Annotated in this window: 47 protein-coding genes, 3 tRNA genes and 1 pseudogene (1 of these 51 cut by a window edge); 28 read left to right on the top strand and 23 right to left on the bottom strand. The window is 66.8% G+C overall.

The features are described 5' to 3' along the window. Positions 1-602, bottom strand: the 5' portion of a protein-coding gene (locus E8D38_RS13820; RefSeq protein WP_140631398.1) for a nucleotidyl transferase AbiEii/AbiGii toxin family protein. Its footprint begins 280 nt before the window's first position; the window shows 602 of its 882 coding nt (coding positions 1-602); the start codon lies at positions 600-602; its stop codon lies beyond the left edge, outside the window. Between the two features lie 90 nt (positions 603-692). Here E8D38_RS13820 and E8D38_RS13815 point away from each other — a divergent pair, with 90 nt between their 5' ends. Beyond that, complete coding sequence (locus E8D38_RS13815) at positions 693-1448, top strand: metallophosphoesterase family protein (RefSeq protein WP_140631395.1); 756 nt, start codon at positions 693-695, stop codon at positions 1446-1448. A 3-nt stretch (positions 1449-1451) separates the two neighbouring features. On the opposite strand, the gene E8D38_RS13810 is transcribed toward E8D38_RS13815, so the two are convergent. Continuing rightward, the gene (locus E8D38_RS13810; RefSeq protein ID WP_140631393.1) at positions 1452-2990 is read right to left on the bottom strand and encodes an MFS transporter; all 1539 of its coding nucleotides are present in this window, start codon (positions 2988-2990) and stop codon (positions 1452-1454) included. A gap of 247 nt (positions 2991-3237) precedes the next feature. Between E8D38_RS13810 and E8D38_RS28610 the strand changes: the two are divergent. The 3 genes and pseudogenes from E8D38_RS28610 to E8D38_RS13800 all read left to right on the top strand — a co-directional run. Continuing rightward, positions 3238-3654, top strand: a pseudogene (locus E8D38_RS28610) (YciI family protein); the annotation flags it as partial. A gap of 33 nt (positions 3655-3687) precedes the next feature. Then, positions 3688-4152, top strand: a complete 465-nt coding sequence (locus tag E8D38_RS28605; protein ID WP_219851749.1) for a VOC family protein — start codon at positions 3688-3690, stop codon at positions 4150-4152. After that, entirely contained in the window at positions 4149-5105 is a 957-nt protein-coding gene (locus E8D38_RS13800; RefSeq protein WP_219851741.1) for an alpha/beta fold hydrolase, read from the top strand. The genes E8D38_RS28605 and E8D38_RS13800 overlap by 4 nt, the downstream gene beginning before the upstream one ends. Here the strand turns inward: E8D38_RS13800 and E8D38_RS13795 are convergent. Beyond that, complete coding sequence (locus tag E8D38_RS13795; protein ID WP_140631390.1) at positions 5065-7131, bottom strand: glutamine--tRNA ligase; 2067 nt, start codon at positions 7129-7131, stop codon at positions 5065-5067. The two genes, E8D38_RS13800 and E8D38_RS13795, sit on opposite strands and share 41 nt — an antisense overlap. 186 nt (positions 7132-7317) lie before the next feature. Here E8D38_RS13795 and E8D38_RS13790 point away from each other — a divergent pair, with 186 nt between their 5' ends. Continuing rightward, positions 7318-7710 (top strand): hypothetical protein, encoded by a 393-nt coding sequence (locus E8D38_RS13790; protein ID WP_140631385.1) that lies wholly within the window; start codon positions 7318-7320, stop codon positions 7708-7710. Positions 7711-7975: 265 nt separating this feature from the next. On the opposite strand, the gene E8D38_RS13785 is transcribed toward E8D38_RS13790, so the two are convergent. The 5 genes from E8D38_RS13785 to E8D38_RS13765 form a co-directional block, all read right to left on the bottom strand. Further along, positions 7976-9199, bottom strand: coding sequence for a maltoporin (locus tag E8D38_RS13785; protein WP_140631381.1), 1224 nt, complete (start codon positions 9197-9199; stop codon positions 7976-7978). A 322-nt stretch (positions 9200-9521) separates the two neighbouring features. Continuing rightward, positions 9522-10343 carry a LytR/AlgR family response regulator transcription factor gene (locus tag E8D38_RS13780; protein WP_140631378.1) on the bottom strand — a complete coding sequence of 274 codons (822 nt, stop codon included), beginning with the start codon at positions 10341-10343 and terminating at the stop codon, positions 9522-9524. After that, positions 10340-11470, bottom strand: a complete 1131-nt coding sequence (locus tag E8D38_RS13775; RefSeq protein ID WP_140631375.1) for a sensor histidine kinase — start codon at positions 11468-11470, stop codon at positions 10340-10342. Before E8D38_RS13775 ends, E8D38_RS13780 begins: the two co-directional genes overlap by 4 nt. Continuing rightward, on the bottom strand, positions 11464-12402 hold the full coding sequence (locus E8D38_RS29420; protein ID WP_342779542.1) for a DUF6622 family protein: 939 nt from the start codon (positions 12400-12402) through the stop codon (positions 11464-11466). The genes E8D38_RS13775 and E8D38_RS29420 overlap by 7 nt, the downstream gene beginning before the upstream one ends. A 114-nt stretch (positions 12403-12516) precedes the next feature. Further along, positions 12517-13017 (bottom strand): Lrp/AsnC family transcriptional regulator, encoded by a 501-nt coding sequence (locus tag E8D38_RS13765; RefSeq protein ID WP_140631370.1) that lies wholly within the window; start codon positions 13015-13017, stop codon positions 12517-12519. Between the two features lie 131 nt (positions 13018-13148). Here E8D38_RS13765 and rocD point away from each other — a divergent pair, with 131 nt between their 5' ends. Both rocD and E8D38_RS13755 read left to right on the top strand, forming a co-directional pair. Then, positions 13149-14378 carry an ornithine--oxo-acid transaminase gene (gene rocD, locus E8D38_RS13760; protein ID WP_140631366.1) on the top strand — a complete coding sequence of 410 codons (1230 nt, stop codon included), beginning with the start codon at positions 13149-13151 and terminating at the stop codon, positions 14376-14378. A gap of 99 nt (positions 14379-14477) precedes the next feature. Then, entirely contained in the window at positions 14478-15779 is a 1302-nt protein-coding gene (locus tag E8D38_RS13755) for a DUF4397 domain-containing protein (RefSeq protein WP_140631363.1), read from the top strand. Between the two features lie 23 nt (positions 15780-15802). Here the strand turns inward: E8D38_RS13755 and E8D38_RS13750 are convergent, their stop codons facing one another. Next, positions 15803-17014 carry a GNAT family N-acetyltransferase gene (locus E8D38_RS13750; protein ID WP_140631358.1) on the bottom strand — a complete coding sequence of 404 codons (1212 nt, stop codon included), beginning with the start codon at positions 17012-17014 and terminating at the stop codon, positions 15803-15805. Between E8D38_RS13750 and E8D38_RS13745 the strand changes: the two genes are divergently transcribed. Beyond that, the gene (locus E8D38_RS13745) at positions 17013-18710 is read left to right on the top strand and encodes an NAD+ synthase (RefSeq protein ID WP_140631355.1); all 1698 of its coding nucleotides are present in this window, start codon (positions 17013-17015) and stop codon (positions 18708-18710) included. The genes E8D38_RS13750 and E8D38_RS13745 overlap by 2 nt on opposite strands. Positions 18711-18845: 135 nt before the next feature. After that, the gene (locus E8D38_RS13740; protein WP_140631349.1) at positions 18846-19184 is read left to right on the top strand and encodes a P-II family nitrogen regulator; all 339 of its coding nucleotides are present in this window, start codon (positions 18846-18848) and stop codon (positions 19182-19184) included. Positions 19185-19264: 80 nt separating this feature from the next. Here E8D38_RS13740 and E8D38_RS13735 read toward each other — a convergent pair whose 3' ends face one another. From E8D38_RS13735 to E8D38_RS13710, 6 genes are read right to left on the bottom strand one after another with little or no spacing between them, the layout of a single operon-like run. Continuing rightward, positions 19265-19849 carry an LOG family protein gene (locus tag E8D38_RS13735; protein ID WP_140631346.1) on the bottom strand — a complete coding sequence of 195 codons (585 nt, stop codon included), beginning with the start codon at positions 19847-19849 and terminating at the stop codon, positions 19265-19267. Positions 19850-19862: 13 nt separating this feature from the next. Continuing rightward, the gene (locus E8D38_RS13730; RefSeq protein ID WP_140631343.1) at positions 19863-20240 is read right to left on the bottom strand and encodes a diacylglycerol kinase; all 378 of its coding nucleotides are present in this window, start codon (positions 20238-20240) and stop codon (positions 19863-19865) included. Positions 20241-20274: 34 nt separating this feature from the next. Further along, positions 20275-20823 (bottom strand): RDD family protein, encoded by a 549-nt coding sequence (locus E8D38_RS13725; RefSeq protein ID WP_140631340.1) that lies wholly within the window; start codon positions 20821-20823, stop codon positions 20275-20277. Further along, complete coding sequence (locus E8D38_RS13720) at positions 20823-21611, bottom strand: DUF3106 domain-containing protein (RefSeq protein ID WP_140631336.1); 789 nt, start codon at positions 21609-21611, stop codon at positions 20823-20825. Before E8D38_RS13720 ends, E8D38_RS13725 begins: the two co-directional genes overlap by 1 nt. Before the next feature lie 6 nt (positions 21612-21617). Next, positions 21618-22091 (bottom strand): DUF3619 family protein, encoded by a 474-nt coding sequence (locus E8D38_RS13715; RefSeq protein ID WP_246099479.1) that lies wholly within the window; start codon positions 22089-22091, stop codon positions 21618-21620. After that, the gene (locus E8D38_RS13710) at positions 22088-22654 is read right to left on the bottom strand and encodes an RNA polymerase sigma factor (protein ID WP_140631333.1); all 567 of its coding nucleotides are present in this window, start codon (positions 22652-22654) and stop codon (positions 22088-22090) included. The genes E8D38_RS13715 and E8D38_RS13710 overlap by 4 nt, the downstream gene beginning before the upstream one ends. A gap of 275 nt (positions 22655-22929) precedes the next feature. Between E8D38_RS13710 and E8D38_RS13705 the strand changes: the two genes are divergently transcribed. The 6 genes from E8D38_RS13705 (at position 22930) to pbpG (ending at position 30159) form a co-directional block, all read left to right on the top strand. Continuing rightward, entirely contained in the window at positions 22930-24705 is a 1776-nt protein-coding gene (locus E8D38_RS13705; RefSeq protein ID WP_140631330.1) for an acetolactate synthase 3 catalytic subunit, read from the top strand. A gap of 168 nt (positions 24706-24873) precedes the next feature. Then, a complete protein-coding gene (ilvN, locus tag E8D38_RS13700; protein WP_140631327.1) occupies positions 24874-25365 on the top strand; it encodes an acetolactate synthase small subunit in 492 nt (163 codons plus the stop codon). A gap of 109 nt (positions 25366-25474) precedes the next feature. Beyond that, positions 25475-26491: a ketol-acid reductoisomerase gene (ilvC, locus tag E8D38_RS13695; protein WP_140631325.1), complete on the top strand. Its 1017-nt coding sequence runs from the start codon at positions 25475-25477 to the stop codon at positions 26489-26491. Positions 26492-26604: 113 nt separating this feature from the next. Next, positions 26605-27438, top strand: coding sequence for a CDP-diacylglycerol--serine O-phosphatidyltransferase (pssA, locus tag E8D38_RS13690; protein WP_425462772.1), 834 nt, complete (start codon positions 26605-26607; stop codon positions 27436-27438). 16 nt (positions 27439-27454) lie between these two features. Further along, positions 27455-28996, top strand: coding sequence for a 2-isopropylmalate synthase (locus tag E8D38_RS13685; protein WP_140631322.1), 1542 nt, complete (start codon positions 27455-27457; stop codon positions 28994-28996). Positions 28997-29178: 182 nt separating this feature from the next. Then, entirely contained in the window at positions 29179-30159 is a 981-nt protein-coding gene (gene pbpG, locus E8D38_RS13680; RefSeq protein WP_140631319.1) for a D-alanyl-D-alanine endopeptidase, read from the top strand. Between the two features lie 67 nt (positions 30160-30226). On the opposite strand, the gene E8D38_RS13675 is transcribed toward pbpG, so the two are convergent. From E8D38_RS13675 to hpnC, 4 genes are all read right to left on the bottom strand, one after another. Beyond that, positions 30227-31003 (bottom strand): IclR family transcriptional regulator, encoded by a 777-nt coding sequence (locus tag E8D38_RS13675; RefSeq protein WP_140631316.1) that lies wholly within the window; start codon positions 31001-31003, stop codon positions 30227-30229. A gap of 69 nt (positions 31004-31072) precedes the next feature. Then, the gene (gene hpnE, locus E8D38_RS28990) at positions 31073-32380 is read right to left on the bottom strand and encodes a hydroxysqualene dehydroxylase HpnE (RefSeq protein WP_246099478.1); all 1308 of its coding nucleotides are present in this window, start codon (positions 32378-32380) and stop codon (positions 31073-31075) included. Beyond that, positions 32380-33228, bottom strand: coding sequence for a presqualene diphosphate synthase HpnD (gene hpnD, locus E8D38_RS28985; protein ID WP_246099477.1), 849 nt, complete (start codon positions 33226-33228; stop codon positions 32380-32382). The genes hpnE and hpnD overlap by 1 nt, the downstream gene beginning before the upstream one ends. 49 nt (positions 33229-33277) lie before the next feature. Then, positions 33278-34138 carry a squalene synthase HpnC gene (hpnC, locus tag E8D38_RS13665; protein ID WP_246099476.1) on the bottom strand — a complete coding sequence of 287 codons (861 nt, stop codon included), beginning with the start codon at positions 34136-34138 and terminating at the stop codon, positions 33278-33280. 121 nt (positions 34139-34259) lie between these two features. Here hpnC and E8D38_RS13660 point away from each other — a divergent pair, with 121 nt between their 5' ends. The 13 genes from E8D38_RS13660 (at position 34260) to E8D38_RS13600 (ending at position 51076) form a co-directional block, all read left to right on the top strand. Further along, the gene (locus E8D38_RS13660; RefSeq protein ID WP_140631311.1) at positions 34260-35396 is read left to right on the top strand and encodes an efflux RND transporter periplasmic adaptor subunit; all 1137 of its coding nucleotides are present in this window, start codon (positions 34260-34262) and stop codon (positions 35394-35396) included. 22 nt (positions 35397-35418) lie between these two features. Next, on the top strand, positions 35419-38580 hold the full coding sequence (locus tag E8D38_RS13655) for an efflux RND transporter permease subunit (protein WP_281286114.1): 3162 nt from the start codon (positions 35419-35421) through the stop codon (positions 38578-38580). 57 nt (positions 38581-38637) lie between these two features. Further along, positions 38638-38724 (top strand) — tRNA-Leu (locus E8D38_RS13650). A gap of 46 nt (positions 38725-38770) precedes the next feature. After that, positions 38771-40078 carry a trigger factor gene (gene tig, locus E8D38_RS13645; protein ID WP_140631304.1) on the top strand — a complete coding sequence of 436 codons (1308 nt, stop codon included), beginning with the start codon at positions 38771-38773 and terminating at the stop codon, positions 40076-40078. Positions 40079-40211: 133 nt separating this feature from the next. Continuing rightward, entirely contained in the window at positions 40212-40820 is a 609-nt protein-coding gene (gene clpP / locus E8D38_RS13640; protein ID WP_140631300.1) for an ATP-dependent Clp endopeptidase proteolytic subunit ClpP, read from the top strand. A 130-nt stretch (positions 40821-40950) separates the two neighbouring features. Next, positions 40951-42222: an ATP-dependent Clp protease ATP-binding subunit ClpX gene (gene clpX / locus E8D38_RS13635; RefSeq protein ID WP_140631297.1), complete on the top strand. Its 1272-nt coding sequence runs from the start codon at positions 40951-40953 to the stop codon at positions 42220-42222. Between the two features lie 138 nt (positions 42223-42360). Beyond that, on the top strand, positions 42361-44790 hold the full coding sequence (gene lon / locus E8D38_RS13630) for an endopeptidase La (RefSeq protein ID WP_140631294.1): 2430 nt from the start codon (positions 42361-42363) through the stop codon (positions 44788-44790). Positions 44791-44867: 77 nt separating this feature from the next. After that, positions 44868-44943 (top strand) — tRNA-Gly (locus E8D38_RS13625). A 78-nt stretch (positions 44944-45021) separates the two neighbouring features. Further along, positions 45022-45095, top strand: a tRNA-Cys gene (locus E8D38_RS13620). Positions 45096-45338: 243 nt separating this feature from the next. Beyond that, complete coding sequence (locus E8D38_RS28980; protein WP_246099486.1) at positions 45339-46679, top strand: TonB-dependent receptor; 1341 nt, start codon at positions 45339-45341, stop codon at positions 46677-46679. After that, a complete protein-coding gene (locus E8D38_RS13610) occupies positions 46573-47583 on the top strand; it encodes a response regulator (protein WP_246099485.1) in 1011 nt (336 codons plus the stop codon). Before E8D38_RS28980 ends, E8D38_RS13610 begins: the two co-directional genes overlap by 107 nt. A 277-nt stretch (positions 47584-47860) precedes the next feature. Then, a complete protein-coding gene (locus E8D38_RS13605) occupies positions 47861-48802 on the top strand; it encodes a YopJ family acetyltransferase (RefSeq protein ID WP_181179132.1) in 942 nt (313 codons plus the stop codon). Positions 48803-49243: 441 nt separating this feature from the next. Beyond that, entirely contained in the window at positions 49244-51076 is a 1833-nt protein-coding gene (locus E8D38_RS13600; protein WP_181179131.1) for a ShET2/EspL2 family type III secretion system effector toxin, read from the top strand. 279 nt (positions 51077-51355) lie between these two features. Here the strand turns inward: E8D38_RS13600 and E8D38_RS13595 are convergent, their stop codons facing one another. The 4 genes from E8D38_RS13595 to E8D38_RS13580 all read right to left on the bottom strand — a co-directional run. After that, complete coding sequence (locus tag E8D38_RS13595; RefSeq protein ID WP_140631274.1) at positions 51356-53194, bottom strand: hypothetical protein; 1839 nt, start codon at positions 53192-53194, stop codon at positions 51356-51358. A 409-nt stretch (positions 53195-53603) separates the two neighbouring features. Next, on the bottom strand, positions 53604-54272 hold the full coding sequence (locus E8D38_RS13590) for a hypothetical protein (protein ID WP_140631271.1): 669 nt from the start codon (positions 54270-54272) through the stop codon (positions 53604-53606). Continuing rightward, the gene (locus tag E8D38_RS13585) at positions 54241-56583 is read right to left on the bottom strand and encodes a M23 family metallopeptidase (protein ID WP_140631267.1); all 2343 of its coding nucleotides are present in this window, start codon (positions 56581-56583) and stop codon (positions 54241-54243) included. Before E8D38_RS13585 ends, E8D38_RS13590 begins: the two co-directional genes overlap by 32 nt. 15 nt (positions 56584-56598) lie before the next feature. Continuing rightward, a partial coding sequence (locus tag E8D38_RS13580) for a type VI secretion system Vgr family protein (RefSeq protein WP_140631264.1) occupies positions 56599-57529 on the bottom strand: 931 nt, incomplete at its 5' end.

The raw sequence follows: 57529 nt of genomic DNA, 5'->3' as shown, positions 1-57529 counted from the left end.
CGTTCGCTCGGATAGATGAAGCCGTACAGCACCAGGTGGCTCAGGAGCACCCGCCAGTGCGGCCCGAAGCGCCGCAGCAGGCGCTGCCAGTCGAGTTCGGCCGCGCAGTCGCGCAGCAGGTGGGCCACTTCCGCGCCGTCGTAGCGCTCGCGTTCCATCACGAAGGCCTTGGACCAGATGGTCTCTTCGGCCGGCGCCACCTTCACCGGCACGCCCAGCACTTCGGCCGTGATCGCATGGGTGAACCAGCGTTCGTCCACCGAGGCCACCGCATTGCCCGAACTGAAGATCAGGTCCACGAAGTGGCTGTCGTCGCCATCGGCGGCCCACACCTTGCCGAGCCAGTGCGCATAGGCGACCTCGGTGCGATACCCGGCGCGTCGCATCGCGTCCTCGATGCGGGGGTAATCGCTGCGGCAGATGAACAGGTCGAGGTCCTTGGTGGGGCGTTCGATGCCGGTGAAGCAGGCCACCGAGAACGCTCCGCCCAGCAGGTAGGGCAGGTTCTCGGCATTGAGCGTCTCGAGCACCTGCCGGTAGAACGCTGCGGCGGCCGGGTCGATGTTTTCCCACGTGGGTGTCGAGGCGGAGGGCTGCTGCATGCCGGGATTCGGCAAGGTGCGTGCCGTGCCGGTCCGGGCACCTGGTTTGCCGCATGAACGGAATCCCCGATCCACAACAGCGACAAGACGATGGCCGAGGCGACCTCCAGACCGATCCGTTTCGCCGCCGTGGGCGACCTGCATTGCACCAAGGCCTCCGCTGGAAGCCTGCGCGAGCTGTTCGGCCAGGCGGCCGAAGCGGCCGATGCGCTGCTGCTGTGCGGCGACCTCACCGACTACGGGCTGCCCGATGAGGCCAAGGTGCTGGCCGACGAACTGAGCGCAGCCTCCAAGCGGCCCATCGTGGCAGTGCTGGGCAACCACGACTACGAATCGGGGCAGCCCGATGCGGTCCGCCAGGTGCTCATCGACGCCGGCGTGCAGGTCCTCGACGGCGAAGCTTGCGAAGTCCTGGGCGTGGGCATTGCCGGCGCGAAAGGCTTCTGCGGCGGCTTCGGCCGCGGCTCGCTCGGTGCCTGGGGCGAGGCGGCCATCAAGCAGTTCGTCAACGAGGCGATCCAGGAAGCGCTGAAGTTCGAGTCGGCCCTGGCCAAGCTGCGCACGCCGCAGCGCCTGGCCCTGCTGCACTACTCGCCGATTGCCGAAACCGTGCAGGGTGAGCCGCCGGAGATCTTTCCGTTCCTGGGGTCGAGCCGGCTCGAAGACCCGCTGCTGCGCTATCCGGTCAACGCCGTCTTCCACGGCCATGCGCACCGCGGCACGCCGGAGGGGCGCACCGTGAACGGCACGCCGGTCTACAACGTCGCGCGGCCGCTGCTCGCCCGCAGCTTCCTCGAGGGGGTGCCGGCCTTCAAGCTGCTGGAGCTGCCGCCTGCCGCGGCCTGAGCCTCAGCCTGCGGCCTTGCGCAGGATGCGGCCGGAGACCACGCAGGCCGCGATCATGGTCAGCGCGCCCATCACGGCGGTGAGCTGCAGCGCATCGACGAAGGCCATGCGCGAAGCGCCGAGCAGTGCATCGCCCACCGGCCCGGTCATCGACTCCGAGGCCGACACCGCACCGCCGAGCGTGGCCAGGGCGGCCTCGCTCGCACCGGGCGGCACGCCTGCCGGCATGGTGGTGGCCAGCGTGCCCCGGTACAGCGCCGTGCCGGCACTGCCGAACAGGGCAATGCCCAGCGCACCGCTGAACTCGGAGCTGGTCTCGGATACGGCGGAGGCGGCGCCTGCCCGCTCGGGCGGCGCGGCGGTGATGATCATCTCGTTGCCGATGGTGAACACCGGCGCCATGCCCAGGCTCATGATCACCGTGCCGGCCACCAGCAGCGCAAGGCCGGAGCCGCCGTTCCCCACCAGCGCCAGCAGGCCCATGCCGGCGGCTGCCGCCACCAGGCCCCACACCACGATGGCCAGCCGCGACCAGCGCCGTGCCAGTTGCGGCGCGACCAGCGAGCCCACCACGAAGGAAATCGCCCAGGGCAGGGTGGCGAAGCCGGCGTGCAGAGGCGACAGGCCGAGCACCAGTTGCAGGTACTGCGTGATGAAGATGTAGATGCCGAACATCGCCAGGCACGACAGCGCATAGGCCGCGATGGCTGCGCAGAAGGCCGGCTGGCCGAACAGCTTCAGATCCAGCAGCGGGTATTCGAGCCGGCCCTGCCGCCGCACGAAGGCAGCGCCCACCGCCAGGCCGGCCAGCGCCATGGCGGCGCGGCCCCAGTTGAAGCCGTGTTCGGCAACCTGCTTGAGGCCGTAGATCGCCAGCAGCACGGCCACGAGCGATTGCGCCACGCTCACCAGGTCGATCCGCCCGGCGTTCGGGTCGCGGTACTCGGGCAGCAGCGCAGGCCCCACCAGCAGGAGCAGCACCATCACCGGCACCGCGACGAGGAACACCGATCCCCATGGGAAGAACTGCAGCAGCACGCCGCCCACCAGCGGACCGATGGCGCCGCCGAGCGAGAAGCTGGCGATCCAGATGCCGATGGCGAATTGCCGCTCGTGTTCGTCATGGAACATGTTGCGGATGAGGGACATGGTGGACGGGGCCAGCGTGGCGCCCGCGATGCCCAGCAGCGCGCGCATGGCGATCAGCATCTCGGCGCTGCGCGACAGGGCGGCGATGGCCGAGGCCGCCGCGAAGGCAGCCGCGCCGATCAGCAGCAGCTTGCGCCGGCCGATGCGGTCGCCCAGCGTGCCCATCGTGATGAGGAAGCCGGCCACCAGGAAGCCGTAGATGTCGACGATCCACAGCAACTGCGAACTGCTCGGCTTGAGCTCCGCGCTGATGGCCGGCAGCGCGAGGTTGAGCACGGTGAGGTCCATCGCATAGACGAGGCAGGGCAATGCGATGACCGCCATGCCGATCCATTCGCGGCGGCCCGCCTTGGGGCGCGATGGGGCGCTTTGCTGGAGTGTTGAGCTGTTCATGGCGATCGTGTACACGGTTGGGATGATGTGGTGATGACGAACGGCGCGACGCCGCTTCGACAGCGTGGTGCCGCCTTCGTGGAAAACCCGCAGACAGTCCCTGCCATCGCACGCTGTTACACAAAAGGCGCGCAGTGTTGTCGATCCGCGCCGGCCTGAGCCGTCGTGTGATCAGAGCGGCCGGTTTGCGGAGCTCTGAAGACACAACACCACCGCACTCATCAATTCACCCGACAGGAGAGACGTCATGCGATTCATGGTCATCGTCAAGGCAGACAAGAACACCGAAGCGGGCGTGATGCCCACCGAGCAGCTGCTCAAGGAGATGGGCGACTACAACGAACAGCTGGTCAAGGCGGGCGTCATGCTGGCCGGTGAAGGCCTGCAGCCGAGCCGCAAGGGCGCACGGGTCGTGTTCTCCGGCAAGGACCGCAAGGTGGTGGACGGCCCGTTCGCCGAAACGAAGGAGCTGGTCGCCGGCTACTGGATCTGGCAATGCAAGGACCTGAACGAGGCGGTGGAATGGGCCAGGAAGTGCCCGAACCCGACCGGTGAGGAGTCCGTGCTCGAGATCCGCCAGATCTTCGAGGCCGACGACTTCGGCGCCGAGTTCACGCCCGAGCTGCGTGCGCAGGAAGAGCGCCTGCTGGCCGAAGCGAAGAAACTCGACGACGCCCGCAAGAGCGGCAGCGCCCCGGTGAACCCGGTGCCGCCCTCCACCGGCGCCACGCCCTACATCGTGGTGAAGGGCGCCAATGACGCGATCGCCTACTACCAGCGCATCTTCGGCGCCGAGCTGGTGACGCGCATGGACGCGCCCGACGGCCTCGTGATGCACTCCGAGCTCAAGGTCGGGCCGGCGCTGTTCATGCTGACCGAGGAACGGCCCGAGCACGGCTCGCTGAGCCCGCTGACCATCGGCGGCTCCGCCACCACGGCCATCCTCTACGTGCCCGATGCCGACAAGGTGTTCAACGCCGCAGTGGCCTCAGGCGCCAAGGTGCTCATGCCGGTGGGCGACCAGTTCTGGGGCGATCGTTCCGGCTGCATCACCGACCCGTTCGGCCACAACTGGTTCATCTCGACGCACAAGGAAGACCTCACGCCCGCGCAGATCCAGGAGCGTGTGAAAAAGATGTTCGAGGGCGGAGCGCAGCAGTGAAGACCGGCTTGGCGGTGCAGCCGGAGCGGATCTTCCGCGTCAACGGCATCCAGCTGTGCGCGCAGGTCTTCGGCAGCCCCGCCGACCCGGCGCTGCTGCTGATCGGCGGTGCCGCCTCGTCGATGGACTGGTGGGAAGACGGATTCTGCGATCGGCTTGCCGCCGGGGGTCGCCGGGTGATCCGCTACGACCATCGCGACACCGGGCGCTCGACGCACGATGCGCCCGGTGCGCCCACCTACACGCTGGCCGATCTCGTGGCCGATGCGGTGGCCCTTCTCGATGCCCTGGAGGTGCCGCGTGCGCATGTGGCAGGGATCTCGATGGGGGGCGGCATTGCCATGCGCATCGCGCTGGACCACCCGGAGCGTGTGGCTTCGTTGACGCTGCTCTCCACCAGCCCTGGCGGGCCTGGAGAGTCCGACCTGCCGCCGATGTCGCCCGCGCTGGAGGCTTCGTTCGGCGAGGCGGCGCCCAAGCCCGACTGGCGCGATCGCGAAGCCGCCGTGGCCCATATCGTGGCGAGCCTTGGGCCGTTTGCCGGCGGACGAGGCGTGGACGAAGCGCGCATGCGGGAGCTGGTGGGCCGGGTGGTCGACCGCACGCGCAACATCGAAGCCAGCATGACCAACCACTGGATCCTCGGCGGCGAAGGCGAGCCGGTGCGGCCTCGGCTGCAGGAGTTGCGCATGCCGACACTGGTGCTGCATGGCACGGAGGACCCGTTGTTCCCCTATGGGCATGCCCAAGCGCTGGCTCGCGAGATCCATGGAGCGCGGCTCTTGCCGCTGCCCGGCGTGGGGCACGAAATGCCGCCGCCGGCAGTATGGGAGGTGGTCGTGCCGGCGATGCTGGAGCACACCGCGGCAAGTTGCTTCGACGCGGCCGGTGCGCCCTCGCACCGGCCTTGCGCTACTTGCCCCAGCTGTCCTTCAGCCCGACGATCTTGTTGATCACCGCCTTGCCGGCCGAGTGGTCCTTGCGGTCGGCCACGAAGTAGCCGTGCCGCTCGAACTGGAACTTGTCGTCCGGCTTCGCGTTCGCGAGCGACGGCTCCAGGTAGCCGGTGACCACCTTCTTGCTGTCCGGGTTGAGCACCGCCATGAAGTCCTGGCCGCCGGCATCGGGGTTGGCATCGGTGAACAGGCGGTCGTACAGCCGCATCTCGGCCTCGATGGCGTCGTGCACCCCCACCCAGGTGATCACGCCCTTCACCTTCACCGCGTCGGCGCCCGGCGTGCCGCTCTTGGTGTCGGGCACGACGGTGGCGAGCACGGCGGTCACTTCGCCGGTGTCGCTCTTCTCGAAGCCGGTGCACTCGATCACGTAGCCGTATTTGAGCCGCACCTTGTTGCCGGGGAAGAGGCGGAAGAAGCCCTTCGGCGGCACTTCGGCGAAGTCGTCGCGCTCGATCCACACCTCCGGCCCCAGGCTGAAGTGGCGCGTGCCGAGCTCGGGCCGCTGCGGGTGGGCCGGCGCATGGCAGGGCTCTTTGTGGTCCTGGGCGCCGAACACGTCGAACCAGTTGGTGAGCTTGAGCTTGAGCGGGTCGATCACCGCCATGGCGCGCGCCGCCTTGCCTTCGAGGTCTTCGCGCAGCGCGCCTTCGAGGTTGCTGTAGTCGATCCAGCCGCCGGCCTTGCTGACGCCGGTGCGTTCGGCGAAGAGCCGGATGCCCTCGGGTGTGTAGCCGCGCCGGCGCATGCCGACGACGGTGGGCATGCGCGGGTCGTCCCAGCCGTCGACGATGCCCTGGTCCACCAGCGCCCGCAGCTTGCGCTTGCTGGTCACCACATAGGTGAGGTTGAGGCGCGCGAACTCGTACTGGTGCGGCAGGCGGAAGACATTGGGCTCCTGCGATTCGAGCGCATGGGCGAGCAGCGGCGTGAACTGCGCCGTCTCTCGCTTGAGCAGCGCGAAGAAGGCCGGCAGGTCGCGCAGCACCGCGTCGCGGTCATGCTCCCAGCGCACGAAGAGGGCCCGCATCTCGCCTTCGGCGCGGCTGGCGAAGAGCTTGGCGCCTTGGTTGTGGCAGGCGAGGGCGAACTCCTTGCCGGCTTCGAGGCCCGACGCTTCGATCCTGTCGATCAGTTGCCGGACATGGTCGAACTGCGGCGTGCGCAGGATCGGCACGATGCGCTCGAGCAGCCAGTCGTAGAACGGTCGCTGGTCTTCGAATTCGAGCGTGCAGATGCTGTGGGTGATGTTCTCCAGCGCGTCCTCGATGGGGTGGGCGAAGGTGTACATCGGGTAGATGCACCAGGTGTTGCCGGTGTTGTGGTGCTCGGCATGCCGGATGCGGTAGATGGCCGGGTCGCGCAGGTTGATGTTGGGCGAGGCCATGTCGATCCTGGCGCGCAGCACCATCGCACCGTCGCCGAACTTGCCCGCGCGCATCTCGCGAAAGCGCGCGAGGTTGTCCTCGACGCTGCGGTTGCGGTAGGGGCTGTCGACGCCGGGCGTGCCGAAGTCGCCGCGGTTGACCCGCATCTCCTCGGCGCTCTGCTCGTCCACGTAGGCATGGCCGGTCTCGATGAGGTACTCGGCCGCGCGGTACATGAAGTCGAAGTAGCGGCTGGCGTAGTAGAGGTGCGATGTGTTGTTCGCCTCCCAGCCGTAGCCCAGCCACTTCACCGCATCGAGGATGGAATCGACGTACTCCTGCTCTTCCTTCTCGGGGTTGGTGTCGTCGAAGCGCATGTGGCACACCCCGCCGTAGTCCTGCGCCAGGCTGAAGTTGAGCCAGATGCTCTTGGCATGGCCGACATGCAGGTAGCCGTTGGGCTCGGGCGGGAAGCGCGTTCGGATGCGGGCCGGGTCCAGCGGCCCCGCCGCATGGTGGCTGCCGTCGCCCGGCGAGCCGGCGAAGTGCATGCCGCGGTAGGCACCCGTTTCGAGGTCGCGCTCGATCACCGCGCGCAGGAAGTTGCTCGGCTTGTGTTCTTCTTTGGGAGCGTCTTTGGAGGGGCTGGCCGTCATCGAGATGCGCCTGGGAATGAGGGTGGAAACGATCGGACGATTCTATCGACGGCCCCTCTCGTTTACGTCTTTTCACCATTCGCTTGTGAACCGATGGCTGGGACGCCCGTTCAAGAGGGACAACCGCAGGTGCGCTCGACCCTCTCTACCCTCTCGACCGTCTCGCGCGCCTCGAAAGGAGCCAACATGATCCGATTCCTCAAGACCTTCGTGCTCGGCTCGCTGGCGGCGCTGGGCGCGCTGGCGGCCGGTGCTGCCCATGCCGGCCGCGACGTGTACTGGTCGGTGGACGTCCAGGCGCCCGGCTACCCCGTGGGCGTCGGCGCGTCGTTCTCGAACGCGCCGCGCGTGGTGGCCTATCCGCAACCGGTGTACGTGGCGCCGCCTCCGGTGGTCTACGCACCACCCCCGGTGGTGTATGTCCCACGCCCCGTGTATGTGCAGCCGCGCCCCGTGTACTACTACGGGCCGCCTGCCTACTACTACGACGACCATCCGCGTCATCGCCGCCACTGGCGCCACGACCGTTGGCACAGGCATGACAGGCGGCACCATCGCGGTGGCGACTGGGACGATTGATCGGTCGTCGGTCTTCCGAGGTCTCGAAAGAAAGACGCCTGCAGGTCATCGCCTGCAGGCGTTTTGCGTTGCGCGTCGCGGTTCAGCGGTACTGGCGCAGGCGCTCCATCTCCCGCTCGGCCATGCGCTGTCAGGCAGCCCCAAGAAAAAACGGGCCTGGGGCGATGGCCCCGGCCCGAACCCCTGTCGATAAGGGTTGCTCTCTTGGAGTGAGTTGCTCCTTGGGCGGGGAGCCCTGGGCGGGCTCCCCGGCATCAGGCCGAGATCAGAACCAGATCTCGACCTGGGCACCGTAGCTGGTGCCCTTGGTCTTGCCGTTGAAGGCAGGGGCCGGCAGGCCCATGAACGGTGCGGCGGCGTCATTCCACTTGGCGGTGGTGACGTACAGGCGCAGCTCGGGGCGGTTCCAGAAGCCCGGGCCGGTGGACAGCGTGGGCGCCAGGGTGAACTTGGTCAGCTTCTGGGTGGCCCCGCCATCGGGCTTGCGCTGCGAGTAGCCGGCCTCGGCCACCAGCTTGAAGTGCTTGGTGAAGGCATACGAGGCGCGACCGCCCACCGAGATGGAGTCGGTGTCGCCGCCACCATCGACCTTGTCCTGCTGGAGCATCACCATGGCCTGGCCGCCGAAGGCGCCCAGCTGCCAGGTGAGCCCGTCGACCACGCGCCAGCTCTTGTTGCCCGACGGGGCGCTCAGGTTGGCGAAGTTGCCGTTGAGGCCGGCCGAGCCCTGTGCCAGCTGCACCCACAGCGTGTTGCTGCCGCCCAGCGCTGAAATCTCCTGGTTGTGCTGCACGGTGAAGCCGAAGCCGTCCTTGCCCTCGTCCACCACTGCGGTGCGGGGGTCGTCGCTGAAGTTGCCGTCGGTGTAGGTGCCGATCAGGCGCAGCTTGCCGCCGGGGTTGACCGCGATGTCGTACAGCTCGGCGTTGATGCGGTTGCCGGAGACCTGTCGTTCGTTGGCGGCGTCGGTATGGAAGTAGGCCAGGGCGAACTTGCCCACGCCGACGTCCACTTCGTTCATGCCGGCACCGGTGCCGCTCATGTTGGTGAAGAAGGTGTCCACGATGTGCACGTCCGCACGGCCGTAGAAACGCTTGCCGATCCAGAAGTTGGCGCCCGGGGCAATGTCGAAGCCCTTGCCTTCGACGTACATCTGGTTGATGCCCACCTTGGAGGTGTCACCGTCGGTGTTGCCCTCGTACAGGTTGGTCATCAGGTGCGCCTTGTAGTTGACGCCGTCCTTCTCGAAGCCCTGGCTGAGCAGGAACTCGCCGTAGAAGTCGCACTCGTTGCCCAGGCGGTACTTCATGCCTTCGCCGGGCAGGCCGTAGCAGGCGCGCTGCGCGTCCTTCTTGCTGCCGCCCGGGCCGGTGCGGAAGTAGCCGCCCCAATCGACGGCAAAGGCGGGGGCGCAGACGGCGGATGCGGCGAGGGCGAGGCCAGCCAGCTTCAGCGCTTTCGGCAGGGTGCGAGCATTTCTCTGTGTCATGGTTGTCTCCTAGACGTTTGATCGCGATACGCAGGAGGCATGGTGCCGGGGCAGCACCATCCCCCGGCGCGAATTCTTTAAGCGTTGTTTAACGAAATAAAGCGAGTGTTAATACTGGTATTCAGGGCCGGCGCGCTGGAGTATTGAACCCGTGCAGCGCTGTCCGACCCTTCCAGGTGATGCCGCTTTTCAGAGGAGGAATGGAGGAGGGCAGGCGCGGGCTCGGCGTGGCCTCAGCCCGGAGCACCGATCACCGCGGTCTACGTCAGGTGTACAAAAGCTTGATGAAAGATTAACTCTGTGGCGCCGTCACTACAGCGCACTACATGGCGCGGAACAGGTGGGCGTACATGCGGCTCACGACCAGCCTCTCCGGCCGGCTGCGCAGGGTGAGATGCAGCTTGCCCGCTTCGTCGCGCGTCACCGTGTCGATCGCGTCGCTGCGCACGACGGTGCCTCGGTGGATCTGCCAGAAGCGCCCCGGCGGCAACTGCGGCAGCAGTTCGCGCAAAGGGACGCGGATGAGGTGCTCGTGCGTGGCCGTGATGACCCGCACGTACTTGTCGGCGGCCTCGAAGTACAGCACCTCGTCCACCGGCACCATGTGCAGCGTGTTGCCGACGCCCGCCTGGATGACCGAAAGCGGCGCGGTGGCAGAACGGGGACCGGCAAGACCGCCGGCACCCAGCAGGGCCCGCAGCTGGTCGACCGCAGCGCCGAGGGCCGGAGCGTCGCCGCCGGCCGCGCGCTGGCGCAAGAGAGTCTGCAGCCTGGAGCAGGTCAACGCGAGCCGCTCGCCCTGCACCGGCTTGAGCACGTAGTCGACCGCCGCACGCTCGAAGGCCTGCAAGGCGTACTGGTCATAGGCGGTCACGAACACGATCAGCGGCAGCGGCACGCCGTCGGGCCAGTCCTCGACCACCGCCTGTGCCGCCTCGAGCCCGCTCATGCCCGGCATGCGGATGTCGAGGAACAGGACGTCGGGCTGCTGCTTCAACGCATGGTCGACGGCGGCTTCGCCGTCTTCGGCCATCGCCACGATCTGCAGCTGCGGCCACCGGGCCGCGAGTTCGGTGCGCAAGGCCTGCGCCAGCAGGGTTTCGTCTTCGGCGATCAGTGCGGTGGGCGAAGCGATCTGGCTCATGCGGTGGCGGCTTTCGGTGCGGTTCGTTCGGGCAGCAGCAGGACGGCCAGCGTCCCTCCCTCGGGTGCCGGCGCCAGCGTGAAGCTCGCGGCGTCGCCGTACAGCGTGGCCAGGCGCTCGTGAACTTGCGTGGTGCCGAAGCCCGCGCCGTCCTGGCCGATGGGCAACGGTGCTTCCGGGAGTGCGGCGCCGGTGTTGTGCACGGCCAGCCTCAGCCTGCCGTCGGCTTGCATCGAAGCCCGCACGCTGACGCGGCCGCCGCCGCGATGAGGCTCGAGCCCATGCTTGATGGCGTTCTCGACCAGCGGTTGCAGCACCAGCGCAGGCACCGGGCGACTGGCCAGGGCCTCGGGCAGCTCGAGTTCGACCTGCAGGCGCTCGCCCATGCGCACCTGCATGAGTGCGAGGTAGTCGGACAGCCGCTCGAACTCGGCAGCGAGAGGGTGCATGCCGACGCGGCTGGCGTTCAGCGTGGCCCGCAGGAATGCAATGAGCCGGTCGAGCATGGCCTGCGCCCGGGGCGGGTCCACCGCAATCAGTGCTCGCAGGTTGGCCAGGGTGTTGAACAGCATGTGCGGCTCGAGCTGTGACTCGAGCAGCTTGAGCTGGTGCTCCGCCGCCACCCGGCGCGCCGCTTCGGCCTCGGCGCGTGCCCCGGCCAGCGTCTCGCGGGTCTTGAAGAAATAGGTGCTGACCGTCGTGGTGACCACCGTGATGGTGAGGCCGAAGAGGTAGCCCCTCCAGCGCGACAGGCGCAATGTGGGCGTGGGGTTGCCGAGCAGCCAGTCGGCCAGACCCATGCCGAGCACGAATCCCAGCGAAACGCCGACGACGATGATGAGCGACATGCGAACCCAGCCCGGCCATCCATAGGTGGCCAGCAGAGTCTGCGGGTAGCGCTTGCGCGCCAGCTGGGCGATCACGGCGCGGCACACGTCGATCAGCAGCCAGCAGCTCATGCCGATGCTGCCGGAATAGACGACGTTCTCGAGCACCCTGCCGTGGTCCATGGCAGTGAGCACCGCAGCGACCACCATGCAGATCAGCAAGGTCTGCAGGCCGCGCCGGGCGTAGCCACGCAGCGTCAAGTCGGCGGCGGCTACCTGGGCCGTGGGTGAGCTCAGCATGGTGCGGCCGATTGTGGCTGCTGCCTCGGTGCCGTGGCGCGGGCCAGCTTCCACAGGCGCGCGGCGCGTCCGATGAAGAGGCCGCTGAACAGGCCGTACAGCGCGCTCACCGCAGCGGCAAAGCCGGGCTGGTGCGCGAGCCCGGGTTGCAGCGCAAGGGTCACGCCCACCGCGTACTTGACGGAAAAGACGCCGGCGATGAGCAGCAGGGGTACCAGGCTGCCAGGCAGGGTGAAGCGGCGTTCTGCGGCGTCGTACCGGGTGCCCTCGGGCAACGGCGTCGCCGACACTGCGCCGGCCGCCAGCACCGCGGCCATGACCCACAGGGAGAGGCTGGCCGGGGCGGAGCCGAAGGCCGACACCAATCCGGAGACCGCCAGCGCGGTCATGCCGAGCGGCAGGGTCAGCACTCGCTGCAGCGACGCTTCGCGGGCAAAACACTGCGACACGCCCAAGGCCAGCAGCGCCGCCAGCAGGCCATACACCCACCCTGGCGTGTGCGCGAGGATCGATGCCGGCGAGGCGAGCCCGGCAGCCCCGCCGAGCCACTCGTTCCACAGCAGGTTGCCGAGGTATCGCCTGGGTGCCAGCGCGAACAGGCCGGCGACGATGCAGCCGCCGATGTAGGTGCCTTGCATGAAGCGCCGGTGCATCGCCGCATCGCCCCGCGCGACGATGAACCAGAGCCCGCCGCCCACGCCACCGAAGGTGATGAGCGTGACGAGGTGGATGGGCGTGTAGCCGGCGATGTTGGGCATGTCGTGGCTGCGCAGGAAGAGGCTCGACACGGCGGCGCCCAGCATCAGGGTCACCCAGGCATAACCGGCGGCGCGATGCCCGCGCGAACCCTTGCGTGCCCACAAGGCGAACGGGCCCAGCAACAGGGCGCAAAGCGCAAAGGTGAGGTGGATGCTGACAAGCGGACTTGGCATGGCGCTCTCCGGTGGTGAACGGGTGCCATGCTCGGGTCGCCCGGCCCGCGCAGCGAGGCCCTTGCGACGAGCCGCAGGCCGCGGGCGCCAAACGACAGCGGCGCGCCGCGAAGCTCAGCCGGCTTCGGTGGGCAGCGGCGCGGGCGGCTTGATCTCCTCGAGGCAGATCATCGAGCGCACGTTGGCCACGCCGCTGATCTGCATGAGCCGGTCGGTGAGGAACTGCGACAGGGCCTTCAGGTCGCGGGCCACCACCTTGAGCAGGTAGTCGGAGTCGCCCGACACCGTGTGGCACTCGAGGATTTCCGGAAACTGCCGGATCGTGTGCTCGAACTCGCGAACCCGGGCGAACTGCTCGGCGGTGATGTCCACGCTCACGAAGGCCATCACCGAATAGCCCAGCGCCTCCCGGTCCACCTGGGCCGCGTAGCCGCGGATCACCCCGCGTTCCTCGAGCGCCTTGACCCGGCGAAAGCACTGCGGGGCGGACAGGTGCACTGCCGCCGACAGTTCCACGTTCGAGGCGCGGCCGGCGCGCTGCAGGTGGGCGAGCAGGCGCCGGTCGAGCGTGTCGACCGTGCCTTGAGCAGGGGTAGCAGGCGGAGATTGATCCATGCCAATACCTCTCTATGCAAGATCATTGCGCCATTCTGGACTCAACCACAACAAGTGGAAAGCACCTTGCGCCGCACCATGGCTACAGTGATCGCTTCAATTCGCCAGACACAACACCGATCGGAGACCCCATGACCGCGCATCCCGGCTTTCCCCTCGAGGCCAGCCCCATCGCGCTGGAAGAGCGCTATGGCGCGCACAACTACCACCCGCTGCCGGTCGTGCTGACGCGCGGGCAGGGTGTGCACCTGTGGGATGACCAGGGGCGCCGCTACCTCGACATGATGTCGGCCTACTCGGCCGTCAGCTTCGGCCACAGCCACCCTCAGCTGGTCGAGGCGCTGGTCGCGCAGGCACGGCAACTGGCCGTGACCTCGCGCGCCTTCCACACCGACAAGCTCGGTGCCTTCGTGCAGCGCCTGTGCAGCGCCACCGGCATGGACCGCGCGCTGCCGATGAACTCCGGCGCCGAGGCGGTGGAGACGGCGTTGAAGGCCGCACGCAAGTGGGGCTACACGGTGAAGGGCGTGCCCGAGGGGCGCGCACGGATCATCGTGGCGGCCAACAACTTCGCCGGCCGCACCACCACCATCGTGGGCTTCTCCACCGAGCCGCAGTACCGCGCCGGCTTCGGCCCGTTCGCGCCCGGCTTCGTGACCGTGCCCTTCGGCGATGCGGACGCCCTCGAGGCCGCCATCACGCCGGACACGGTGGCCTTCCTGGTCGAGCCGATCCAGGGCGAAGCCGGCATCGTCGTGCCGCCCGCGGGCTTCCTGAGGAAGGCGCGCGAGCTGTGCACCCGGCACAACGTGCTGCTCATCTGCGACGAGATCCAGACCGGCCTGGGCCGCACCGGTGCCCTGCTGGCCTGCGACCACGAAGGCATCCGGCCTGACGGACTCACGCTCGGCAAGGCCCTCGGCGGCGGCCTGCTGCCGGTGAGCGCCTTCCTGGCGCGCGAAGACGTGATGGCGGTGTTCACGCCGGGCGACCACGGTTCCACCTTCGGCGGCAACCCGCTGTCGGCTGCGGTGGGCGCGGCGGCGCTGCAGCTGCTCGAAGAAGAGAAGCTTTCACAGCGCGCGGCGGCCGGCGGCGAAACCTTGATGGCCGAACTGCGTGCGCTCGGCCATCCGGCCATCCGCGACGTGCGCGGCAAGGGCCTGCTCGTCGGCGTGGAGATCGACCCGGCGTTTGCCAGCGCTCGCGTCGTATGCGAAGGCCTGATGCGCGAAGGCGTGCTCACCAAGGACACCCACGGGACGGTGGTGCGCCTCGCGCCGCCGTTGGTCATCGAGCCGGCGCAGATCACAGAGGCCGTGCAGGCCCTGCGCCGCGTGTTGCTGTCGCTGGCCCGGTAAGGCCGGCCTGCGGCACGGCAACCCCCGTCGGAGGGGTTGCAGCCTCCCTGGGGTATCGTCGATCCTTCCGGGCCTTTCCGCGCCCGAGGGACTCATACGATGGCCGACCTGCCTCAGCACTTCGAACAAGACACGCGTACCTCCACCACCCGACGCAAGCTGCTGGGCGCCATGGGCGCCGTGGCGCTGACACCTCTGGGCATGGCCGGCTGCGGCGGCAGCCGCGACGAGCCGGCCAGCATCCGCTTCGTCAACGCGACCCTCGACGCCGGCGACCTCACGGCCCAGCTCGATGGCGCCACACTGGCGACGCTGCAGCCTGGCGACGCGACGGGTTTCATCGGCATCGAGGACAAGTCGCAGACGCTGAGAATCAAGGCCGAGGGTGTGACGCTGCTGGAGCGGGGTATCGATCCCGGCCGCAAGAGCCACGTCACTGCCGTGCTGCACGGCAGCGCCAGCAGCCTGCAACTGGCCGTGTTCGAAGACGAAACCGAGGGCAAGCCGGGTGGCGGCGAATGCAAGGTGCGGCTGTTCAACGGCAGTGACAACGGCAGCCTCGACCTCTTCCTGACCAGCCCGAATGCCGACATCTCGGTCGTTCCGCCGGCCGTTTCAGCCACGGCAGAGCTGCAGTTCAGCAGCTATGTGCAGGTCTCCAGCGGATCGCGCCGGCTGCGCGTTGCCCGCAACGGTGACCGCAACGACGTGCGCCTGGACGTGGCGTCGGTCGAGCTGCCGAGCGCGGGCGTGGTGACCGTGGTGGTCCTGCCCACGCGCAGCGCGCGGCTGCTGCAGGCGGTGATGCTGGTGCACGAGGGCAGCTCCACCAAGCTGGCGAATCCCTTCGGCCGTACCGTCTTCGTCAATGCGATGGCCAGCACCGCCATGGCAGCCCCACGGATCGACACCACCGTGCGGCCCGCGCTGGCCGGCGGCGGAACCAGCGAGGTGGTGAACGTGGCCACCGGCGATCGTGCGCTCGGCTTCGTCGTCAATGGCGGGGCGCTCACCGAGCAGCGCACCGTGGCTGCGGCGACCGACACCACTTGCGTGGTCTATGGCGATGCGGGTTCGCCGCAGTTGACCTTCGTGGCCGATGACAACCGCAGCTCCGCCGTCGCGACACAGGTGAAGCTGCGGCTGGGCAATTTCGGGGTGGGTGTGACCACCGCCACGCTGCTGGTCGACCTGGCCTCGACCGGCGCGACGGCCGCCTACGGTGCGGTGTCGGCCTATGTGCAGGTCAATGTGGGTGAGCGCGACCTGGCCGTGACCGGCGGTACCGGGGCCACGTTGGCGAGTCTGGCCGATCAGGCGCTGGTGGCTGAGGGCGTTTACACGCTCTTCCTCCTGGGCACCGCCGGGACGCCGCAACTGGTGCTGCGACGCGACCGCTGAGCCGGAGGCGGCATCCGCGTGCCTCAGACCTTGAACGGGTTGCGCTCGGCCAGCTCGTTCACGTAGGTCGCGATGCCGGCCTCTTCGCGCTCCAGGTAGCGCCGCACGGCGCCGGCGAAACGCGTGTCGGCGAGCCAGTGCGCCGACCAGGTGCGCACCGGCATCAGACCGCGCGCCATCTTGTGCTCGCCCTGGGCGCCGCCTTCGAAACGCAGGTAGCCGTTGGCGATACACCACTCCAGCGGCTGGTAGTAGCAGGCCTCGAAGTGGAGGCAGTTCACCGGCTCGATGGCGCCCCAGTACCGCCCGAAGGCGTTGCCGCGTGCGGGGTCGAGCGCCACCAGGGAGCAGCCTATGGCCCGGCCCTCGCGTCGCGCGATGAAGAGCAGCCAGTGCTCGGGCATGGTGGCAGCCATCTGCGCGAAGAACTCCCGCGTGAGGTAGGGCGTGGAGTGGTGTGCACGGTAGGTATGGCAGTAGCACCGGTGGACGAAGTCCCAGTCGGCCTCGCCGATCTGCTTGCCGTGTCGCGTTTCGAAGGTCACGCCCGCTTCGCGCACGTAGCGCCGCTCCTGCAGCATCTTGCGCCGCTTGTCGCGCTGCAGGCCGGCGGCGAACTCTGCGAAATCGGCATAGGGCAGCGGTTCGCGATTGACCCAGTGGAACTGCACGGTGCTGCGCTCCATCCAGCCTTGCCTGCGCAAGGCGGCGCGGTCGGCTTCATCGATGAACAGCACATGGGCCGATGACAGGCCGCCCTGGGCGGCGTATTGCTCCATGGCCTGCAGCATCAGCACGCGTGCGGCGTCATCGCGGGCCAGCAGCCTCGGCCCTGGCACGGGCGTGAACGGCACGGCGCAGAGCAGCTTCGGGTAGTAGCGCCCGCCGGCACGTTCCCACGCGTCAGCCCAGGCCCAGTCGAATACGTACTCGCCGTACGAATGGCTCTTCAGGTAGAGCGGGCAGGCGGCCAGCAGCGTGGCGCCTTGCTGCACACACAGGAATTGCGGTGCCCAGCCGGTGTCGGGTATGGCGCTTGCGGACCGGTGCATGGCCAGCAGGTACTCATGGCGCATGAAGGGCGAGGCTTGCGGGCTTGCATCGACCAGCGCGTTCCAGGCCTCGCGGTCGACGTTTGCCGGATCGTCGATCACGAGCACGCGTACCGCGGACTCGGCGGTACCATCGTCGCGTCCCTCGATGTCCCTGCCGCTGTTGCTGCCCGTTGTGCTCATGTCTTCCCAAACGCCCTCGCTCAAGATTGCTCTGGTCCAGTTCAACGCCACCGTGGGCGACCTCGCCGGCAACGTGGCGCGTGTCGTCGATGCGGCACGCCGGGCCCACGGCCGCGGCGCGCGGGTGGTGCTGGCGCCCGAACTGGCGCTGTGCGGCTACCCGCCCGAGGACCTGCTGCTGCGCCCGTCCTTCCTGCGTGCCTGCGATGAGGCCCTGGCCGATTGCGCCCGCCAGCTGGCCGACCTGCCGGGCCTGCACCTGGTGGTGGGGCATCCGCGCGCCCTCGACGGATCGAGCGGCGATGTTCGCACGCGCTCCTGGGCCGTGCAGCAGCGGGTGAATGCGGCCTCGGTGCTTTCCGGCGGCAAGGTGATCGGCACCTACGCGAAGCGCGAGCTGCCCAACTACCAGGTGTTCGACGAGCGCCGCTATTTCGTCTCCGGCCGCGACGCCGGCGAAGCGCCGCTGGTGTTCGAGGTGGACGGCCTGCGCCTGGGCCTGCTGATCTGCGAAGACGCCTGGTTCGACGAACCGCCTGCAGCTGCCAAGGCCGCAGGCGCGCAGGCGCTGCTGGTGCTGAATGCGTCGCCCTTCCACCTGGGCAAGGGCAACGAGCGAGAGGAGCGCATGTCGGCCCGCGCCCGCTCGCTTGGGCTGCCGCTGCTGTACGCCCACCTGGTGGGCGGGCAGGACGAAGTGGTCTTCGACGGCGCATCGTTCGCGGTCGATGCGCACGGCGCGCTGTGCGGACGGGCGCCAAGCTTCGAAGCGGCCGAGCTGCTGGTGGACGTGAGCGCGGACGGGCAGGTGCGCGGCCCGGTGGTGGAGCTGCCTGGCCTCGAGGCGCAGGCCTGGGGCGCCCTGGTGACCGGCGTGCGCGACTACCTCGGCAAGAACGGCTTCCCCGGCGCGATCATCGGCCTGTCCGGCGGCATCGATTCGGCACTCGTGCTGTCGATCGCCGTCGATGCGCTGGGCGCCGACAAGGTGCGCGCGGTGATGATGCCGTCGCCCTATACCGCCGACATTTCCTGGATCGACTCGCGAGACATGGCCCGGCGCGTGAAGGTGCAGTACGACGAGATTTCCATCGTGCCGATGTTCGACGCCTTCAAGGCGAGCCTGGCAAACGAGTTCGCCGGCCTCCCCGAAGACGCCACGGAAGAGAACATCCAGGCCCGCATCCGCGGCACGCTGCTGATGGCGCTGAGCAACAAGAGCGGCCGCATCGTGCTCACCACCGGCAACAAGAGCGAAATGGCCACCGGCTACTGCACCCTCTACGGCGACATGGCCGGCGGCTTCGCGGTCATCAAGGACGTGGCCAAGACGCTGGTGTATCGCCTGGCGCGCTGGCGCAACGAGGAGGCGACGCGCCAGGGGCAGGAGCCGCCGATTCCCGAGCGGATCATCACCCGCGCACCGTCGGCCGAACTGCGACCCAACCAGACCGACCAGGACAGCCTGCCGCCGTATGACGTGCTGGATGCCATCCTGGCGCGCTACATGGAAGACGACCAGTCGATCGACGAGATCGTCGCCGCCGGCTACGGCGCGGCCGACGTGGAGCGGGTCACCCGGCTCATCAAGATCAACGAATACAAGCGCCGCCAGGCGCCGGTGGGCATTCGCATCACGCACCGTGCGTTCGGCCGCGACTGGCGCTATCCGATCACGTCCAAGTTCCGTGCGTGAATGCTGGTGCCGAGGCCTGCAACGGTGCGCCCGGCACCACGATGGGATGCATGAGGCGTGCATCAAAGTTGCATAGCCCCTGCCCATGTTCCATGCTTAAATTCGCCCAGCCCCCATCACCTCCCGGAGTTCGCCATGAAGCAGATCACCGCCATCGTCAAACCGTTCAAGCTCGAAGAGGTCCGTGAGGCGCTGGCCGATGTCGGCGTGACCGGGCTCACCGTGACCGAAGTCAAGGGTTTCGGCCGCCAGAAGGGGCACACCGAGCTGTACCGCGGCGCCGAATACGTGGTGGACTTCCTGCCCAAGGTGAAGGTCGAGGTGGTGGTGAAGGACGGTGATGTCGACCGCTGCATCGAAGCGATCGTGAAGGCAGCCAAGACTGGCAAGATCGGCGACGGCAAGATCTTCGTCACGCCGGTCGAGCAGGTGGTGCGCATCCGCACCGGCGAAACCGACGAAGCTGCGGTCTGATCCGTTCACCCCAGGCTGCTCCAAAGACAAGGCCCGCCATCGGCGGGCCTTGTCTTTGGCGGCATTGTTCGCTGCGCGCGTCAGATGCGCGTGTAGTCGTCGGGGCCGGAGGTGCGAGGCGCCAGCAGGGACAGGCGCTGCAGGAGGCGCACCGCGTCGGTGTCCACCTGCAGGGTCTTCAGCTGCGTTTCGGAGAGGAAGCCGGCTTCGGTGGTCTGCGACATGAAGTCCAGGAAGGTGTCGTAGTAGCCGGCCACGTTGAGCAGGCCGATGGGTTTGTCGTGGTAGCCGAGCTGGTGCCACGTCCAGACCTCGAACAGCTCTTCGAAGGTGCCGATGCCCCCGGGCAGCGCGACGAACACGTCGGCCCGCTCGGCCATCATCTGCTTGCGCTCGTGCATGGTCTGCACCACGTGCAGCTCGGCCAGGCCGCGGTGCCCCACTTCGCGCTTCATCAGGCTCTCGGGAATGATGCCGACGACGCGTGCGCCGCTTTCGATCGCTGCATCGGCCACCACGCCCATCAAGCCGACGTTGCCGCCGCCATAGACCAGCTGCCAGCCGTTGCGGCCGATCAGCCCGCCCAGCTCGAGGGCAGCCGCTTCATACTCGGGACGGTTGCCGAATCGCGAACCGCAATAGACACAGACCGTTAGCGTCTTCATGACGGATCCTGTTTCAGCCCAGCCGATGCATCAATGCCGCGATCCAGATGCCTGCACACAGCACGAGTGACAGGAACACGGCGGCGCTGGCCAGGTCCTTGGCTCGCTTGGAGAGGTCGTGCAGCTCGTAGCTCACCCGGTCGATTGCGGCTTCGATGCCGGAGTTGAGCAGCTCGACGATCAGCACCAGCAGGACGGAGCCGACCAGCACGGCCACTTCCAGCCAGCTGCGCCCCACCCAGAAGGCGGCCGGAATCATCAGGGCCGCGAGCCAGAACTCCTGGCGGAACGCACTTTCGCCGTGGTAGGCGGTCTTCAGGCCGTCGAGGGAGTAGCCGGTCGCGCGAACGATGCGCTCCAGGCCCGTGCGGCCTTTGTACGGATTGCTCATGGCCGGCGATTGTGCCGTGCCTGCGTGACGGGAGTCAGGCGGCCGGGCGTGCGGGTGGTGCCGGGCGCCAGTGAATGAGTCGGGTGCCGCACAGCGCGTCATGGAGGAACTGCCGCTGCGGATGCAGGAACGACAGCAGCGCATACAGCAGCACGCCGGCCAGCACGCAGCCGAACACCGCCCATGCGCTGTGATGCCAGCCGGCCGTGTAGGCGATCGCGAGCGACGGCAGGAACCACACCCAGCTGGCGAGGTAGCGGGCGAGGGCCCGCAGCCGCGACACTGGCTGGCCGTCCCGCCCGACGAGACGCACATGCCAGGTCTGCATGGCAAGAGTCTGGCCGGTGCGTGACCAGTACCAGACGAAGTACACGCCAAGTACCAGGAACATCGCGAGGATCATGCCCTGGCGGCCCTGCAGCGCATGGCGCTGCTGGCTCACCACGGAGTAGGCGATGCCGGCCACGAACACCACCCCGAACAGCAGCACGCCTTCGTAGAGGAAGCTCGCCAGGCGACGGCGCAGGCTGGGAGCGCGCAGGTCGGCGACCGCCGCCCCGGAAACTGCCGATGCGGCGGTCATCAGTTTTTCTTGTTGCTGTTGCCGTTGTTGCCGCCATCGCTGTTGCGACGAGGCCGAACGGGCTCGACGGCAGCGCCTTGCGGGCCGCGCTGGGGCAGGAGGGTGTTGCGGTCGACGAACTCGGGCGTCGCCGCGATCTTCGGCAGGCCGGTCTGCTGGTGCGCCGGCGGGCTGGGTCGCTTGGACATGAGCGTCGTGGTCGCGCCCGGCCGGGCTTGCACCACCGTGGGCGCCACCGGCTTGGGCGGCGGGGCCGTGTGCAGCGGGTTGGGCACGATGTTGGACTTGGCCTGCTCGGTGGTGCGTGCCGCACGGTTGTTCAAGCGAGAGTCCTGCGGGGCACGGCGTTCGGCCGCCCGCGAAGCCAGGGCCTTGCGCTCTTCTTCCGGGAGTGCCTGGTAGGCCTCCCAGCGGGCACGCCTTTCTTCGCGGCCGGCCTGCTGCTTGGCCTCCTGGAAGCTCTGGCGCACCTCGCCGCGCTGGGCAGGCGTGAGCCGGGCCCAGTCGGCCATGCGTTCCTGCATGCGCTGCTGTTCGGGGGGCGACAGCTTCGGGTAGCGGGCTGTGAGCTCCAGCCACTTCTGCTTGCGGGGGGCGTCGATGCCGTCCCAGTCGCGCTGCAGCGGTTTCAGGACTTCACGTTGTGCGGGCGTGAGCTGGTTCCACCCGGGCCCGGCAGCGGCCGGGCCGGCCGCGATGACCGTGCTGCTGGCCATCGCGGCGGCCAGCATGAAAGCCAACGCCGGCAACAGCCGGCGCAGCTCGTGCAGGCGCGGACGTGTTTTCATCGTGGCCTATTCCCGGCCTGCGGAGGGCCCGGGCATGGTGAGGAACTCCCTGAACCCAGGGTCGCTGTAGGCGTCGGGCGGGAGGTCGTCGGACAGCAGGTCGGCGTCGATCTCTGCGGCCGTATCGATTTCTTCCTGCTGCTGGATCTGCTGGATGAGCAGCAACCCGGCAATCAGCGCCGCAAACGGGATGAGTGACGCCAGGCGCATCCACCAGCTGGCCGGACCGCCGCCAAGCGATGCGGTGCCGGACCCGGAGGCCACCACCGCAGCTTCGGCAGACGTGGCAGTCAGGCGCCGGGCTGCGCGGGCACGTTCGAGCGCCTGGTCGCGCGCCACCCGCAGGCGCTCGCTCACGTCGTGCGACACGGCTTCGCTGCCCTCGCTCAGGCGAGCGGTGAGGCGCAAGGCAAAGCGGGCTTCCAGCGCCTCAGGGTCGAGGCGGGGGGGCAGCGAGTAAGTGGCGTTCGAGTTCTTCACAGCGTGATTCCCTTCGCTCTCAGGGCCTTGGCCAAGCTGTGCACCGCGCGGGAGCAGTGGGTCTTGACGCTGCCTTCCGAGCAACCCATGGCAGCGGCCGTCTCGGCGACGTCGAGCTCTTCCCAGTAACGCATCAGGAAGGCCTCGCGTTGACGCGCCGGCAGCTTGCCGACCTCTCCTTCGATCACTTGCAGAATCTGGGCCCGCGACACCGAGTCCGCCGAGCTTTCGGTGGCGGTAGAGCCGTCCAGGGCCTCCAAAGTTTCCAGCAGATCGAAATCGCCGTCATGGTCGGGACCCTCGAAATCCGAGAAGGACTGCATGACGGCACCGCGCACCTTCTGGCGGCGGAACCAGTCCATGGTGGCGTTCGACAGGATGCGCTGGAACAGCAGCGGCAACTCGGCGGCCGGGCGATCCGCGTACTTCTCGGCCAGGCGGATCATGGAGTCCTGCACGATGTCGAGCGCGCCTTCTTCGTCGCGCATGGCGTAGACCGTGCGCTTGAAGGCTCGCTTTTCGACGCTCTTGAGGAAGTCCGTGAGTTCTTTGTCGGTAGCCAAGGGGGGCGTGTGCGGTTCGTCGGCGCCGGACGTAGGGCGCCGAGGCGGCCGGGATTATGTCATTGCACCGAAACCAGGCAGTACCGAAGCGTGTCGGGGCGCCCGTTGCTTCGAAGTGATGCCATAATGCTGCTTCGCACAACGCTCTTTGGGTCTCAAGCGGCTGCCCGACCTGGGTGCCGTTTTTTTGACCGCGCAGGTCCCACATCCACCTCACGAGGGTGCGAAGAGGGGCACCAAAGGTTTTTCGTTAGAGAAATTCCAAGAGGTTCTAAATGGATATGTCTGCCGCGGAAGTCAAGCGTGCCGCTTCGGCACAACCGCAACCTTCCCCCAATCAGGAGCTCAACGGCTCCGAAATCCTCGTTCGCTGCCTGCAGGCCGAAGGTGTCAAGCACATCTGGGGCTATCCGGGCGGTGCCGTCCTCTACATCTACGACGCCCTGTACAAGCAGGAGACGATCGAGCACGTCCTGGTGCGCCATGAGCAGGCCGCGATCCACGCAGCGGACGGCTATGCCCGCGCAACAGGCGACGTGGGCGTGGCGCTGGTGACCTCCGGGCCCGGCGTGACCAACGCCGTGACCGGCATTGCCACCGCCTACATGGACTCGATCCCGATGGTGATCATCACCGGCCAGGTGCCGACGCCCGCCATCGGCCTGGACGCCTTCCAGGAGTGCGACACCGTGGGCATCACGCGCCCGATCGTGAAGCACAACTTCCTGGTCAAGGACGTGCGCGACCTCGCCGTCACGGTCAAGAAGGCCTTCCATATCGCGCGTACCGGCCGGCCGGGCCCGGTGGTGGTCGACGTTCCCAAGGACGTGTCGCTGAAGACCGCGCCGTTCCAGTATCCGTCGCACATCGAGATGCGCTCGTACACCCCGGCACGCAAGGGGCACAGCGGGCAGATCCGCAAGGCCGTGCAGTTGCTGCTGCAGGCCAGGCGGCCTTACATCTACACCGGCGGCGGCGTGATCCTGGGCAATGCATCGGCCGAACTGCGTGAGCTGGTCAACCTGCTGGGTTACCCGTGCACCAACACCCTGATGGGCCTGGGCGCGTTCCCCGCCACCGACCCGCGCTTCCTCGGCATGCTGGGTATGCATGGCACGTATGAAGCCAACATGACCATGCAGAACTGCGACGTGCTGCTGGCCGTGGGCGCCCGTTTCGACGACCGCGTCATCGGCAACCCGAAGCATTTCTCGTCGGTCGAACGCAAGATCATCCATGTGGACATCGACCCGTCGTCGATCTCCAAGCGGGTGAAGGTCGACATCCCGATCGTCGGCGACGTGAAGGACGTGCTGCAGGAGCTGATCGCCCAGCTGAAGGAAGCGCAGGCCAAGCCCGATGGGGCCGCGCTCTCGGCGTGGTGGGCCCAGATCAACGAGTGGCGCAAGCGCGACTGCCTGAAGTACAAGCGCTCCAACGAGGTCATCAAGCCGCAGTACGTGGTCGAGACCCTGTGGGAGATGACCAAGGACCGCGAGACCTACATCACATCCGACGTCGGCCAGCACCAGATGTGGGCCGCGCAGTTCTACCGCTTCGACGAGCCGCGCCGCTGGATCAACTCCGGCGGACTGGGCACCATGGGCGTGGGCCTGCCGTACGCCATGGGCATCAAGCTGGCGAAGCCCGATGCCGACGTGTTCTGCATCACCGGCGAGGGTTCGATCCAGATGTGCATCCAGGAGCTCTCGACCTGCCTGCAGTACAAGACGCCGGTCAAGATCGTCTCCCTGAACAACCGCTACCTGGGCATGGTGCGCCAATGGCAGCAGCTGGACTACGGCGGCCGCTACTCGCACAGCTACATGGATGCGCTGCCCGACTTCGTGAAGCTCGCGGAGGCCTACGGCCACGTCGGCCTGCTGGTCGAGAAGCCGGGCGACGTGGAGCCTGCGTTGCGCGAGGCCATGAAGCTCAAGGACCGCACCGTCTTCCTCGACGTGCGCACCGATCCCACCGAGAACGTCTGGCCCATGGTCCAGGCGGGCAAGGGCATTACGGAGATGCTGCTGGGTTCCGAAGACCTCTGAAGCCCCGGTCCGAACCTGTGCGAGGGTGGCGTGCTTGCCGGCACGCCGTCAGGAGCGCAGGGGAGGGCCAGGACCGGTTGCAGGGACCATCTCCCTTCTTCAATCGAAAGGCGTGGCCAAGGGCCTGGGGTTACCGCCCCCGGCCTGAAGAGCGCGACAAACGATCACATGAAACACATCATTGCCTGTCTGCTGGAGAACGAGCCGGGTGCTCTCTCCCGCGTCGTGGGCCTCTTCTCGGCCCGCGGCTACAACATCGAAAGCCTCACGGTGGCGCCGACGGAAGATCCGTCGCTGTCGCGCATGACCATCGTGACCACCGGCTCGGATGACGTGATCGAGCAGATCACCAAGCATCTGAACCGCCTCATCGAGGTGGTGAAGGTGGTCGACCTCACCGAGGGCAGCTTCACCGAGCGCGAACTCATGCTCATCAAGGTGCGCGCCGTCGGCAAGGAGCGCGAGGAGATGAAGCGCATGTCGGACATCTTCCGCGGCCGCATCATCGACGTCACCGAGAAGACCTACACGATCGAGCTGACCGGCGACGCCGGCAAGCTCGACGCATTCATCGAGGCGGTGGACCGCACCGCCATTCTGGAAACCGTGCGCACCGGCACCAGCGGGATCGGTCGCGGCGAGCGCATCCTGAGAGTCTGACAATCACCCCCGTAGCGCCTTTGGCGCACCCCCTCCAGGGGCGCCGCTGGCGGACCGGCAATGCTGGGTCCGCGGCGGCTACTTGAAACGAATCCAACCGGAGAGAACCATGAAGGTCTATTACGACAAGGACGCCGACCTGAGCCTGATCAAGGGCAAGAACGTCACCATCATCGGCTACGGCTCGCAGGGCCATGCACACGCCCAGAACCTCAACGACAGCGGCGTGAAGGTGACCGTGGGCCTGCGCCGTGGCGGTGCCTCGTGGAACAAGGCTGAAAAGGCCGGCCTGCGCGTGGCCGAGATCGCCGAGGCGGTGAAGGCCGCCGACGTCGTGATGATCCTGCTGCCCGACGAGCAGATCGCCGACGTCTACAAGAAGGAAGTCGAGCCCAACATCAAGCAGGGCGCGTCACTGGCGTTCGCGCACGGCTTCAACGTGCACTACGGCCAGGTGCAGCCGCGTGCCGACCTCGACGTCTGGATGGTGGCCCCGAAGGCCCCCGGCCACACCGTGCGTTCGACCTACACGCAAGGCGGCGGCGTGCCTCACCTGATCGCCGTCTATGCCGACAAGACCGGCAAGGCGCGCGACCTGGCACTGAGCTACGCCGCGGCCAACGGCGGCGGCAAGGCCGGTGTCATCGAAACCAGCTTCCGTGAAGAGACCGAAACCGACCTGTTCGGCGAGCAGGCCGTGCTGTGCGGCGGCACCGTCGAGCTGATCAAGGCCGGCTTCGAGACGCTGGTGGAAGCCGGCTATGCGCCCGAGATGGCGTACTTCGAGTGCCTGCACGAGCTCAAGCTCATCGTGGACCTGATCTACGAAGGCGGCATCGCGAACATGAACTACTCGATCTCCAACAACGCGGAGTACGGCGAGTACGTGACGGGCCCGAAGGTCGTGACCGAGGACACCAAGAACGCCATGCGCCAGGCGCTCAAGGACATCCAGACCGGTGAGTACGCCAAGAGCTTCATCCTGGAGAACCGCGCCGGCGCCCCGACGCTGCTGTCGCGCCGCCGTCTGACCTCGGAGCACCAGATCGAGGTGGTGGGCGAGCAGCTGCGCGCGATGATGCCCTGGATCAAGAAGAATCGCCTGGTCGACCAGAGCAAGAACTGATCGGTTTCCGGCACCGCAAAGGCCGCCGCGCCGCAGGGCGCGGCGGCCTTTTTTCATTGCGGGCGTGATGTATCCTCGCCGGCCTATGCAGCGCGTATCGAACGTTTTCTCCCATGCATGACGCAGCCATGGACGACACCCACGACCTGAACGAGGACCCGCTGCCGCAGCGGCCGCGCCGCAAGGGCATCTACATCCTGCCGAACCTGTTCACGCTGGCCGCGCTGTTCGGCGGCTTCTATGCCGTCGTGATGGCGATGAACGGTCGCTTCGAGCAGGCCGCCATCGGCGTGTTCTGCGCGATGGTGCTCGACAGCCTGGACGGCCGCGTCGCCCGCATGACCAACACGCAGAGCACGTTCGGCGAGCACATGGACAGCCTGTCCGACATGGTGTCGTTCGGTGCGGCTCCGGCGCTCATCGTGTACGAGTGGGCACTCAAGGGGCTGGGCAAGCTCGGCTGGATCGCCGCCTTCGTGTATTGCGCGGGCGCTGCGCTGCGCCTTGCGCGCTTCAACACCAACATACAGGTGGTGGACAAGCGCTTCTTCCAGGGGCTGCCGAGCCCGGCCGCTGCGGCGCTCGTCATGGGGCTCATCTGGCTGCTAGACGACGCAGGCTACCGCGACGTGCGCAGCATCGAATGGCTGGCCTGGACCGCCTTCGGTTTCACCCTCTACGCCGGGCTCACGATGGTCACCAACGTGCCGTTCTACAGCTTCAAGGACGTGAGCTTCAAGCGCTCGGTGCCGTTCATCGTGATCGTCCTGATCGCGCTCGGCATTGCCGTGATCAACATCCACCCACCCACCGTGCTGTTCGGCCTGTTCGTGTTCTACGGGCTGTCGGGCTATGTGGTGTACGTGTGGAAGAAGCGCAAGGGCCGCCCGGTGAGCGTGATCGCCACCTCGATGGACGAGCCCGACGAACAGGGCCTGCACGAGTAGGCCCGCGGAGACTCTCATGGCCGACAAGCTCATCATCTTCGACACCACCTTGCGCGACGGCGAGCAGTCGCCCGGCGCCTCCATGACCAAGGAAGAGAAGCTGCGCATCGCGCGGCAGCTCGAACGCCTGCGCGTCGACGTCATCGAAGCCGGCTTTGCCGCCTCGTCCAACGGCGACTTCGACGCGGTGAAGGCGATCGCCGACAGCATCAAGGACAGCACCGTGTGCTCGCTCGCCCGCGCGAACGATCGCGACATCTCGCGTGCGGCCGAGGCGTTGAAGGGCGCGCGCTCGGCGCGCATCCACACCTTCATCGCGACCAGTGCGCTGCACATGGAGAAGAAGCTGCGCATGACGCCGGACCAGGTGCATGAGCAGGCCAGGCTGGCGGTGCGGTTCGCCCGCAACCTGACGGGCGACGTCGAGTTCTCGCCCGAAGACGGCTACCGCTCCGACGTGGACTTCCTGTGCCGGGTGCTCGAGGCGGTGATCGCCGAGGGCGCGACCACGATCAACATTCCCGACACCGTGGGGTATGCGATCCCCGAGCTCTACGGCAACTTCATCAAGACCCTGCGCGAGCGCATTCCGAATTCCGACAAGGCCATCTGGTCGGTGCATTGCCACAACGACCTCGGCATGGCGGTCGCCAACTCGCTGGCCGGCGTGAAGCTGGGCGGCGCGCGGCAGGTCGAGTGCACCATCAACGGCCTGGGCGAGCGGGCCGGCAACTGCTCGCTCGAAGAAGTGGTGATGGCGGTGCGGACCCGCCGCGACTACTTCGGCCTCGAGGTGGGCATCGACACGTCGCAGATCGTGCCGGCCTCGCGCATGGTCAGCCAGACCACCGGTTTCGTGGTGCAGCCCAACAAGGCGGTGGTCGGAGCCAATGCCTTCGCGCATGCGTCGGGCATCCACCAGGACGGCGTGCTCAAGGCGCGTGACACCTACGAGATCATGCGTGCCGAAGACGTGGGGTGGACGGCCAACAAGATCGTGCTGGGCAAGCTGTCGGGTCGCAACGCGTTCAAGCAGCGGCTGCAGGAGCTGGGCATCGAGATGGAGTCGGAGGCCGAGGTCAACGCCGCGTTTGCCAAGTTCAAGGACCTTGCCGACCGCAAGAGCGAGATCTTCGACGAGGACATCATTGCCTTGGTCGGCGACGAAAGCGTCACCACGACGCACGAGCACTACCGGCTGCTCGATCTCGCGCAGCACTCCGAAATGGGCGAGCGCCCGCATGCCAAGGTCGCGTTTGCCGCCGGCGAAGTGGAGCTCCACGCTGAGAGCGACGGCAACGGCCCGGTCGATGCGAGCCTCAAGGCCATCGAGTCCAAGGTGGAAAGTGGCGCCGAAATGCTGCTCTATTCGGTCAATGCCATCACGTCGGGAAGCACAGAATCCCAGGGCGAAGTGACGATACGGCTCCAGCATGGTGGGCGGGTCGTCAATGGCGTCGGCGCCGATCCCGACATCGTCGTGGCTTCTGCCAAGGCGTATTTGGCGGCACTGAACAAGCTGCACAGCAAAAACGACCGCGTTGCCGCTCAGGGTTGATCCTGAGCCAAAAAGTTCTCGTATCAGGGCACTTGAGGAAAAGCACGTAAGTTTTTGAATTGCATGCTTTTTTTCTTTCACCTACACTCGGCTCGCCGAGCGCAGGAGAGTGCCCCGTGTTGTTGTCCCGTTTCAAATTCCTGACTCAATCACTGCTAGTGCTGGCTTTCGCCGGGGGATTGATGCTGTCCGCCGCCCCCAATGCCGAAGCGGCCAGCAAGACCCGCCGCGTGACCGCGAGCAAGTCGGTCGCCAAGGTCAAGAGCGGCCGCGTCGCAAAACGTGGGGTGACCAAAACCCGTGTCGTGGCCCGCAACGTCGAGCCGGCGCGTCCCTCGTTCGGGCAACTCTCCGGCCTGCACAACACCGATGACGCCCTCGACCTGAAGTCGAGCGTGGCGCTGGTGATGGACCAGGAAACCAACGAAGTCCTGTTCAGCAAGAACTCGGGCGCCGTGCTGCCCATCGCCTCGCTGACCAAGCTGATGACCGCGCTGGTGGTGGTCGAGGCCCAGCAGCCGCTGGACGAGATGCTCACGGTCACGCCGGAAGACATCGACCTCGAAAAGGGGAGCCATTCCCGGCTGGCCATCGGTACGCAGCTCACCCGCGAGGAAATGCTGCACCTGGCGCTGATGTCGTCCGAGAACCGGGCCGCCAATGCGCTGGGCCGGCACTACCCCGGTGGCCTGCGCAGCTTCGTGATCGCCATGAACCACAAGGCGGCCGAACTGGGCATGAGCGACACCCGCTATGTCGAGCCGACCGGCCTGTCGAGCCGCAACCAGTCCAGCGCCCGCGACCTCGCGACGCTGGTGGACGCGGCCTACCAGCACCCGCTGATCCGCGAGCTGTCCACTTCGCAGGAATACCAGGTGGTCGTCGGGCGCCGCAACCTGCAATACCGCAACACCAACGGCCTGGTGCGCAACCCAACGTGGGAGATCGGCCTGCAGAAGACCGGCTACATCTCCGAAGCCGGCCGCTGCCTGGTCATGCAGGCGAGCCTGGCGGGCCGCAAGCTGATCATGGTGTTCCTGGATTCCGCCGGAAAGTACTCGCGCATCGGTGATGCGGAGCGCGTGCGCCGCTGGCTGGAGACGACGATGCCCCTGGGCCATCCGCAGCCTGCGACGGCCGCGACCCCTCGCGTCACCTCCTGAGCACACACCCTCAAGCAAAAAGGCCTGGAGCGACGCTCCAGGCCTTTTGCTTTGCGGCGCGAGAACGCTAGCGAGCCTGGCCCCGGTGACCCAGCGCCGAGGAGATCTGCGACGCCGTGGCCTTCAGGCGGTCCATCCAGGCATCTTCGAGCCGATCGGCCGGGGCCGAGATCGACAGGCCTGCGACGAGCTTGTCCTGGTCGTCATAGATGCCTGCGGCCATGCAGCGCACACCCAACTCGAGCTCTTCGTTGTCGCGCGCGGTGCCGCTTTGCAGCACGCGTGACAGTTCCCGCTCGAGCACGGGCAGCTCGGTGATGCTGTTGCGGGTGTGTCCGGACAGGCCGGTGCGGGTGGCATAGGCCCGCACGCGCTGGGCATCGTCATGCGCCAGGAACAGCTTGCCGACCGAGGTGAGGTGCAGCGGCGCGCGGCCGCCCACCGCGCGGACCACCTGCATGCCGGAGCGTTCGCTGTAGGTGCGCTCGATATAGACGATCTCGTCGCCCTGCCGTACCGACAGGTTGACCGGCTGGTGGGTCAGCTTGTGCAACTCCCGCATCGGCCCGAGCGCCGCATCGCGCACGTCGAGCCGTGCCTTCACCAGGTTTCCGAGCTCCAGCAGGCGCATGCCGAGGCGGTAGCTGCCGGCCTCCGGCCGGTCGACATAGCGGCCGATCGCGAGGTCATTGAGGATGCGATGCGCCGTCGAAGGGTGCAGCCCTGTCTGTTCGCTGATCTCTTTCAGCGACACGGGGTCCTGATGGCTCGCGAGCACGTCCAGCAATGCAAACATGCGTTCCATCACCTGGATCGTGGGGGTCTGATCCTCGATCTTTTTCATGAGAGGAATTCTCGCTTAGAACGCCGCAATTTTGTATAGCGAAAATTGCACCCACCAAATGGTTTCGTTTCAGTGCGGTTCCGTGGATTGGCGCGCGGCTGCCGTGCCGGAGCGCATGGCTCCTTCGAGCGTGGCGGGGTAGGGGCCTTCGACGTAGTCACCGGCCGCCCAAAGCCCGGCCGCGATGGCGCCTGGCGGGCGGCGCAGGTCGGGGGTGCACAGGAAGGTGGCTCGCTTTTCGCACAAGGTGCGCAGCAGCTTCGGTTCTCCACGCAGCTGGGGCCCCAGCTCGCGCATCAGTTCCTGGCGGACCGATTCGGCAGCGGGCTCGAGCCCTCGCTCGACGGCCTCTCGCGCGCCGCTGATCACCGCGGCCAGCACGCCGGAAGCGGCGGCATCGCCACGCAGTTGGCCGAGGTCGAACACGTACTGGGCCAGCCCTTGGCGCAGGGCCAGCATCGGCTGCGCCAGCCGCGTGCCGGCAGACGACAGCAGCACCGTGATGATCGGCTCATAGCAGAGCGCCTTGGCCAACTGGGCCCAGGCGGGCGCTTCCTGCTGCACCAGCCGGGCCGCCTCGACCGCACTGCAGGCCAGGACCACCCGGTCGAATGCCTTGCCATCGATGTCCCAGGTGCCGGCTCGGCGCTCGAGGGTCGCGACGCGCACGCCGGTCTCGATGCGTACTCCCCGTCCCTGCAGCCATTCGTGCGCCTTTTCGGGCCACAAGGCGCTCAGGTCCACCCGCGGCAGCAGCAGGTCGGCGGCACCGGGGCCTGCGAACAGCGCGTCGTGCATCACCCGCAGAAACACGGTGGCGCTGGCTTGCTCGACCGGTGTGTTCAGCGCCGCCACGCACAACGGGGCCAGCAGTTCGTCGCGCAGGCGTTGCGGCAGGTTGGCGGTGAGCTGGGCGACCGTGAGTCGTGGGTCGCAACGAAAGCCGCGCAGCAGCCAGCCGCCGGCTGCTGCCAGCAAGGCTAGGCGGTCGCGCAGGCTCCAGCTGCGGGCGGCGAGCACTCCGCGTGCAAAGGCCGTGAGGGCGGGGCCGGCAGGCAGGCGCAGGCCGCTGCCGTCGGCGAATTGAAGGGTGAGCGGGCGGCGGTCGAAGGCCGCGCCGACGTCGACACCCACCAGCCGCATGAGCCGCAGCGATTCGCTGTAGGCGCCGATGAGGATGTGCTGCCCGTTGTCGATCGCCAGCCCTGCAGGGTCCAGCGGGCCGGGTGGCACGCGGCGGGCACGACCGCCGAGCTGCGGCGCCATTTCGAACAGTGTGACGGAGTGGCCCGCACCGGCGGCTTCAACCGCAGCGGCCAGGCCGGCCCAGCCGCCGCCCACCACGCAGACCCTCTGCGTCTTCCCCCCGGCGGCCACTACCGTTCGCGCCAGTTGGTGCGCCAGGCCAGCCACAGCTTGCGCAGCGGCGTGAGGCTCACCCGCTGGTGCAGCACCTGGAAGCCGCCGGCCTCGATCTCGCGCAGCAGCGTGCGGTAGATCTCGGCCATCATCAGCCCCGGCCGCTGGGTGCGCCGGTCGGCATCGGGCAGCAGGGCGAAGGCTTCGTCGTACAGGCGGTGGGCACGTTCGGCCTGAAAGCGCATGAGGGCGGTGAAGCGCTCGCTGTAGCCCCAGGGCGCATCGCGCTTGAGAAGCTCGTGGGCCTTCACGTCGAACTGCTGCAGCTCGCTTACCGGCAGATAGATGCGGCCGCGGCGCGCGTCTTCTCCGACGTCGCGAATGATGTTGGTGAGCTGGAACGCCAAGCCCAGCGTGTGGGCGTAGCGCACCGTCTGCTCCGACGTGCGGCCGAAGATCGCCGAGGCGACTTCGCCCACCACGCCGGCCACCAGGTGGCAATAGCGCGCAAGCCCGGCGTAGTCGAGGTAGCGGCTTTGCTGCAGGTCCATCTCGCAGCCTTCGATGACCGCCTGCAGATGGCCCGGCACGATGGCGTAGTCGTTGACGTGCGGCATCAGGGCCTGCATGACCGGGTGCGTGGGCCGGCCCGCGAAGGCCTGGTCCACCTCCTTGCGCCACCAGGCCAGCTTGGTGGCGGCCACGCCCGGGTCTTGTACTTCGTCCACCACGTCGTCCACCTCGCGGCAGAAGGCGTAGAAGGCGGTGATGGCCGCGCGGCGCGGCGGCGGCAGGAAGAGGAAGGCGTAGTAGAACGAGGAGCCGCTGGCGGCGGCCTTGTTCTGCACGTACTGTTGCGGCGTCATGGATGGAGCGGCGGGTCGGGCGCGCGCATTCTGGCATCAAGCACTGTGCCTACATCCGAAAAGCTCGCCACAGCATGGGCAGGCCGTCCCACCAGCGTAGGCGCGGCCGGGCGCGGATCGCGGCATGGTCCATGGCGGCGATCTTGTCGAGGATGCGCAGCCCGCCTTGCACCACGAGCCTCAGCTCCCATCCGGCGCGGCCGGGCAGGCGGTGCACCAGCGGCGCGCCGTCTTGCATCAGGCCTCGCGCCCAGCCGCAGGCGTCGGCCACCAATGCGCGAATGGCCGGAGTGTCCTGGCCTTGCATCACCGCGTCGGGCGTGACACCCAGCCGCTCGCAATCGGCCAACGGCAGATAGAGCCGCCCGCGGGGCAGGTCGATGCTCAGGTCCTGCCAGAAGTTGATCAGTTGCAAGGCGGTGCAGATCGCGTCGGACCGCCGCAGCGACGGCGCATCGTCAACACCGTACAGATGCAGGAGCAGCCGCCCCACGGGGTTGGCGGAGCGGCGGCAGTAGTCGAGCAGGTCGTCACGATCGGCATAGCGCTGCCGGGTCACGTCCTGTTCGAAGGCGCTGAGCAGGTCTTCCAGCAGGGCGACCGGCAGGCGGTGTTCGCGCAACATCGGGGCCAGCGGATCGAAGACACCCGGCCATGCGCCACAGTGACGCCGTCCGGCGGCGACGGCGCGCAGGTCGGCCCGGTAGTTCGCCAGCTGCTGCAGCCGGTGGGCGGGCGGCGCGTTGCCTTCGTCCGCCAGGTCGTCCGCGGTGCGCGCATACCAGTAGATGGCAGCGATGGCAGGTCGCAGGCGGGGCGGGCACAGGATGGAAGCGACCGGGAAGTTTTCGTAGTGGTCGACGGACATTGGGGAGCGGGCGGCGCGTGCAGTTCGGCGCGGATTGTCCATGCGCGGGTTTGACACGGCGCAAGGCCCTGCATATATTACTGACCGGTCAGTCAGTTATTGGCTGCGCCGTCACACAGCCCCGGCGCCCGACGCCGGCATCGAGAGCCCGAGGAACACCTCCATGCGTCCCTTTCCGACACCGCGCCCACTCGCTTCCAGTCTGGGCCTCGCCGCCCTGTGCGTTGCCGCCTTGCTGGCGGGATGCTCCCGAAACGAAGCCGCGCCGGAGCCGGTGCGCGCGGTGCGCACCGTCGTCGTGGGCAGCGACACGGCCGGCGCCACTTTCGAATTTGCCGCCGAGGTGAGGGCCCGCACCGAGTCGCGCCTGGGCTTCCGCGTCGGGGGCAAGCTGGTGCGCCGCAGCGCCGACCTCGGCGATGCGGTGAAGGCCGGGCAGGTGCTCGCGCAGCTGGATCCGCAGGATCTGCGGCTCGGCCAGGACGCCGCCCGGGCCAGCTTGTCCGCCGCCCAGGCCAACCATGAGCAGGCGGCCGCTGACTTCAAGCGCTTCAAGGAACTGCGCGAACAGGGCTTCATCAGCTCCGCCGAGCTGGAGCGGCGCGAAACCGCGCTCAAGGCGGCCAAGGCAACGCTCGACCAGGCGCAGGCGCAGGCCAGTGTGCAGGGCAACCAGACCGCCTATTCCGCTCTGGTGGCCGACGCCTCCGGCGTCATCACTGGCGTGGAAGCCGAGCCGGGCCAGGTGGTGGCGGCGGGCACGCCGGTGCTGCGACTCGCACACGACGGCCCGCGCGACGTGGTGTTCTCGGTGCCCGAGGACAAGCTGCAGCTGCTGCGCGGCCTCGAAGGCAAGGGCGACCGGCTGAAGGTGAAGCTGTGGGGCAGCAACGAACAATGGCCCGCGTCCGTGCGCGAGGTGGCCGCCGCCGCCGACCCGGTGACGCGGACCTTCCTGGTGAAGGCGGACATCGGTCGTGCCGCGGTGAAGCTGGGTCAGACCGCCAGCATCACCCTCGACCTGCCCAAGACCAACGGCGTCAACAAGCTGCCGCTGTCGGCGCTGATGGAATACGAGGGAAAGACGGCCGTGTGGCTGCTCGACAAGGAAAGCATGACGGTCAAGCCGCAGGTGGTCCAGGTGGCCGGGGCCGAGGCCAACAGCGCCGTCATCTCGTCGGGCCTGAAGCCGGGCCAGGTGGTGGTGACGGCTGGCGTGCATGTGCTCACGCCGGGGCAGAAGGTCAAGTTCTACGGCGCCGCGGCGGCCACTCCGGTGGCTGCGGCAGCCTCCCGCTGAGTTCTTGCAGGAAGGGCAATTCGTGAGCACGCAAGAACTCGCCGCAGCCGGCGGCCAGCCAGGCCGGTTCAACATTTCCCGCTGGGCCCTGGAGCACCCGGCGCTGACGCGCTACCTGATGGTTGTGCTGATGGTGCTGGGCTTCGCGGCCTACTTCCAGCTCGGGCAGGACGAAGATCCTCCGTTCACCTTCCGCGCCATGGTCGTGCGCGTGTTCTGGCCGGGCGCCACGGCGCAGCAGATGGCCGAGCAGGTGACCGACAAGATCGAGAAGGCGCTGCAGGAGGCGCCCTATGCCGACAAGATCCGCAGCTACACCAAGCCGGGCGAGTCGCTCACCATCTTCCAGATCAAGGACTCGTCGCCTCCCAAGGAGGTGAGCAACGTCTGGTACCAGGTGCGCAAGAAGGTCGGCGACATGCGCGCGACCTTGCCGCAGGGCGTGATCGGCCCGTTCTTCAACGACGACTTCGGCGACGTCTACGGCTCCATCTATGCCTTGTCGGCCGACGGCTTTTCCGACGAGGAACTGCGCCAGTACGCCGACCGCGCGCGTTCGCGGTTCCTCCACGTGCCTGACGTGGCCAAGGTCGAACTGTTCGGCGTGCAGGACGAGAAGATCTTCGTCGAGATCTCGCAGAAGCGGCTGGCCCAGATGGGCATCGACTTCAACCAGGTGATCGCGCAGCTCGGCGCGCAGAACGCGGTGGAAGGCGCTGGCGTGCTCAACGCCGACGGCGACAACCTGCAGGTGCGCATCGGCGGGCAGTTCAACTCGGTCGAGCAGCTCAAGGTCTTCCCCATTCGTGCGGCGAACCCGGCCACTGGGGCGGCCAACACCATCCGCCTGGGCGACATCGCGCAGATCCAGCGCGCCTACCTCGACCCTCCGCAGGTGAAGGTGCGCCACCAGGGCAAGGAAGTGATTGCGCTGGGCGTATCGATGGCCAAGGGCGGCGACATCATCAAGATGGGCGACAACCTGCGCGCCGCGGTGGCGCAGATCCAGCAGGACCTGCCCGTGGGCATCGAGATGAGCCAGATCCAGGACCAGCCCAAGGCGGTGTCCCGGTCGGTCGGCGAGTTCGTCAAGGTGCTCATCGAGGCGGTGGCCGTGGTGCTGGCGGTGAGCTTCATCAGCCTCGGCTTGCACACCAAGCCCTTCCGCGTCGACATCTGGCCGGGCCTCGTGGTGGCGCTCACGATTCCGCTCGTGCTGGCCATCACCTTCGTCACCATGTTCTATTGGGGCGTGGGCCTGCACAAGATCTCGCTGGGTGCGCTGATCATTGCGCTGGGCCTGCTGGTGGACGACGCGATCATTGCGGTCGAGATGATGGTGCGCAAGCTCGAGGAGGGCTACGACAAGATGCGCGCGGCCACCTTCGCCTACGACGTGACCGCGATGCCCATGCTCACCGGCACGCTCATCACCGCGGCGGGTTTCCTGCCCATCGGCATGGCGCGCTCCACCGTGGGCGAGTACACGTTCGCGATCTTTGCGGTCACCACCGCGGCGCTGCTGATCTCGTGGATCGTGTCGGTGTATTTCGTGCCGTACATCGGCGCCTGGCTGCTGCGCACGAGGAGCAAGGTGGGCGGCGGCGAGGCGCATGAACTGTTCGACGGCCCGTTCTACGTGCGCTTTCGGGCGATGGTGAACTGGTGCGTCCGCTACCGCTGGGCCACGATCGGCATCACGCTGCTCATCTTTGCGCTGGGCATCGTCGGCATGGGCCGCGTGCAGCAGCAGTTCTTCCCCGACTCGAGCCGGCCGGAGATCCTGGTCGACCTGTGGATGCCCGAGGGGACGAGCTATCAGAGCACGGAAGCCGTGGCCAGGCGCTTCGAGGCCCGCCTGCTGAAGGAAGAGGGCGTGCAGAGCGTGAGCACCTGGGTGGGCAGCGGCGTGCCCCGCTTCTACCTGCCGCTCGACCAGATCTTTCCGCAGACCAACGTCACCCAGTCGATCGTGCTGCCCAGGGACCTGGCTGCGCGCGAGGAGCTGCGCAAGCGCCTGCCGGAGTTGCTGGCCACCGAATTTCCCGAGGCGCGCGGCCGCGTGAAGCTGCTGCCCAATGGGCCGCCGGTGCCTTACCCGGTGCAGTTCCGCGTGACCGGGCCCGACGTGAAGGAACTCCGCGCATGGGCCGACGAGGCGAAGGCGATGATGCGCGCCAACCCGTCGATGCGCGGCGTGAACGACAACTGGAACGAATCGGTCAAGGTGCTGCGCCTCGAGGTCGACCAGGACAAGGCTCGCGCGCTCGGCGTGACGAGCCAGGCCATTGCGCAGGCCTCGCGCACCATCCTGTCGGGCTCGACCATCGGCCAGTACCGCGAGGGCGACCGCCTCATCGACATCGTGCTGCGCCAGCCGCAGGAAGAGCGCAACGCCGTCACCGACATCGGCAACGCCTACGTGCCCACTGCGAGCGGCCGTTCGATCCCGCTGACGCAGATCGCCAAGGTCGGCTTCACCTGGGAGCCCGGCGTGCTGTGGCGGGAAGGGCGCAACTACGCGATCACGGTGCAGGGCGACGTGGCAGAAGGCGTGCAGGGCCCCACCGTGAGCACCCAGCTGTGGCCCAAGATGCAGGAGCTGCAGCGGCGCATGCCGGTGGGCTATGCGATCGAACTGGCGGGCACGGCCGAGGAGAGCAGCAAGGGCACCGGCTCGATTGCCGCCAACGTGCCGGTGATGCTGTTCATCATGTTCACGCTGCTGATGCTGCAGCTGCACAGCGTGTCGCGCTCGATCCTGGTGGTGCTGACCGCGCCGATGGGCATCGCCGGTGTGGCGCTGGCGCTGCTGCTGCTGAACCGGCCGTTCGGCTTCGTCGCGCTGCTGGGGTTCATCGCGCTCATGGGCATGATCATGCGCAACTCGGTGATCCTGATCGACCAGATCGAGCAGGACCGCGGCCGGGGCGTGCCGGCGTGGACGGCGGTGGTGGAGGCGGCGGTGCGGCGCTTCCGGCCCATCGTGCTTACCGCGGCGGCGGCTGTGCTGGCGATGATCCCGCTGTCGCGCAGCGTGTTCTGGGGGCCGATGGCCGTGGCCATCATGGGCGGCCTCATCGTCGCCACGGCCCTCACGCTGCTGGCCTTGCCGGCCATGTATGCGGCCTGGTTCCGCGTCAAACCCGCAGACCAGGAAAACCCGCAGTCCGCCGCAGGCTAAAATTCGCGGTTTCCCGGATCGCCCGAGGGGAGCCGATGGCTCCCTTCTTCATTTCCGGCGCGGGTGGCGAAATTGGTAGACGCACCAGGTTTAGGTCCTGACGCCAGCGATGGTGTGGGGGTTCGAGTCCCCCCCCGCGCACCAAACTGCAATTTTCAGCAGCAACGAACGACAGCAAGAGAGATCGAAAATGGCCGTGCAAGTTGAAAACCTCGAGAAGCTCGAACGTCGCATCACGCTGACGCTGTCGGCCGATGCGTTGAAGAACGAAGTCGAGTCGCGCCTCAAGCGCCTGGCCCGCACCGTCAAGGCCGACGGCTTCCGCCCCGGCAAGGTGCCCATGAGCGTGGTGAGCCAGCGCTATGGCTACTCGGTGCAGTACGAGGTCATGAACGACAAGGTCGGCGAGGCCTTCAGCAGGGCAGCCAGCGAAGCACAGCTGCGCGTGGCCGGCGCGCCGCGCATCACTGAAAAGGAAGGCGCGCCCGAGGGCGAGATCGCCTTCGACGCCACCTTCGAGGTGTATCCCGACGTGAAGCTGGGTGACCTGTCGACCGCTGAAGTCGAGCGCGTCTCGGCCGAGGTGACCGAAGAGGCCATCGACAAGACGCTCGACATCCTGCGCAAGCAGCGCCGCACCTTCGCCCAGCGCCCCGCGGCCGAAGGCGCTGCCGACGGCGACCGGGTGACCATCGACTTCGAAGGGAAGATCGACGGCACCCCGTTCGAAGGCGGCAAGGCCGAAGGCTTCCAGTTCATCCTGGGCGAAGGCCGCATGCTCGAACAGTTCGAGAAGGCCGTGCGCGGCATGAAGGCTGGCGAGTCCAAGACCTTCCCGCTCAACTTCCCCGAGGACTATCACGGCAAGGACGTGGCCGGCAAGGAAGCCGACTTCCTGGTGACGCTGAAGAAGGTCGAATCGCAGAACCTGCCCGAGGTCAACGAGGCGTTCGCCAAGTCGCTGGGCATTGCCGATGCGACGGTCGAAGGTCTGCGCGCCGATATCAAGAAGAATCTCGAGCGCGAAGTGAAATTCCGCCTGATGGCCCGCAACAAGGCTGCAGTGATGGACGCGCTCGTCAAGACCGCCGAGCTGGACCTGCCCAAGGCCCTGGTGCAGAACGAAACCGAGCGCCTGGTCGAAGGCGCCCGTGCCGACCTCAAGCAGCGTGGCGTCAAGGACGCCGACAAGGCGCCGATCCCCGCCGAGATGTTCACGCCGCAAGCCGAGCGCCGCGTGCGCCTGGGCCTGGTGGTGGCCGAGCTGGTCAAGGTCGAGAAGCTGCAGGCCACGCCGGACCAGATCAAGGCCCACGTCGAGGAGCTCGCCCAGAGCTACGAGAAGCCGGCCGACGTAGTGCGTTGGTACTTCGGCGACCGCCAGCGCATGGCCGAGGTCGAGGCCGTGGTCATCGAGAACAACGTCACGGCCTTCGTGCTGGGCAAGGCCAAGGTGGTCGACAAGCAGCTGTCGTTCGATGAGCTCATGAACGCCTGAGCAGGCACGCCCGCCGCATAGGCGCCGCGCCCCCGGGGGCCGGCGCCTTTTGTTTTCTTCAGCGCCATTCTTGACGCGACATAATCGGTGCCCAAGTACACGCGAACGCGAGAAACAGTCTCAAAGGAGAGCCATGAGCGCGCTGGATACCCAGAACCTGGGCATGGTGCCCATCGTCATCGAACAGTCGGGCCGTGGCGAACGCGCCTACGACATCTACAGCCGCCTGCTGCGCGAGCGGGTCATCTTCCTGGTGGGCCCGGTCAACGACCAGACGGCCAACCTGGTGGTGGCGCAACTGCTGTTCCTGGAAAGCGAAAACCCGGACAAGGACATCTCGCTGTACATCAATTCGCCCGGGGGCAGCGTCAGTGCCGGCATGTCGATCTTCGACACCATGCAGTTCATCAAGCCGGACGTCTCAACCCTGTGCATGGGCATGGCCGCCAGCATGGGCGCCTTCCTTCTGGCAGCAGGCGCCAAGGGCAAGCGGTTCGCCCTGCCGAACTCGCGCGTGATGATTCATCAGCCGCTGGGCGGAGCCCAGGGCCAGGCGACCGACATCGAGATCCAGGCCCGCGAAATCCTCAAGCTGCGTGAAAACCTCAACAAGATCCTTGCCGAACGCACCGGCCAGTCGCTCGAAAAGATCCAGGCCGACACGGAACGTGATTTCTTCATGTCCGGCGACGAGGCCAAGAGCTACGGGCTGATCGACCAGGTGATCGCCAAGCGAGGCTGAGCGGTCGGAAGTCACGGCCGGCGCGCGCCGGCTAAAACTGGGTGAGCAACGGGGCTTTATTCGAACGGAAGGCCCCGTTTTCTTTTGACTTATCATTCCTTCGAATCTCCTGCCGCGCGCACGCACACCCATGCCCGAGAAAAAAGGCTCCTCCAGCGAAAAGGTTCTGTACTGCTCGTTCTGTGGCAAGAGCCAGCACGAGGTCAAGAAGCTGATCGCTGGCCCGTCGGTGTTCATCTGCGACGAATGCATTGAGCTGTGCAACGACATCATCCGCGACGAGGTACCCGCTGACGCCGCCGATCCGAAGGCTGCACGCAGCGACCTGCCGGTCCCCAGCGAGATCAAGGGCATCCTCGACCAGTACGTGATCGGCCAGGACACCGCCAAGCGCACGCTGTCCGTGGCCGTCTACAACCACTACAAGCGCCTGAAGCACATGGGGGCGGGCAAGAAGGAGGATGTGGAGCTCGCCAAGAGCAACATCCTGCTGATCGGCCCCACCGGTTCGGGCAAGACGCTGCTGGCCCAGACGCTGGCGCGCCTGCTCAACGTGCCCTTCGTGATTGCCGACGCCACCACGCTGACCGAGGCCGGCTACGTGGGCGAGGACGTCGAAAACATCATTCAGAAGCTGCTGCAGAACTGCAACTACGACGTCGAGAAGGCGCAGCGCGGCATCGTCTACATCGACGAGATCGACAAGATCTCCCGCAAGGCCGACAACCCGAGCATCACCCGCGACGTGTCGGGTGAAGGCGTGCAGCAGGCGTTGTTGAAACTGGTCGAGGGGACCATGGCTTCGGTGCCGCCGCAGGGCGGACGCAAGCATCCGAACCAGGACTTCCTCCAGATCGACACCACCAACATCCTGTTCATCTGCGGTGGTGCATTCGACGGCCTCGAAAAGGTGATCCAAAACCGTTCCGAGAAGTCGGGCATCGGCTTTGCAGCCAGCGTGAAGAGCAAGACCGAGCGGGCGGTGTCCGAAGTGTTCCGCGAGGTGGAGCCCGAAGACCTGATCAAGTTCGGCCTCATCCCTGAACTGGTGGGTCGTCTGCCGGTGGTGGCTACGCTGGGCGAGCTGACCGAGGACGCTCTGGTGCAGATCCTGACCGAGCCGAAGAACGCGCTGGTGAAGCAGTACCAGAAGCTCTTCTCGATGGACGGCGTGGAGCTGGAGATTCGGCCGTCTGCGCTGACCGCCATTGCGAAGAAGGCGCTGGCCCGCAAGACCGGTGCCCGGGGCCTGCGCTCGATCGTCGAGCAGTCGCTCATGGACACGATGTTCGATCTGCCCACGCTCGACGGCGTCGCCAAGGTGGTGGTGGACGAGCACACGATCGAAGAGCACACGAAACCGCTGCTCGTGTACCGCGAGCAAGCCAAGGCGAGCGCTTGAGAAGCGTCGCAACAGTGTCTGGAATGCGGGAGATCGACCCCACCAGCTTCCGCAATACTCGCCGCCCGGCCTCATGCCGCCACGTTCTTGTTTTTTGACCGCTCAGTCCTTATTTGGGCCTGAGAAAGAGAGGTTGCAATGTCCGGACACCCCGTACTCCCCGCGGATCCCATCACCCTGCCGCTGCTTCCGCTGCGCGACGTGGTGGTGTTCCCGCACATGGTCATTCCGCTGTTCGTCGGGCGCCCGAAGTCCATCAAGGCGCTCGAGGCGGCGATGGAAGCCGGCCGCCAGATCATGCTGGTCGCGCAGAAGGCCGCCGGCAAGGATGAGCCCAAGGCCGACGACATGTTCGACACCGGTTGCGTGTCGAGCATCCTGCAGATGCTGAAGCTGCCCGACGGCACCGTGAAGGTGCTGGTCGAAGGCATCCAGCGCGCAAACACCCAGAAGATCGAAGACAACGGCGAGCACTTCGTCGCCGAAGTCGTGCCCGTGCCGCCCGAGGCGGGCACCACGCCTGAGATCGAGGCGCTGCGCCGCGCGGTGACGCAGCAGTTCGACCAGTACGTGAAGCTCAACAAGAAGATCCCGCCGGAGATCCTGACCTCCATCGCGGGCATCGACGACGCCGGCCGGCTTGCCGACACCATTGCAGCCCACTTGCCGCTCAAGCTCGAGAGCAAGCAGGTCATCCTCGACCTCGTGTCCGTCAACGGCCGTCTGGAAAAGCTGCTCGAGCAACTCGAGCACGAGGTCGACATCCTGCAGGTCGAAAAGCGCATCCGCGGCCGCGTTAAGCGGCAGATGGAAAAGAGCCAGCGCGAGTACTACCTGAACGAGCAGGTCAAGGCCATCCAGAAGGAGCTGGGCGAGGGCGACGAAGGCGCCGACCTCGACGAGCTCGAGAAGAAGATCCAGGCGGCGCGCATGCCCAAGGAAGCGCGCAAGAAGGCCGAGAGCGAGCTCAAGAAGCTCAAGCTGATGTCGCCGATGTCGGCTGAAGCGACGGTCGTGCGCAACTACATCGATACGCTGGTCAACCTGCCCTGGAGCAAGAAGACCAAGATCAAGCACGACCTCCAGCACGCCGAGCAGGTCCTGAACGAGGACCACTACGGCCTCGAGAAGGTCAAGGACCGCATCCTCGAATACCTCGCGGTGCAGCAGCGCGTCGACAAGGTCAAGGCGCCCATCCTGTGCCTGGTCGGCCCTCCGGGCGTCGGCAAGACCTCGCTGGGTCAGTCCATCGCCCGTGCCACTGGCCGCAAGTTCGTGCGCATGGCCCTGGGCGGCGTGCGTGACGAAGCCGAGATCCGCGGGCACCGCCGCACCTATATCGGCTCGATGCCGGGCAAGGTGCTGCAGAGCCTGTCGAAGGTCGGTACTCGCAACCCGCTGTTCCTGCTCGACGAGATCGACAAGCTGGGCATGGACTTCCGCGGCGACCCGTCGAGCGCTTTGCTCGAGGTGCTCGACCCGGAGCAGAACCACACCTTCAGCGATCACTACATCGAGGTCGACTTCGACCTGAGCGACGTGATGTTCGTGGCGACCTCCAACTCGCTGAACATTCCGCCGGCTCTGCTCGACCGCATGGAAGTGATTCGCCTGTCCGGCTACACCGAAGACGAAAAGCTCAACATCGCCCAGCGCTACCTCCTGCCCAAGCAGCGCAAGAACAACGGCGTCAAGGACGAAGAGCTCGACGTCACCGAAGAGGCGATCCGCGGGATCATCCGCTACTACACCCGTGAAGCTGGCGTGCGTTCGCTGGAGCGCGAGGTGTCGAAGATCTGCCGCAAGGTGGTGAAGGGCCTGTCGCTCAAGACCTACGAAGGCCAGGTCAAGGTCACCGAAGAGAACCTCAACGACTTCCTGGGCGTGCGTCGCTACAGCTACGGCCAGGCCGAAAAGGAAAACCAGGTCGGCCAGGTCGTGGGTCTGGCGTGGACGGAAGTCGGCGGCGACCTGCTGACCATCGAGTCGGCGCTGATGCCGGGCAAGGGCTCGATCATTCGCACCGGTTCGCTGGGTGACGTGATGAAGGAGTCGGTCGAGGCGGCTCGCTCGGTGGTGCGCTCACGGGCACGCCGCCTGGGCATCAAGGACGAGCTGTTCGAGAAGCGCGACATCCACATCCACGTGCCCGACGGCGCGACGCCGAAGGACGGCCCGAGCGCGGGCATCGCCATGACCACGGCGTTCGTCTCCGCGCTCACCGGCATCCCGGTGCGCGCTGACGTTGCCATGACGGGTGAGATCACCTTGCGCGGCGAGGTCACGGCCATCGGCGGCCTGAAGGAAAAGCTGCTGGCGGCTCACCGTGGCGGCATCAAGACGGTGCTGATTCCGGAAGAGAACGCCAAGGACCTGCAGGACATCCCCGAGAACGTGAAGAACAAGCTCGAGATCGTGCCGGTCAAGTGGATCGACAAGGTGCTCGAGATCGCGCTCGAGTCGGTGCCGCAGCAGCTGCCGGAAGAAGAGGTCGCCAAGTCGGGCGACGGGGCCAAGCCGGAGGGCAAGGCAGCGCCTCAAGAAAATGTTGAAGTTCTGAAGCACTGACCTCTTGCACAACCGATAAAACTCTGTCTATAATCTGAGGCTTCGGTGGTCGTAAACAACGTTCACTGAAGCACCAAGCGGGAGTAGCTCAGTTGGTAGAGCGCAACCTTGCCAAGGTTGAGGTCGCGAGTTCGAGACTCGTCTCCCGCTCCAGATACAAAGGGAAGCCCGAATAAAAACGGCTTCCTTTTTTTTGCCAGAATCCGGTCTCCTCCAAGATCAAAGATTCACGGCGCGGTAGCAAAGCGGTTATGCACCGGATTGCAAATCCGTGTAGGTCGGTTCGACTCCGGCCCGCGCCTCCAGCATTCAGCTCGCCATGCGAGCACTCAAACGCCCCGCACTGCGGGGCGTTTGTCTTTTCGGTGAGCACCCGGCCCAGCGCCAGTTGCCGTGATGCGGGCCGCCGCGCTCCCACCGTGATCGCGGGGCTTCAAGCGGCGCAAGCAGTGCAGTAAGCTGCCCGGGCACCAGGGAGGCGGACACGCTCACAGCGTGGCACCCAGCAATGCGGGGGTCTCATGTCACCCAGGAAGATGCCGTTGGTCGTGCTGCTGGGCGTGATGTTGTGTGTGCTGTTGCACACCGGTCCTGGCCATGCGCAGGACGATACGCCGGGGGCGCTCGTACTCGAGTCGATCACGATCACGGCGCAGCGTCGACCTGAAGTCCTCTCGAAAGCTCCCATCGCGGCCTCGGTCGTCGGTCAAGCGGCGCTGGACTCGCAAGGCATCAGCGCGCTGACAGACGTCGCGAGCTCGGTGCCCAACCTCCAGCTGGTGCAAAACGGCTTCTCGATGCGCGGCATCGGCAACAACAATTCGTTCGGTGGATATTCCACCGTGGCCGTGCAGGTCGACGGCATCTACGAACCCGCCTACCAGGCCCTGAGCCTGGGCCTGTTCGACATCGATCGCATCGAGGCGGTGCGTGGCCCTCAGGGCACGGTCTACGGCCGCAATGCGACGGCCGGCGTCGTCAACATCGAGACGGCCCGCGCGAGTTCGAGGTTCGAGGCTTTTGGCGATCTGGCCTATGGCAGCTACCACGACCGCACGGCCCGTGGTGTGATCAACGTCCCGGTGTCCGGCGCGCTCCAGCTTCGCGCCTCGGCGATGAAGCGCAAGAGCGACGGCTACGACGACGGGGGAGCTTCGCCGCGCAACTACGGCGAGATCGATGTGTCGAGTGCTCGGCTGGCATGGGCGCTGCAGGCCACGCCGGACCTGCGCTGGCGCGCGTCATTGAGCCAAACACAGAACAACAGCACGCTGCCCGACGTCGTGCGAGCCAGCTACACGTACTTTCCGAACGCGGACATCGCGGCAGGCACACTCGGCCCGCCGGTGACGGTGGCGCCGGGCGGCAACATCCTCGGCTACCGCAGTGCGCAAGACATCGCCAGCGACCTGAAGCAGACGGCCTTTCGTTCGCAACTCACGTGGTCGATCGACGAACGCTGGTCAGTCACCTACCTGGCCGGCACGACGCGGCTGGTCAACGACGGCGTGGAATTCGCGAGCGGTCTCTTCACGCTGACGAACCAGGACTACGTGACCCGCGCGAGCAGCCACGAAATCGATGTGAACTACGAGGCCGACGCGCTCAAGCTCGTCGGCGGAATCTACGCCTACCGCGACCGCACGAGCGGCGCTCAGAAGGTGGGCATCGGCGATGCGCTGCCGTATCCGCTGTCCAGCGTGCTGCCGCCACCCATGATCATTTCGCCTGGTACAGGGTTCGAACCTCCTGCTGGACTGGAAGATGCCTCGACTCGACGGCATCGACTGCCTGCTCGAACTGTCTCGCATGAACCTGCGCCACCCTCCGCCCACGGTGCTGATGCTGACAGCGTTCAGCCGCGACGAGGCGGCGCGCCGCCTGGCTGAGGCGCGGATCAACGCGGCCGCGATGCTCACCAAGCCCGTGACTCCGTCGACGCTGCTCGACGCCTGCCTGGGAGCGTTGCACTTGCCCGGGCAGCACGCGCGGCGCAGCGAGCGGCGCGACGAAGCACTCGCCAGACAGCGCGCCAGCCTGGCCGGAGCCCGCATCCTGCTGGTCGAGGACAACCCGATCAACCAGGAGCTGGCGGGCGATCTGCTGGGTCGCGCCGGCATCCTGCTGCGCACCGCGCAAAACGGCCAGGAAGCGCTGGAGTGGCTCGAGCGCGAGCCCTTCGACCTGGTGCTGATGGACTGCCAGATGCCGGTGATGGACGGCTATGCGGCCACGCAGGCGCTGCGGCAACAGCCGCAGTGGCGCGACCTGCCGGTGATCGCGATGACAGCGAACGCGATGGTGGGCGACCGGGAAAAGGTGCTGGCGGCCGGCATGAACGACCACATCTCCAAGCCGGTCAACGTTGAAGAGTTGTTCTCCACCCTGGCGCGTTGGGTGCCTCCGGGCACGCCTTCAAACCGTGGAGCCACGGCCGCGCTGCCCGGGTTGGACATACGCGCGGGCCTGGCGTCAGTGAGGGGCGACGAAGCACTGTATCGGCGCCTGCTGGCCAAGTTCCGCCAGCGCGAGGCCGACTTCGAGGCACGCCTGCGCGACGCCCGCGCACGAGATGACGGGGAGGCCGCCATACGCTGCGCCCACGACCTCAAGAGCGTTGCCGGCACGCTGGGCATGCCGGCACTGCAGCGCTCGGCCGAGGCCCTGGAGGCGGCGTTGGTGGCGGCGTATGAGCGAGGCGGCGGCGAGGCGGCGATCGAGCCGCTTCTGGAAAACGTGACCCGGCAGCTCGAGCCGCTCGTGCGCCCTCCGCCCGAGCACACCGACGTGTGAAGTGCGACGTGCCATTCGCGGCACCCGCGCCGAGGTGAGGCGCTTTCGCAGCGACCCACATTCCTTCGCTTCGGCGCTTGAGGGGCGCGCCCACATGCGTCACCGTGATCGACATTTCCGTCCGGCACAGCGTCGCTGCAGCCGGGCGCCTGATGTCTACAAAGGAATCGTCATGCCGATTAGGCGAATGAGCGGCTTGTCGCTCGCAATCCCTGTGGCGGAGGCACCGGCTGCGCCTCGCCCATCCCAGAGCGCACCAAGTGGTAGAGCCCCGACCTTGTCGAGTCCGGACATCCCGCTGGAGCGGCTGCGCAAATCGCCTCGGCTTGCCTCGCTGGACGCGGAGATGCGGCTGGTCCGGGCGGACATTGCGGCGTTGCGCCAGCCCGGAAAGCCGACGCTGCAGGCCGACTTGTCGAACGTTGGCGCGATCGTGGAAAGCGAGAACCGGCGCAAGCCCGACCTCCACCTGCGCTATCACGACAGCGCCGCCAGTCTGGTTGAGTCGCTGGTGTCCGACCCGTCCAAGCGCCGCTCGCGGGCCGTCTTCCGCGTCGACAACCGGCCGGGCGGCCCGCACCACGCCGCCGTAGACATTCGGCGCGAGCCCGACAAACCGCTCACATTGATCGTCGTTGAACCGGCCACGATGGGACACATGGCGCATCTGCTCAGTCATGACGATTTCGTGGGCAGGGTGAAGAGAGCGCCAGGGCTGGAGGACGCACGCATCGCGGTCATTGATGCTGAAGCGCAGAAGTCGCCGGCCGATTGCGTCATGTTCAGCCTGAGTTACGCATCCAAAATGCACAAGGAGCAAGCCACCTTTGACCTCTGGCATCAGCGGTTGGCGGAAGGGCAGCCCTTGGCGGACGCGTCGCGCAGCAAGGCGCCGCTTCCTGAGGGCGCTCAGGTCATCGATGGGCTGCAAGTACTGCCTGCGTCCTTCTACAAACATGCGCACAGCTTGTCGAATTTGCTGGACGCCCGGCCTGAGCTCGACCGGACCATCGTCGGACGCGATCCCGACACCGGTTCTGGCGAAACCCTGACGGAACGCAAGGGGCGTTTGTCGCTGGAGCGAAGCACCGAGGAAGGACCGCGACCCGACAACAACACATCCATCGAGTACAAGCGCCACGCCTTGCTTGCGCGAACCGTGCAGACGCTGTACCCGGCATCTGGATCGTCCGGATCGAACGAAGGTCCCTCGGGGTGAACCGCTCGGTTTCGGACGGCCCTGGTGGGCCGACTCGAGCGAGCGGTTTCCCACGCCAGCACGACCGTCAGCCCGGGGGCTGGCAACGAGCCGCCCGCGCAAGCCCTTTGCGGCCGTCTCAGACCGGCCAGGAGCTGACAACCAACGTGGTCCAGCGGCCTGTTCGGTCCATCGACGACACTTTCGCGTCCAAGGCCATGGCTGGCCGGGGTTGAAGCAGATTCGGGGAGACATCTCTCAACATGCGTCCGCCCTGCACGGCTCATGCCTTCGACTTTCTCCATTACGAGCCCCGGTCGGGCGCCCACGCGTACTCGCACTCGCACTCCCGACGACGACTTGCCCAGCGCCGGCGGACCGGCCCCAAACGCCACGCCTGCAAGCGGTCACCCCGACCTTGCAACAAGCCTGCCGTCGCGAGGCAATTCGTTCGCTGGTGCCATGGCGCCCCGCTCGGGCTTGCCAGCCAGCGAGTGCAGGCCCTCCGATGCCGCGGACGGCGGCGCGGCCTCCCTCACCCGTCTCAAGCAGGTTCCCTACTACTCGAGCAAGCCCGGACGCGATCCGGCGGTGAACCTCAATCAGCGGGTGTACTTTCCGGGACACGAGGGTAACGACGAAGAACTTGTCGAATGCCGGCATCTGGCAGTTGCCTGGCTGCTGCAGCACGAAGTGGGCTCCGGCAAGCCCGACTACCGGGCATTCGCAAGTGAGGGCGCGATCGCACGGAACGTGCCTCGCTCCGTGCAGGGCATCTACGACACCCTGGCAGCGGCTCAAACCGACCTTTACCTCCTCGAGGGTCGCGATTGGGGCAGCTTCGCGGCCGAGCGCTTCCGTGAGATGGAGCACAACGGGGTGGATGCCATGCGGATGCTGGTCGAAGCCAGCATGCACAGCATGGCTGCAGAGTTCAAGATCAAGCGCGAGCCCGGCCGGCCGCCGCAGTATGTGCAAACGGTCTACGACCCGAACGCCACGGTCACCCACAAGCGGGCGGCCACCGATGACCTGCGCAATGTGCAAGAGGGATCGATCAAGACTTTCCTGAAGGACGAGGATCTCTTCCTCGCGTACTTCGGCGGCCTTTCGACGTTGTTCCTGGTTCGTGCCATCCCCGAAGGCGGACTGACGGGTCTTCCGGAAGCGCCGCCGGGCGGGCCGGTCGATCGCCGCACGGCGAACGAGTTGCCTCCCCTCAACGAAATGTTGATGTACTACTTGCTGGCCGATGGCTTCGGCGGCTCGCTTCGCGATGTGAAGCCCACCATCCTGCAAATGGCCAAGGACTCCCAGGAAAGCGCGGGCGCGTTGCTGTTGGCTTGCAACGTCGATGAAGATTCGGGGCTGTATGCGGCGGTTTCCCAGCGCATGGCCGATGCGACGTCCGCCTTCTGTGACATCGTGCGGGACTGTGCGCTGAGCGCCGAGCTGAAGCTGGACCTGCTTTCGGGACAGGATGCCACCGGCGTACCCGCCCTGTTCATCGGCATGCAGCAAGGGTGTACGGAGGCCGTGCGGGCATTGATCAACGGGATCATCGACTCGGACCTCGACATGCGGCAGCGTGCGAAGCTGCTCGTCGCGACCGCCCCGAATGGCGTGCCGGCGCTGTCCATAGCGATGGAGAAGGGCCGGCACGGCCCGGTCAGCGCACTGGTCGACGGTCTGGAACGCTCGGATCTCCCGTCATTGCCTGTCGCCGCGCTGTTGCATGGCCGTGACCCCGATGGAATGCCGGCGCTTTCAGTGGGTATGCAAGAGGGTCATGCGGAGGCCGTCCGCACGCTGGCGCAAGGCATTGCGAGTTCCACCAAGCTCGCAGCGGCGCACAAGCATCAGCTGCTGGCTGCGCGCGATCCGCTCGGGCGGCCGGCGCTTTCAGTGGGCGTTCTATCCGAGCAGCCGCGATCCATTGCGGCGTTGGTGGACGTCGTCGCCGGCTCCGATCTGCCGCAGGGCGCCAAGCGAGATCTCCTGCTTGCGCGCGATGCCAACGGCGCGTCCGCGCTTGCGGCTGCGGTGCACAGCGACCGCGGCGAATCCGTGCGGGCTTATGCCGAAGCCGTGCTTTCGTCGCAGTTGCCGGCTTCGGCCAAAGTGGAGCTGCTGCTGGCCGAACAACAGGGGATGACGGCTTACAGGTCAGCGCTCGCCCGGGGATCCGACTCGGCCGCGGCCGCGCTGCGCGAGGCCGTCAGCCACTCGTCGCTGTCGCCTGAGGAACAAGCCAGGGTGCTGGACGACGCACCACGTCGCCGTCGAGTCGGCTGACGGGCGTCTCCGGACGTCAAGCACACCGGCAGTCCACCGTTCAAGCCGAGGCGCCTCACCGACATCCGTGAGACGAGCCTTCTTGCTATCGATACGGAAGTAGCGCATGCCATCGCCGGCCCTGCCTTTGCCTGTCGAGACGCCTGGATCCCTCACTCCAGCTCAGCGTGGCCTCTTCTGCGGCGCGCATCCGCCCGCTGGTGGCCGGGAGGGAACGGGTGATGCTGCGCGCCATGGCCGTCTTTCCGTTGGGTGTCAGGTGCTACCCAAGCTCGGGCGTCAGATCAAGCTGATCCGCGCGGCCAGTTGGGTCGCTTGATCACGAATGGCCCGAGCGGCGAAGGCCAGGCTTTCCAACTGGTCCGGGTTGAGCTGCGATTTGCCGGCGGCCAGCCCAAGCACGGCTTTCAGTTGCTCAGGACCGCGATCGCAGCCGCGCGCTGCGTCGACGACACGGCCGCGCTGCTCCGGTTCGAGATGCACCAGCACCGGCCCCATCGCGGCCAGCGTTTCGGCGCGCTGCGACCTGGATGGAACGTTCAGCACTGCACGGACGATGGCTTCGCGCTGCGCCGGCTGCAGATGCGGGATGCCGGCCACCAGTCCGCTGACGGCTTTGCCCTTGTGCAACGGGTCGGGCAACTGCAACGCGTCGTCAAGCACGCGGGCCGTGTCAGTCTTGTCCAGATGCTCGAGCACAGGCCCAAGCCCCGCCAGCGCGGTCGCGCGGTGCTGCGGTTGCTGGATCGCGAGCGCGAGCTCGACGACCTCGGCGCGCTCGCCAGTGGAGAAACCCGACATGCCGCTCGCCAGCCCGGGGAGATCATGGCCGGGGTCGAGCCCGAACTCGAACGCAAGGCGAGACCCAAACAGCGCAAGAGCCTTGTCCTCGTCGGGCAGACCCTGCAACGTCACCAGGACAGACCGTCGCTGCGGCTCCTCCAGCTGATCGACGCCCGGCCCGATGCCAGCGAGCGTCCTTGCCCTCTCGCGCCCGGCCGGAAGCGTCGACAGCACGTTGACGATGTCCTCGCGCTGCGCCGTCCTCAGCTGGCCCAGCGCGCGTCCGATACCGCTCAGCGCCGTGGCCTTCATGCTGTCATCACCGATCGCGAGGACGGCACTGACGAACTCGTCGCGCTGCTCCGGCTTGAACAGCGGCAACGCGGGCGCGAGATACCTCAACGCCCGCGCCTTGCAACCCTCATCCGTCATGCCGAGCACATCGTCGAAGACTCGATCGCGCAGCCCCGGCTCCATCTGCGGCATCCCGGCGACGATGCCCAGCAGATGGAGGGCCCGGTCGCGCTCTTCACCGCGGCCTGTCCAATCGGAGATCAGCGCCTCGCGCTGCTGCGGCTGCAGGCCCCCGATGCCGGCCGCAAGTCCGCTCAATGCGAGCACGTTGACGGGCGCGGGAAGGTTTCTCGCCATCGCAAGCAGTTCATCGCCGTGCGCGCCCAGATGAGCCACGGCGGGCCCCAGTGCCGCCAATGCCCGTGCCTTGGAACCGGGATCGACGGACGGTGATGACACCGCGGAGATGAGGCTCGCACGCGACGCAGGCGACAGGAACTCCACCATCGGAGCCAGCGCACGCAATACGTTCTCGTCCTTCAGCAGGCTCGGCGACGTTGCGGTGATCAGCGAATTGGCTTGCTCGATCTTGCGAAGAGGCTCGTCAAGGGCCAGTCGCTCATCGCCCTTGATCGCCTCGCGGATCGCCTTCGATGTGCTCGCCAGCGCCGTCAGGTCCTTGACCGACTGGTACGTGTCGGGGCCGCGCAGCGCCATCCCGATCTGCGGCCAAAGGTCGACCGGGAGGTCGCCAAACTCAGCTGCCTTCTTTGGTGCCTCTGGTGCCTCTGGCGCCTTGTTGCCTGTCCTGTCGGCTTGTGCCCCGGTGAAGCACGAGATGGCTTTGTTGAGGATGCGCTTCGGCAACGACTTCTTCTGCCGGGGTGCCGGAGCCTCCTCGCCACTTGTCCTGGACGGCAGGTTGTCCATGCCGCCGCTGGCGCCTTGCTCGCGCGGCGCACTCGTGCGCGCAGCCTGACTGCTGGACGCGGCGTCGTGCGCCGGGCGACCGCCAGGGGAGTGGGGAGTACCGATCTTCATTTCTCGACGTCTGCGACTCCTGAATCGGAGCCTTCTGCCGCAGAGAGTGCCTGCGGGCTGGGCCCAGTGCTTCACGGAGATGAAGCCGGTTACGGATTTGCGAAGGTCACCGAGCGATCGAAGCCCCACAGGCCCGAGGTGCAACGAGGCGGTGCAGAAGTTGCCCGTGGTCTGCGAGCCCCTGAACCCGAGCGCGAGCCACCGACGTTCCCACGTCGGTGGCCTCGGAACAAAGTCACATCACCGGCCGCATCGCGGCCAGCGCTATGGCGCGTTGCGATCTGGTCGGAATGTTCAGCGCTGCACGGACCACGGCTTGCCGGCCGTTCAAGGCAAGGCGCCTCACCGCCACAGTCGCCTGACAGAAGGGCGCATGCCTTCAAACCGACATTGAGCACGCCGGGATGGCTCAGTTGCTACAAGGGAACGCACTCAGCCCAAGCCTATCGAGAGCGCTTCTAAGTGCCGCCTCGACGGTTGCAGATCTCTTCAAGTCTTCGGCTTGAACCTGTTCGCTAGCAACTGCCGAGTAGCAGTACCCGGTGGAAGTCGAGGAATCGGACAAGTAGACAGCCGCCTCAACGACCCACGCGTCTTCTCGATTTGACTTCACTGTCATGCCGTAGACGACATCCATTTCGCCGTCGCGATTGATATCCAAGAAGAAGACAGGCGCGATGCGCGTACAGCGGTCATACCCAGCACGAACCGGCACTGGGACGAGTTGCAAGTCCGTCCCCGTCGTCGTAGTTCCAACTGCGAGCCTGCAGTACCTGTTGCTTAGCCTCTTGTACCGGACAGTGATTGGCACTAGCAGTTTGACGTCGCCTGCAACGCCGGACGCCCTTTGACTCCGTACAACGGCTACAGCCGGCTGCTCCGATTCAGGAAAGCCAGGAGTACTCAATACAGTCTTTGTCAGGAGTGGAATCAACTCCTTGTGCTCTCGGCTACTCGCCGGCAACTCTGGGCTGTCGGCTGAGCCGATCGTGCCGGAGCAACCGATGGCCATTGCCGAGATTGATGCAAGCCGCCGGACGAGGCGTTTAGCTTGGCCGCTGTGGAGTGAAGTCCACATAGATCGCATGCCTCCTGGTTCTGTACGTGACATTGAACGTCGCTTCAGCATTGGTACTCGTGGTGTCACTTCTGAATCGATCTACAAAGTTTGCATAGGCCTGACGCTCCGCGAAGCCGTAGCCACCACCGTTGACGAGAACGGACGCTCTTCCTATCGCGTTCGCCGTGACGCCTTGGTCACAGACCCTGTTGATGTTGATGGTCTCGCCGATGTCCTTTGATACCCAGTAATAGCCGCCTGAGTCGCAGGCGCTATACGCATCGTCCGCCACACGAGCCGGGTCGAACCTTGGCGACCACCGCCGCGGGCGCCCTACAACCCGTCCATCTTCCCGCGGGTCCTCCCAGTAGTGCTGCGAGTCGTGGGTGATTCTCGTGTCCCGGTATGCATGAGTTGGCGCTACGTTGGAGAAGCGCCTGTAGAGACCATACCCCTCATAGTTTCCAGCCCAGGTCAGCTGCATGATGCCGCGTCCATAGAAGGCTTGATAGAACTCCATGGCAGGTGCCGGCCAATACAACGATCCGTCACGTCGCCTCTGCTGCCTTGCTCGACCAAACTCCTCCATCGTTTGCCACAGCGCGGTCTCGATGTAGGTCTGCGCGAGAAAGTGTGTTTGACGGTCGGCATTCGTTATTAGGTACTTGCGCATGGTCCGGTTGAGATCGCCGACATATGGCCGAAATCGCTCGCGGGCCACTCCCCAAGGAATCTCAGCGACGCTGGTGCTGTTCGGCCCATGCATTCGTGGGAGCAACTGCGTCAGTTCAGTAGACGACAGCCACCCACACTCCCTCCAAGCCGCAATGAACTCCCTCGGCTGCCAATGCCAATGCGTCGTGCCGACCCCGGTACCGGCCGCAGCCCAGTCGAACGTCAGCGCATTGATGTGCGCCATCAGTTCGTTGAAGCTCTCGGCATCCAGGCCGAACTCCGGGTCGCCGTTGAGCCAGCCCCAGCGTGCCGGCGCCGAAGCCCGGTCCCACTCGCCGGGGAACTTGCAGATCGTGCGCTTGAGCCTGGCGCGCACCTCGGGCCGGCCCAGGCGGCTCTCCAACTCCGCCCGCGTCAGGCGGCCGTCGCTTGCGGCGGGGTCTTCGATCAGGGCTGCCAGTTGGGCTGACTCGCAGCGGCTGTCGGCGTCGGCGTCGTCGTCGATGAGGCGCCAGCCCCGCCATTGCGGGAAGTCCGCATCGCTGAAGCGGTGCACGCCAGGGGCGTTGAGGTTCACCCACCCCTGCGTGCCCCCCGGCAGCAGCACCTGCCGCCAGTGCGGCACGTCGGCCGGGTTCAGCGCGTCCGGGCCGATCACGCGGCCGAAGCGCAGCAGCTCGTACACCGCGCTCGGGGCCGGCCTCGCGTTGGCCGGGTAGGCATTGCTGATGTCGGTGGCGGTGGTGTAGAGGTTGTACTCGGCGTCTTGCTGGCGCACTGCGCCGCCGAGCAGCGTCCCGTCAGCGCGATAGCTGGCGAGGTAGGCATCGCCTCGACCGTGCCCTGGCGCCCGTATCTCACCGCCGCTGTAACGCAGCCCCACGTACAGCTCGGGTTCCTGCAGCGTGCCGGCCTGCGCCCCCGCTTGCGGGCCGCCGGCCACGTTGTACGGCGGGCGCTGCGCGTAGAACGGCGTTTCCTGCGGCAGGCGAAAGTAGATCTCGCCGAACACGCTGTCGTCGCGGCCCTCCTGTGCGGTGTTCACCTCGCCCGCTTGCCGGTTGATGAGCCGCTGCAGGTTGTCGTCATCGCAGACGATTTCCAGATGCAGCTGGTGGTTGTTGCCGTACACGTGGCCAGCCAGACCGATCACATCCTTGCGATAGACGTTGCGGTTCGTCGCGGTGCCTGCCGCTACCTGCCTTGCCACGCCGCGCAGCTCGCTCAGGTGCATGTAGATCGACAGGAAGGTCACCTGGGTGGCGGCGTTGGTCTGCCGGTTTGCGCCGATCTCGGTGCGGTGGCGGATGACAACGCAGCCGTCGTCCGTCCATGTGGGGTTCTGACCGTAGGGGTTGTAGTTGCGCGGCTCGGCCGGGCTGGGGTTGGTGTTGCGGGCGGTGGGCTGGCGTGCATACACCACCTCGCCATCGGCAATGGCACGCACCGAGGTGACCACGCTGTTGTCGGCACCGGTGGGCGCCTGCAGGTGCAGGCCGCCATGCCAGCCGAGCTTGAACGACACCGGGTAAGAACCTTCCGGAGCGCCGGTGCCGGGAACGACAACGGCGGAATCGGGCATGCAGCGCGCGACGAACGCTTCATCGGTTTCGTTGGCCTGGCGGGGCAAGAGAAAAGGCGGGCTGATCAGCATGTTGTCGTTCTTGTCTCAGCTGGAAAACGCAAAGCGCTTTCTGGTCTTGAATTCGCCTCGCGGCAGCGCCGGCAACGGGTACTCCGTTGTCCCACCCCCCACCATGCTCTTCGTCGCCGCCTTGACCGTGATCTTCCCCGGGCACTGCACCGTGAGGCTGCCGTTGTCCAGCGTGATGGAAGCCCCGCCGGTGGTGGCCAGGGTGATCTTCTTCGGGCTGGCCACCTCGACCTTGGTGCTCGCGCTCTGCAGGTTCAGGGCCTTTTGAGCCGCCAGCTCCATCACATCGGCCTGGGCCTGCAGCGTGAGGTCGCCCTGGGCGGCCACGAAGCTGAGCCCGCTGCCGGCGGCCCCGCTGCTGCCGGCCTGCACCGCCCCGCCCAGCATCGCCAGCGCCTGGCCGGTGTGTACCCGCAGCGCGCCGCCGCTGGCCAGGCTGGTGTCCTGCCCGGCCCCCAGGTGCAGCACCTGAGCGTTGCTGAACTGCAGGTCCTGCCCGGCGGCAATGGCCAGCCCGGCCTTGGCCGCGATGGCGATGATCGGCTCGCCGCTGTGCGGCACCTGGGCGTCGCCGGCCGGCTCCTGGTGGCTCAAGGCGGTGTGCTGCTGCTTCAGCGGCGCGGTGTGCTCGCGCACCGTCTGGTGGGTGCCGGCCGCGCGGCTGAAGGCCTCGGCCAGGCTTTGCGCCTGCTGCGCCAGCGCCAGCGCCGCGGCGTTGTCACCGCTGGGCTCGCCGGGCGCGATGCCGTAGCTGGAGATCAGCACGCCGCCGCTGGCGCGCACCGCCCCCCAGGCATCGGTGCGCAGCTCGAAGCCGACACCGCGGAAGCTGCCGCGGTGGTTGTCGGCCTGGTGCACCAGGTGGCCCAGGTTGAGCTGGGTTTCGTGCTGGGTGGTCTTCAACTGCACGCGCAGCTGCGCATCGCTGTCGTCGAAGGCGAGCTGG

Source organism: Methylibium rhizosphaerae (assembly GCF_006386545.1).
Lineage (GTDB): Bacteria > Pseudomonadota > Gammaproteobacteria > Burkholderiales > Burkholderiaceae_C > Pseudorivibacter > Pseudorivibacter rhizosphaerae.
The sequence above is the reverse complement of the archived record's forward strand: the minus strand, read 5'-3'. Positions and strand labels throughout refer to the sequence as shown.

Excerpts from the sequence above, each read along its gene's own strand:
- E8D38_RS13785 (WP_140631381.1), bottom strand. The coding sequence starts at position 9,199 with ATGACACAGAGAAATGCTCGCACCCTGCCGAAAGCGCTGAAGCTGGCT.
- E8D38_RS13745 (WP_140631355.1), top strand. The coding sequence starts at position 17,013 with ATGTCTTCCCAAACGCCCTCGCTCAAGATTGCTCTGGTCCAGTTCAAC.
- E8D38_RS13750 (WP_140631358.1), bottom strand. The coding sequence starts at position 17,014 with ATGAGCACAACGGGCAGCAACAGCGGCAGGGACATCGAGGGACGCGAC.
- E8D38_RS13590 (WP_140631271.1), bottom strand. The coding sequence starts at position 54,272 with ATGTGGACTTCACTCCACAGCGGCCAAGCTAAACGCCTCGTCCGGCGG.
- E8D38_RS13755 (WP_140631363.1), top strand. The coding sequence starts at position 14,478 with ATGGCCGACCTGCCTCAGCACTTCGAACAAGACACGCGTACCTCCACC.
- E8D38_RS13660 (WP_140631311.1), top strand. The coding sequence starts at position 34,260 with ATGCGTCCCTTTCCGACACCGCGCCCACTCGCTTCCAGTCTGGGCCTC.
- ilvC (WP_140631325.1), top strand. The coding sequence starts at position 25,475 with ATGAAGGTCTATTACGACAAGGACGCCGACCTGAGCCTGATCAAGGGC.
- E8D38_RS13735 (WP_140631346.1), bottom strand. The coding sequence starts at position 19,849 with ATGAAGACGCTAACGGTCTGTGTCTATTGCGGTTCGCGATTCGGCAAC.
- E8D38_RS13675 (WP_140631316.1), bottom strand. The coding sequence starts at position 31,003 with ATGAAAAAGATCGAGGATCAGACCCCCACGATCCAGGTGATGGAACGC.
- E8D38_RS13730 (WP_140631343.1), bottom strand. The coding sequence starts at position 20,240 with ATGAGCAATCCGTACAAAGGCCGCACGGGCCTGGAGCGCATCGTTCGC.
- clpP (WP_140631300.1), top strand. The coding sequence starts at position 40,212 with ATGAGCGCGCTGGATACCCAGAACCTGGGCATGGTGCCCATCGTCATC.
- clpX (WP_140631297.1), top strand. The coding sequence starts at position 40,951 with ATGCCCGAGAAAAAAGGCTCCTCCAGCGAAAAGGTTCTGTACTGCTCG.
- lon (WP_140631294.1), top strand. The coding sequence starts at position 42,361 with ATGTCCGGACACCCCGTACTCCCCGCGGATCCCATCACCCTGCCGCTG.
- E8D38_RS13725 (WP_140631340.1), bottom strand. The coding sequence starts at position 20,823 with ATGACCGCCGCATCGGCAGTTTCCGGGGCGGCGGTCGCCGACCTGCGC.
- E8D38_RS13740 (WP_140631349.1), top strand. The coding sequence starts at position 18,846 with ATGAAGCAGATCACCGCCATCGTCAAACCGTTCAAGCTCGAAGAGGTC.
- hpnD (WP_246099477.1), bottom strand. The coding sequence starts at position 33,228 with ATGACGCCGCAACAGTACGTGCAGAACAAGGCCGCCGCCAGCGGCTCC.
- E8D38_RS13795 (WP_140631390.1), bottom strand. The coding sequence starts at position 7,131 with ATGACGGCCAGCCCCTCCAAAGACGCTCCCAAAGAAGAACACAAGCCG.
- E8D38_RS13775 (WP_140631375.1), bottom strand. The coding sequence starts at position 11,470 with ATGCTGAGCTCACCCACGGCCCAGGTAGCCGCCGCCGACTTGACGCTG.
- E8D38_RS13720 (WP_140631336.1), bottom strand. The coding sequence starts at position 21,611 with ATGAAAACACGTCCGCGCCTGCACGAGCTGCGCCGGCTGTTGCCGGCG.
- E8D38_RS13600 (WP_181179131.1), top strand. The coding sequence starts at position 49,244 with ATGGCGCCCCGCTCGGGCTTGCCAGCCAGCGAGTGCAGGCCCTCCGAT.
- E8D38_RS13685 (WP_140631322.1), top strand. The coding sequence starts at position 27,455 with ATGGCCGACAAGCTCATCATCTTCGACACCACCTTGCGCGACGGCGAG.
- pbpG (WP_140631319.1), top strand. The coding sequence starts at position 29,179 with ATGCTGTCCGCCGCCCCCAATGCCGAAGCGGCCAGCAAGACCCGCCGC.
- E8D38_RS13585 (WP_140631267.1), bottom strand. The coding sequence starts at position 56,583 with ATGCTGATCAGCCCGCCTTTTCTCTTGCCCCGCCAGGCCAACGAAACC.
- E8D38_RS13810 (WP_140631393.1), bottom strand. The coding sequence starts at position 2,990 with ATGAACAGCTCAACACTCCAGCAAAGCGCCCCATCGCGCCCCAAGGCG.
- E8D38_RS29420 (WP_342779542.1), bottom strand. The coding sequence starts at position 12,402 with ATGCCAAGTCCGCTTGTCAGCATCCACCTCACCTTTGCGCTTTGCGCC.
- E8D38_RS13790 (WP_140631385.1), top strand. The coding sequence starts at position 7,318 with ATGATCCGATTCCTCAAGACCTTCGTGCTCGGCTCGCTGGCGGCGCTG.
- hpnC (WP_246099476.1), bottom strand. The coding sequence starts at position 34,138 with ATGGACAATCCGCGCCGAACTGCACGCGCCGCCCGCTCCCCAATGTCC.
- E8D38_RS13705 (WP_140631330.1), top strand. The coding sequence starts at position 22,930 with ATGGATATGTCTGCCGCGGAAGTCAAGCGTGCCGCTTCGGCACAACCG.
- tig (WP_140631304.1), top strand. The coding sequence starts at position 38,771 with ATGGCCGTGCAAGTTGAAAACCTCGAGAAGCTCGAACGTCGCATCACG.
- rocD (WP_140631366.1), top strand. The coding sequence starts at position 13,149 with ATGACCGCGCATCCCGGCTTTCCCCTCGAGGCCAGCCCCATCGCGCTG.
- E8D38_RS13595 (WP_140631274.1), bottom strand. The coding sequence starts at position 53,194 with ATGAAGATCGGTACTCCCCACTCCCCTGGCGGTCGCCCGGCGCACGAC.
- E8D38_RS13765 (WP_140631370.1), bottom strand. The coding sequence starts at position 13,017 with ATGGATCAATCTCCGCCTGCTACCCCTGCTCAAGGCACGGTCGACACG.
- E8D38_RS13815 (WP_140631395.1), top strand. The coding sequence starts at position 693 with ATGGCCGAGGCGACCTCCAGACCGATCCGTTTCGCCGCCGTGGGCGAC.
- ilvN (WP_140631327.1), top strand. The coding sequence starts at position 24,874 with ATGAAACACATCATTGCCTGTCTGCTGGAGAACGAGCCGGGTGCTCTC.
- pssA (WP_425462772.1), top strand. The coding sequence starts at position 26,605 with ATGCATGACGCAGCCATGGACGACACCCACGACCTGAACGAGGACCCG.
- E8D38_RS13780 (WP_140631378.1), bottom strand. The coding sequence starts at position 10,343 with ATGAGCCAGATCGCTTCGCCCACCGCACTGATCGCCGAAGACGAAACC.